This window comes from Serratia sp. CoH_134_PS_4 (assembly GCF_058190535.1).
On record NZ_JBXWKI010000001.1, the window covers coordinates 1093526 to 1149180 of the forward strand.

57 protein-coding genes, 2 tRNA genes, 1 other RNA gene and 1 pseudogene are annotated in these 55655 nt (G+C 52.0%); 18 read left to right on the forward strand and 43 right to left on the reverse strand.

Annotation, left to right across the window (positions count from 1 at the left end):
* Positions 1–11: 11 nt before the first annotated feature.
* The 4 genes from AC2FCQ_RS05040 to AC2FCQ_RS05055 form a co-directional block, all read right to left on the reverse strand.
* On the reverse strand, positions 12–329 hold the full coding sequence (locus AC2FCQ_RS05040; RefSeq protein ID WP_490307673.1) for a hypothetical protein: 318 nt from the start codon (positions 327–329) through the stop codon (positions 12–14).
* A gap of 174 nt (positions 330–503) precedes the next feature.
* The gene (locus tag AC2FCQ_RS05045) at positions 504–722 is read right to left on the reverse strand and encodes a hypothetical protein (protein WP_490307674.1); all 219 of its coding nucleotides are present in this window, start codon (positions 720–722) and stop codon (positions 504–506) included.
* Positions 723–999: 277 nt separating this feature from the next.
* Positions 1000–2199: an enoyl-ACP reductase FabV gene (fabV, locus tag AC2FCQ_RS05050; protein ID WP_209632817.1), complete on the reverse strand. Its 1200-nt coding sequence runs from the start codon at positions 2197–2199 to the stop codon at positions 1000–1002.
* 219 nt (positions 2200–2418) lie between these two features.
* Positions 2419–2769, reverse strand: coding sequence for a DUF4377 domain-containing protein (locus tag AC2FCQ_RS05055; RefSeq protein ID WP_490307675.1), 351 nt, complete (start codon positions 2767–2769; stop codon positions 2419–2421).
* A 245-nt stretch (positions 2770–3014) separates the two neighbouring features.
* Here AC2FCQ_RS05055 and AC2FCQ_RS05060 point away from each other — a divergent pair, with 245 nt between their 5' ends.
* From AC2FCQ_RS05060 to AC2FCQ_RS05080, 5 genes and pseudogenes are all read left to right on the forward strand, one after another.
* Positions 3015–3551, forward strand: coding sequence for a DUF4136 domain-containing protein (locus AC2FCQ_RS05060; protein ID WP_490307676.1), 537 nt, complete (start codon positions 3015–3017; stop codon positions 3549–3551).
* A 677-nt stretch (positions 3552–4228) separates the two neighbouring features.
* Entirely contained in the window at positions 4229–4585 is a 357-nt protein-coding gene (locus tag AC2FCQ_RS05065; protein WP_490307677.1) for a GtrA family protein, read from the forward strand.
* The gene (locus AC2FCQ_RS05070) at positions 4582–5493 is read left to right on the forward strand and encodes a glycosyltransferase family 2 protein (protein ID WP_490307678.1); all 912 of its coding nucleotides are present in this window, start codon (positions 4582–4584) and stop codon (positions 5491–5493) included. The genes AC2FCQ_RS05065 and AC2FCQ_RS05070 overlap by 4 nt, the downstream gene beginning before the upstream one ends.
* Before the next feature lie 15 nt (positions 5494–5508).
* Positions 5509–6960 (forward strand): hypothetical protein, encoded by a 1452-nt coding sequence (locus AC2FCQ_RS05075; RefSeq protein WP_490307679.1) that lies wholly within the window; start codon positions 5509–5511, stop codon positions 6958–6960.
* Positions 6961–7543: 583 nt separating this feature from the next.
* Positions 7544–8378 (forward strand): annotated as a pseudogene (locus AC2FCQ_RS05080) (IS3 family transposase); the annotation flags it as partial.
* A 502-nt stretch (positions 8379–8880) separates the two neighbouring features.
* Here the strand turns inward: AC2FCQ_RS05080 and AC2FCQ_RS05085 are convergent.
* From AC2FCQ_RS05085 to ftnA, 4 genes are all read right to left on the reverse strand, one after another.
* Positions 8881–9222 (reverse strand): YebY family protein, encoded by a 342-nt coding sequence (locus AC2FCQ_RS05085; RefSeq protein ID WP_037420318.1) that lies wholly within the window; start codon positions 9220–9222, stop codon positions 8881–8883.
* Between the two features lie 69 nt (positions 9223–9291).
* Positions 9292–10173 carry a copper homeostasis membrane protein CopD gene (gene copD / locus AC2FCQ_RS05090; RefSeq protein WP_490307680.1) on the reverse strand — a complete coding sequence of 294 codons (882 nt, stop codon included), beginning with the start codon at positions 10171–10173 and terminating at the stop codon, positions 9292–9294.
* Between the two features lie 3 nt (positions 10174–10176).
* Complete coding sequence (gene yobA / locus AC2FCQ_RS05095; RefSeq protein ID WP_209632797.1) at positions 10177–10560, reverse strand: CopC domain-containing protein YobA; 384 nt, start codon at positions 10558–10560, stop codon at positions 10177–10179.
* 324 nt (positions 10561–10884) lie between these two features.
* Positions 10885–11403, reverse strand: a complete 519-nt coding sequence (gene ftnA / locus AC2FCQ_RS05100) for a non-heme ferritin (RefSeq protein WP_209632796.1) — start codon at positions 11401–11403, stop codon at positions 10885–10887.
* Between the two features lie 372 nt (positions 11404–11775).
* On the opposite strand from ftnA, the gene AC2FCQ_RS05105 reads away from it, so the two are divergent.
* Positions 11776–12006: a DNA polymerase III subunit theta gene (locus tag AC2FCQ_RS05105; protein ID WP_037420309.1), complete on the forward strand. Its 231-nt coding sequence runs from the start codon at positions 11776–11778 to the stop codon at positions 12004–12006.
* 29 nt (positions 12007–12035) lie between these two features.
* On the opposite strand, the gene pip is transcribed toward AC2FCQ_RS05105, so the two are convergent.
* On the reverse strand, positions 12036–12989 hold the full coding sequence (gene pip, locus AC2FCQ_RS05110; protein ID WP_209632795.1) for a prolyl aminopeptidase: 954 nt from the start codon (positions 12987–12989) through the stop codon (positions 12036–12038).
* Positions 12990–13161: 172 nt separating this feature from the next.
* A complete protein-coding gene (gene dksA, locus AC2FCQ_RS05115; RefSeq protein ID WP_209632794.1) occupies positions 13162–13587 on the reverse strand; it encodes an RNA polymerase-binding protein DksA in 426 nt (141 codons plus the stop codon).
* Between the two features lie 432 nt (positions 13588–14019).
* Between dksA and exoX the strand changes: the two genes are divergently transcribed.
* Positions 14020–14688, forward strand: coding sequence for an exodeoxyribonuclease X (gene exoX / locus AC2FCQ_RS05120; RefSeq protein WP_490307681.1), 669 nt, complete (start codon positions 14020–14022; stop codon positions 14686–14688).
* Between the two features lie 33 nt (positions 14689–14721).
* Here exoX and AC2FCQ_RS05125 read toward each other — a convergent pair whose 3' ends face one another.
* The 6 genes from AC2FCQ_RS05125 to AC2FCQ_RS05150 form a co-directional block, all read right to left on the reverse strand.
* Positions 14722–16755 carry a S9 family peptidase gene (locus AC2FCQ_RS05125; protein ID WP_490307682.1) on the reverse strand — a complete coding sequence of 678 codons (2034 nt, stop codon included), beginning with the start codon at positions 16753–16755 and terminating at the stop codon, positions 14722–14724.
* A 68-nt stretch (positions 16756–16823) separates the two neighbouring features.
* The gene (locus AC2FCQ_RS05130) at positions 16824–17477 is read right to left on the reverse strand and encodes a tellurite resistance TerB family protein (protein WP_209632791.1); all 654 of its coding nucleotides are present in this window, start codon (positions 17475–17477) and stop codon (positions 16824–16826) included.
* Between the two features lie 178 nt (positions 17478–17655).
* A complete protein-coding gene (locus tag AC2FCQ_RS05135) occupies positions 17656–18243 on the reverse strand; it encodes a TorD/DmsD family molecular chaperone (RefSeq protein ID WP_209632790.1) in 588 nt (195 codons plus the stop codon).
* A 42-nt stretch (positions 18244–18285) separates the two neighbouring features.
* Entirely contained in the window at positions 18286–19023 is a 738-nt protein-coding gene (locus tag AC2FCQ_RS05140; protein ID WP_020826369.1) for a phosphatase, read from the reverse strand.
* 86 nt (positions 19024–19109) lie between these two features.
* Entirely contained in the window at positions 19110–20051 is a 942-nt protein-coding gene (ghrA, locus tag AC2FCQ_RS05145; protein WP_490307683.1) for a glyoxylate/hydroxypyruvate reductase GhrA, read from the reverse strand.
* A gap of 128 nt (positions 20052–20179) precedes the next feature.
* Positions 20180–21682, reverse strand: coding sequence for a peptide MFS transporter (locus AC2FCQ_RS05150; protein WP_404759823.1), 1503 nt, complete (start codon positions 21680–21682; stop codon positions 20180–20182).
* 411 nt (positions 21683–22093) lie between these two features.
* On the opposite strand from AC2FCQ_RS05150, the gene AC2FCQ_RS05155 reads away from it, so the two are divergent.
* From AC2FCQ_RS05155 to AC2FCQ_RS05165, 3 genes are all read left to right on the forward strand, one after another.
* Positions 22094–22183: transfer RNA gene (locus AC2FCQ_RS05155), tRNA-Ser, on the forward strand.
* Between the two features lie 45 nt (positions 22184–22228).
* A non-coding RNA gene (locus tag AC2FCQ_RS05160) (RtT sRNA) lies at positions 22229–22349 on the forward strand.
* A 225-nt stretch (positions 22350–22574) separates the two neighbouring features.
* Positions 22575–22664, forward strand: a tRNA-Ser gene (locus AC2FCQ_RS05165).
* Positions 22665–22872: 208 nt separating this feature from the next.
* On the opposite strand, the gene AC2FCQ_RS05170 is transcribed toward AC2FCQ_RS05165, so the two are convergent.
* Complete coding sequence (locus AC2FCQ_RS05170) at positions 22873–23229, reverse strand: helix-turn-helix domain-containing protein (protein ID WP_037423795.1); 357 nt, start codon at positions 23227–23229, stop codon at positions 22873–22875.
* Positions 23230–23524: 295 nt separating this feature from the next.
* Between AC2FCQ_RS05170 and AC2FCQ_RS05175 the strand changes: the two genes are divergently transcribed.
* Entirely contained in the window at positions 23525–24706 is a 1182-nt protein-coding gene (locus AC2FCQ_RS05175) for an efflux RND transporter periplasmic adaptor subunit (protein ID WP_404759824.1), read from the forward strand.
* 23 nt (positions 24707–24729) lie between these two features.
* The gene (gene sdeB, locus AC2FCQ_RS05180; RefSeq protein WP_404759825.1) at positions 24730–27876 is read left to right on the forward strand and encodes a multidrug efflux RND transporter permease subunit SdeB; all 3147 of its coding nucleotides are present in this window, start codon (positions 24730–24732) and stop codon (positions 27874–27876) included.
* Between the two features lie 84 nt (positions 27877–27960).
* On the opposite strand, the gene AC2FCQ_RS05185 is transcribed toward sdeB, so the two are convergent.
* The 9 genes from AC2FCQ_RS05185 to hinT all read right to left on the reverse strand — a co-directional run bounded on the left by AC2FCQ_RS05185 (position 27961) and on the right by hinT (position 35274).
* Positions 27961–28446, reverse strand: coding sequence for an RrF2 family transcriptional regulator (locus AC2FCQ_RS05185; protein ID WP_265554925.1), 486 nt, complete (start codon positions 28444–28446; stop codon positions 27961–27963).
* A gap of 291 nt (positions 28447–28737) precedes the next feature.
* Positions 28738–29274 (reverse strand): glycine zipper 2TM domain-containing protein, encoded by a 537-nt coding sequence (locus tag AC2FCQ_RS05190; protein WP_209632784.1) that lies wholly within the window; start codon positions 29272–29274, stop codon positions 28738–28740.
* A gap of 363 nt (positions 29275–29637) precedes the next feature.
* Entirely contained in the window at positions 29638–30942 is a 1305-nt protein-coding gene (locus AC2FCQ_RS05195) for an NAD(P)/FAD-dependent oxidoreductase (RefSeq protein ID WP_490307684.1), read from the reverse strand.
* A gap of 332 nt (positions 30943–31274) precedes the next feature.
* Positions 31275–31817, reverse strand: coding sequence for an alpha/beta hydrolase YcfP (gene ycfP, locus AC2FCQ_RS05200; RefSeq protein ID WP_265554929.1), 543 nt, complete (start codon positions 31815–31817; stop codon positions 31275–31277).
* Positions 31818–31889: 72 nt separating this feature from the next.
* The gene (gene nagZ, locus AC2FCQ_RS05205; protein ID WP_490307685.1) at positions 31890–32909 is read right to left on the reverse strand and encodes a beta-N-acetylhexosaminidase; all 1020 of its coding nucleotides are present in this window, start codon (positions 32907–32909) and stop codon (positions 31890–31892) included.
* Positions 32910–33058: 149 nt separating this feature from the next.
* On the reverse strand, positions 33059–33934 hold the full coding sequence (gene thiK / locus AC2FCQ_RS05210) for a thiamine kinase (protein ID WP_490307686.1): 876 nt from the start codon (positions 33932–33934) through the stop codon (positions 33059–33061).
* Positions 33915–34499: a penicillin-binding protein activator LpoB gene (lpoB, locus tag AC2FCQ_RS05215; protein WP_037423820.1), complete on the reverse strand. Its 585-nt coding sequence runs from the start codon at positions 34497–34499 to the stop codon at positions 33915–33917. The genes thiK and lpoB overlap by 20 nt, the downstream gene beginning before the upstream one ends.
* A 25-nt stretch (positions 34500–34524) precedes the next feature.
* Positions 34525–34911 (reverse strand): YcfL family putative periplasmic lipoprotein, encoded by a 387-nt coding sequence (locus AC2FCQ_RS05220; protein WP_130380234.1) that lies wholly within the window; start codon positions 34909–34911, stop codon positions 34525–34527.
* Positions 34912–34923: 12 nt separating this feature from the next.
* Positions 34924–35274, reverse strand: coding sequence for a purine nucleoside phosphoramidase (gene hinT, locus AC2FCQ_RS05225; RefSeq protein ID WP_037423826.1), 351 nt, complete (start codon positions 35272–35274; stop codon positions 34924–34926).
* Positions 35275–35528: 254 nt separating this feature from the next.
* Between hinT and AC2FCQ_RS05230 the strand changes: the two genes are divergently transcribed.
* Positions 35529–36434: a transporter substrate-binding domain-containing protein gene (locus tag AC2FCQ_RS05230; RefSeq protein WP_490307687.1), complete on the forward strand. Its 906-nt coding sequence runs from the start codon at positions 35529–35531 to the stop codon at positions 36432–36434.
* On the opposite strand, the gene AC2FCQ_RS05235 is transcribed toward AC2FCQ_RS05230, so the two are convergent.
* Complete coding sequence (locus AC2FCQ_RS05235) at positions 36431–36808, reverse strand: winged helix-turn-helix transcriptional regulator (protein WP_490307688.1); 378 nt, start codon at positions 36806–36808, stop codon at positions 36431–36433. The two genes, AC2FCQ_RS05230 and AC2FCQ_RS05235, sit on opposite strands and share 4 nt — an antisense overlap.
* 99 nt (positions 36809–36907) lie before the next feature.
* Here AC2FCQ_RS05235 and AC2FCQ_RS05240 point away from each other — a divergent pair, with 99 nt between their 5' ends.
* Both AC2FCQ_RS05240 and AC2FCQ_RS05245 read left to right on the forward strand, forming a co-directional pair.
* Positions 36908–37654: an SDR family oxidoreductase gene (locus AC2FCQ_RS05240; protein WP_209632777.1), complete on the forward strand. Its 747-nt coding sequence runs from the start codon at positions 36908–36910 to the stop codon at positions 37652–37654.
* A gap of 296 nt (positions 37655–37950) precedes the next feature.
* Positions 37951–38217: a hypothetical protein gene (locus AC2FCQ_RS05245; RefSeq protein WP_209632776.1), complete on the forward strand. Its 267-nt coding sequence runs from the start codon at positions 37951–37953 to the stop codon at positions 38215–38217.
* 71 nt (positions 38218–38288) lie between these two features.
* Here AC2FCQ_RS05245 and AC2FCQ_RS05250 read toward each other — a convergent pair whose 3' ends face one another.
* Entirely contained in the window at positions 38289–39593 is a 1305-nt protein-coding gene (locus AC2FCQ_RS05250; protein ID WP_209632775.1) for an Nramp family divalent metal transporter, read from the reverse strand.
* 229 nt (positions 39594–39822) lie between these two features.
* On the opposite strand from AC2FCQ_RS05250, the gene mntR reads away from it, so the two are divergent.
* Positions 39823–40293, forward strand: coding sequence for a manganese-binding transcriptional regulator MntR (gene mntR, locus AC2FCQ_RS05255; protein ID WP_209632774.1), 471 nt, complete (start codon positions 39823–39825; stop codon positions 40291–40293).
* 56 nt (positions 40294–40349) lie between these two features.
* On the opposite strand, the gene ptsG is transcribed toward mntR, so the two are convergent.
* The 14 genes from ptsG to yceD all read right to left on the reverse strand — a co-directional run bounded on the left by ptsG (position 40350) and on the right by yceD (position 52679).
* Entirely contained in the window at positions 40350–41783 is a 1434-nt protein-coding gene (gene ptsG, locus AC2FCQ_RS05260; RefSeq protein WP_209632737.1) for a PTS glucose transporter subunit IIBC, read from the reverse strand.
* 338 nt (positions 41784–42121) lie between these two features.
* A complete protein-coding gene (locus AC2FCQ_RS05265; protein WP_265554947.1) occupies positions 42122–42898 on the reverse strand; it encodes a metal-dependent hydrolase in 777 nt (258 codons plus the stop codon).
* Positions 42899–42913: 15 nt separating this feature from the next.
* The gene (gene holB, locus AC2FCQ_RS05270; protein WP_209632735.1) at positions 42914–43921 is read right to left on the reverse strand and encodes a DNA polymerase III subunit delta'; all 1008 of its coding nucleotides are present in this window, start codon (positions 43919–43921) and stop codon (positions 42914–42916) included.
* Positions 43921–44559, reverse strand: coding sequence for a dTMP kinase (gene tmk / locus AC2FCQ_RS05275; protein ID WP_209632734.1), 639 nt, complete (start codon positions 44557–44559; stop codon positions 43921–43923). Before tmk ends, holB begins: the two co-directional genes overlap by 1 nt.
* Positions 44549–45574: an endolytic transglycosylase MltG gene (gene mltG, locus AC2FCQ_RS05280; RefSeq protein ID WP_209632733.1), complete on the reverse strand. Its 1026-nt coding sequence runs from the start codon at positions 45572–45574 to the stop codon at positions 44549–44551. Before mltG ends, tmk begins: the two co-directional genes overlap by 11 nt.
* Positions 45575–45587: 13 nt before the next feature.
* A complete protein-coding gene (pabC, locus tag AC2FCQ_RS05285; protein WP_490307689.1) occupies positions 45588–46385 on the reverse strand; it encodes an aminodeoxychorismate lyase in 798 nt (265 codons plus the stop codon).
* A 176-nt stretch (positions 46386–46561) separates the two neighbouring features.
* Complete coding sequence (gene fabF, locus AC2FCQ_RS05290; protein WP_209632731.1) at positions 46562–47803, reverse strand: beta-ketoacyl-ACP synthase II; 1242 nt, start codon at positions 47801–47803, stop codon at positions 46562–46564.
* Between the two features lie 81 nt (positions 47804–47884).
* Positions 47885–48121 carry an acyl carrier protein gene (gene acpP, locus AC2FCQ_RS05295; protein ID WP_004719003.1) on the reverse strand — a complete coding sequence of 79 codons (237 nt, stop codon included), beginning with the start codon at positions 48119–48121 and terminating at the stop codon, positions 47885–47887.
* Between the two features lie 154 nt (positions 48122–48275).
* On the reverse strand, positions 48276–49010 hold the full coding sequence (fabG, locus tag AC2FCQ_RS05300) for a 3-oxoacyl-ACP reductase FabG (protein ID WP_020826338.1): 735 nt from the start codon (positions 49008–49010) through the stop codon (positions 48276–48278).
* A gap of 11 nt (positions 49011–49021) precedes the next feature.
* The gene (fabD, locus tag AC2FCQ_RS05305; protein ID WP_404759832.1) at positions 49022–49951 is read right to left on the reverse strand and encodes an ACP S-malonyltransferase; all 930 of its coding nucleotides are present in this window, start codon (positions 49949–49951) and stop codon (positions 49022–49024) included.
* A 16-nt stretch (positions 49952–49967) separates the two neighbouring features.
* Entirely contained in the window at positions 49968–50921 is a 954-nt protein-coding gene (locus AC2FCQ_RS05310) for a beta-ketoacyl-ACP synthase III (protein WP_037423865.1), read from the reverse strand.
* A gap of 6 nt (positions 50922–50927) precedes the next feature.
* Positions 50928–51962: a phosphate acyltransferase PlsX gene (gene plsX / locus AC2FCQ_RS05315; RefSeq protein ID WP_209632729.1), complete on the reverse strand. Its 1035-nt coding sequence runs from the start codon at positions 51960–51962 to the stop codon at positions 50928–50930.
* Between the two features lie 11 nt (positions 51963–51973).
* Positions 51974–52141, reverse strand: coding sequence for a 50S ribosomal protein L32 (gene rpmF, locus AC2FCQ_RS05320; RefSeq protein WP_004943042.1), 168 nt, complete (start codon positions 52139–52141; stop codon positions 51974–51976).
* A gap of 16 nt (positions 52142–52157) precedes the next feature.
* Positions 52158–52679 (reverse strand): 23S rRNA accumulation protein YceD, encoded by a 522-nt coding sequence (gene yceD / locus AC2FCQ_RS05325; protein WP_037423869.1) that lies wholly within the window; start codon positions 52677–52679, stop codon positions 52158–52160.
* A 141-nt stretch (positions 52680–52820) separates the two neighbouring features.
* Between yceD and AC2FCQ_RS05330 the strand changes: the two genes are divergently transcribed.
* Positions 52821–53402 carry a Maf family protein gene (locus AC2FCQ_RS05330; RefSeq protein WP_490307690.1) on the forward strand — a complete coding sequence of 194 codons (582 nt, stop codon included), beginning with the start codon at positions 52821–52823 and terminating at the stop codon, positions 53400–53402.
* 8 nt (positions 53403–53410) lie between these two features.
* Here AC2FCQ_RS05330 and rluC read toward each other — a convergent pair whose 3' ends face one another.
* On the reverse strand, positions 53411–54373 hold the full coding sequence (gene rluC, locus AC2FCQ_RS05335; RefSeq protein ID WP_209632727.1) for a 23S rRNA pseudouridine(955/2504/2580) synthase RluC: 963 nt from the start codon (positions 54371–54373) through the stop codon (positions 53411–53413).
* A gap of 552 nt (positions 54374–54925) precedes the next feature.
* Between rluC and AC2FCQ_RS05340 the strand changes: the two genes are divergently transcribed.
* Positions 54926–55655: ribonuclease E/G (locus AC2FCQ_RS05340; protein WP_490658444.1), on the forward strand; the 730-nt coding region annotated here is incomplete at its 3' end.

A 55655-nucleotide genomic window follows, 5' to 3' on the forward strand; every position in this document is an offset into this window, starting at 1 on the left:
ATTCCTAAGATTTAATCGGGTTGTCCAGGTGACGACACATCTGCCAGCGCGTGATGCTCTGCGAGCGAGGCCGTTACGCACTCCCGTTGCTGACGGGTAGCCTCCAATGCTTTTCGCTGAGCGCGCAAAATGGCAAGCTGCGCCTGTTCCATGCGTATTTGCTCTACATGCCACACATGTCGCATCACTCGATTTAGCCGCTGCCGATAATCAACGGTAACGCCACTTTCTCCTGAGGGTAAAGCTGGTGGGCGCCTGTCGACAAACGAATAACAACAGGAAGACGCCAGCAGCGTTAATGCCGCCGTCATCACAGAAGGCAATTTCAAAATATTAAACTCCATGTATGCCTATGGGGAGGCGTATTCTCATTTCATCCATGAGAATTCCCTTGATAATTAAATAACCCACTGTCAAAAAACAGATTACGCGATAAACACTAAACCTTAATGAAATAGAAGATACTGAGGAGCATAATCGGTAGATACAATATATTTAGCTGCTTAACGATCCCATAATGCTGACCAGTCTATCGTTCCACCAATACTCGGCTGCCCCTGGTTTAATACCGCGCTGGCTGGCTCACCGGCGCTGATGCGCTGCTTTTGTTCCCGTGTCGCCGGTGAAGGCTGCTCCCAACCGGTATGATATATACCAGGCTCAATAGCACTGCAACCGCTCAAGGTGATTAATAGCCCAGGGATCCATTGGCGTAATATCATATGTTCTCCTTTAAAATAGACGCAACCGTCAGTGACAGTAAATAGAAAATCACTTTTTTTAGTTTATTAACGCTAATTCAGCCGTGCTGGAACGAGGCCGATCCGCATTGATTATAAATACTGTGGGAAAGCGTTAAAACTGAAAATAAACAGAACAACCGATGAAGTCTGCCGCACGAACGCTTCAGATCACACTCATCCGCCGCCAAATACCTCTCAATGTTTACAAATAAAAAAGCCGGGAAATCTCCCGGCCTTTTCTCAATGCTCGACAGGCTTAGACTAACTCAACCACATCAAACTTAACTTCACCGCTCAGGTCAGCGTCGTAATCAACGCCTTGCAGACCAAAACCGAACAGGCGCAGGAACTCAGCCTTATAACCCAGGTAATCGGTCAGTTCATTGATGTTGCTGTCGTTGATCTGTGCCCAGATTTCACGGCAGGTGTTCTGCACGTCGTCGCGCAGTTCCCAGTCGTCCAGACGCAGACGGTGCTGCTCATCGGTATCCGGTGCCGTGCCACTGTACAGCTTGGTGGCGAACAGGCGCTGGATCTGCTCGATGCAACCTTCGTGGATCCCTTGTGCCTTCATGATTTTGAACACAATAGAGATATACAGCGGCATTACCGGGATAGCGGAAGAAGCCTGAGTCACCACTGACTTCAATACGGCAACATAAGCCGCGCCGCCTTTGGCTTTCAGTTTCTGATCGATAGCCTGAGCTGCGCGATCCAGATCTTCTTTTGCTTTGCCCAGGGTACCGTGCCAGTAGATTGGCCAGGTCAGGTCAGTACCAATGTAGGAGTAAGCCACTGCCTGCACGTTGTCTGCCAGCACGCCGGCGTCTTCCAGTGCGTCCATCCACAGCTGCCAGTCCTGACCGCCCATCACTTTGACGGTATCAGCAATTTCTTGCTCGTTGGCCGGTTCAACCACGGCTTCAACCAGCACGTCTTTGTTGGTATCCAATGCTACAGATTTGTACGGTTCGCCGATAGGTTTCAGCGCAGAGCGCACCACTTCACCGGTTTCTGGCATTTTACGCACCGGCGAAGCCAGCGAGTAAACCACCATATCAATCTGGCCCAGATCCTGTTTGATCAGATCGATAACCGTTTGGCGGCATTCATTGGAGAACGCATCGCCGTTAACGCTCTTCGCGTACAGGCCTTCTTCTTTAGCTGCCTTGTCAAAACCAGCAGAGTTGTACCAACCGGCAGAACCGGTTTTACCTTCACTGCCTGGCTTTTCAAAAAATACGCCGATGGTGGCCGCACCGCTGCCGAATGCGGCATTGATACGTGACGCCAAGCCGTAACCGGTGGAAGCACCGATCACCAGCACTTTTTTCGGCCCGTTTTTCAGTTCGCCACGTGATTTAACGTAGGCGATTTGCTCACGGACATTGGCTTCACAACCTGCCGGATGAGCGGTAGTGCAGATAAAACCACGAATTTTAGGTTTGATAATCATAGTAATTTTTTCTTGGTAGCTAAAAACCGAAGGACAATATACCTGATTTTCTCAATATACTTAAGCTGGGCGCATGACAGAATCGCAACAAGTACAGTGAACAGACCAGTTGCAGCGGTGAAAATCTTGCCCATGTGACAGGAAAATGGGGATAAGCGCGAGGAATTAAGGGTGGGCCTCAAGGCCAGGCAATTGCGCGCCTGGCCCGTTCAAAACCAATCAGGCTTTGTTCTTTTCCAACTGTTCGAGCAGCGTATAACGCAGTGAAGAGGCATCAGCAGGCGGGTTTTCCACCTCCGTCACCTGCACTTTTAGGCGATAGTTGTAGCCCGGTTCAAAAGTAAAACCTTCAATCCCGGTATAGAACAAGCCCCACGGCTCTTGTGCGGAATGACGCACTTGCATGCACTTCATTGGGGCAACGCCCGTACAATTGACCAGCGCGCTGTTAACCAGCAACACTTCCGTATGGTCTCCGTCTTTCTTCACGGGTTGGTTCACTGTCGCTCCCTCCTGGCTGCAGCCAGCCAAACCGGCCAGGGCAACCAATAACAACGCTTTGATTTTCAATGTACTACACCATTAAGTCTTTAGGTGCGGCGATAATAACAAAACGACTGCTACCAACGCCATCAGCGTGTTCCGAATTGCGAATAGGTTGTGTATGTCCACTGACTGTAGCGGAACAAATTAGCAATAGTGACCCTGCTCTCTTTTTGCCTTGTGCCGCAGCAAAAATGACGTCAGTTCGCCATTTGCCAACCGCAGCTTCTGCGTCTAACGTTATGAAATCAATAATCCCAAAGGGGTTTTCTATGCGTTTACTTTCTTATGTTTTCATCGCGAGCTCGGTGGCTTTCTTGTCGGGCTGTGCCAGTCAACCTAAAGTGACCAGTGACTACGACCACAGCGCTAACTTCACCCAATATCATACCTACGGTTTTGCCACCGAAAACGCGGGGCAATACCAAACCTTGACCGGTAAATACATTCAAAGCGCACTTAAACAACAGATGGAGCTGCGCGGTTACCAACCCAGCGCAACCCCTGATTTATTGGTCTACAGCAGCACAATGAAAGAAAACAAAGTGCAGGTGAACGATACTCCCGTGCCGGTTGGCCGCAGAGGTTATGCCGGCTGGGGGGGTTATAATCAAAGCATCTGGAGTTATACCGAAGGTACGCTGACGGTTGATCTGGTGGACAGCAAGAAAAAACAACTGGTTTGGCGCGGTTCAGCCAGCAATACGCTCAATTCCGACGGACAACCTGCCACCCAGGCCCAGATTCAGCAGGCGGTGACCGCCTTGTTTGCCGTCTATCCTTTTAAGGCCGGAGCGTCTGCCCGCTGATAGTCCTCAATAATACAGAAAGTTTCTGCCAGAACGGCAAGCCCTATTTCGGTCAGTAGGGCTTAATGCATCCCACGCACGGCCTCACTCCCCTTGCCTACGTCACACACTGCTTGCCTCTCGGGTATCAGGGTAACAATGCGCTACGCCCATTTCGCGACGGACCGTTGGTAAGACGCCATTGCATTAAACCCGCTAGCCAAATTCGGCCAAGGGAGTGACTACACAGGTAGGAAAAGGGTGTAATACGGAAGAGCAGGGGGCGTGATAAGCGCATGCTTTAGTTTTAACCACCTGTTTTTAAAAGACAAAATATTCAGCACAATTGCTTAAATCACGAAAATAATTATAAATTTCAACAAGATAAACGCACCACTAAAACAAAAGCTTAAAATACGTTCGTTATCCGTCTTTTTGCATTCAAATAGTTATAAAAAATCCCGCTACAATTCGAGAAATGTTCGAGTGATTATCCGCTGTCAAAATAATAATGACCGGTCAGCTTTTTCTACGAACAAATACGGTGCAACCCTTTCTTAGCACACCTTTGTAAAGCGTGTTGCTCACAGTCATACGCTTTTGTGAAACTTAGTATTAAGCATCAATGCCATAGCCCCTTGCCAACTCGAAGATGTAGTGGCAAAATACCAAAAATTAAATTTTAAGAAAAAAAGAAATTGAAAACATTCTTAAAGTATGTATCTGTTGGATTGGTAAATACAATGGCCCATTGGACAGTATTTGCCATCATGGTATCTAATAGTTTTACACAGCTACTCTCAAATTTTACTGCGTTCTGTATCGCTGTAAGTATTTCTTTTATTGCAAATGCTAAGTGGACCTTCAAACGTGAAGCTACAACAATCAGATACATTATGTATGTGCTTTTTATGGGAGCAATAGCATCTTTTGTAGGGTGGGCCGCAGATAAAACGAACATTCCCCCGATAGCAACTCTTGTTATTTTTTCTTTTATCAGTCTTATATCCGGTTTCATTTATTCAAAACATGTCGTATTCAAGGATAAGAAATGAAGATTTCCCTTGTAGTCCCTGTATTTAATGAAGAGGACACGATCCCTATTTTCTATCAAAGTGTACGTCGAGAATTGACAGGTTTCGATGTTGAAATCATCTTTGTTAATGATGGCAGCAGGGACGGTACCGAAAATATTATCAATGCACTTGCTGCATCTGACCAACTCGTTAAACCCCTTACTTTTACGCGTAACTTTGGCAAGGAGCCTGCGCTTTTTGCTGGCCTGGAATATGCAACTGGTGAGGCTATAATTCCAATTGATGTTGATCTGCAAGATCCGATAGAAGTTATTCCCAAGCTTATAGAACGCTGGCAGTCTGGTGCCGATGTTGTCCTAGCCAAGAGAGCCGACCGAAGTACCGATGGACATCTGAAGCGCAAGACGGCTGAATGGTTTTATCGACTTCATAATAAAATTAGCTCGCCGGCTATTGAAGAAAATGTCGGCGACTTTCGCTTGATGTCTCGGGAGACTGTCGAACACATTAAATTGTTGCCAGAAAGAAATCTTTTCATGAAAGGCATTCTTTCATGGGTAGGTGGTAAGGTTGACGTTGTAGAGTACACCCGCGCAGAGCGTGTTTCCGGAATATCAAAATTCAACGGCTGGAAGCTTTGGAACCTTGCTTTGGAAGGTATAACCAGTTTCTCAACCTTCCCATTGAGAATCTGGTCTTACATAGGATTGTTTGTTGCAGGCTGCTCATTTTTTTATGGTGCATACATGATTATTGACACAATACTATTTGGTAACCCAGTAAAAGGTTACACTTCCATAATGGTATGCATGCTTTTTTTAGGTGGAATTCAGTTAATTGGAATAGGTGTTCTTGGTGAATATATTGGAAGAGTCTATATAGAAACCAAGGGCAGACCAAAATACATCATTAATAAAAATAAATAAATCATGAATATGACAATGAAAATTAAAAAATCCAATCTAGAAAATATCACCATATTAATATTCTTGTTTCTAGCAGTAATGGTGGCATACCATCCTGCATATATTAATACTTACGGATTTTCTGATGATTACTCTACATATTTTGTTGCTAACCTATCTCATTCCAACTTAATTAAATGGGATGTCATGTCTGGCAGACCAGCATACGCTGTGATGCGTTACATTGCTCAAAAATCTATTGATACAACTGCAGATTTCACTATTCTCAGAGTATTATCTGTAATGAGTATATATGCATTATGCTCTTACCTTTACTTTTTCCTTAAAAGAACCAATTTCCCTGGGGGAGTTCTTTCATGGGTATTAACACCTTTGTTGCTTTGTTGCCTCCCACCTATTGTCTTGTTTGGAGCATGGGCAACTTGCTTCCCATATGTCACGTCAATATTGTTAGCCGGGATTTCTTATTCTGCATTGAATCACTGTGAGAAATTAAATCCATACCTTCGAATCACACTTTCTTTTCTTTTTATTGCTTTATCCTTTTCAATATATCAACCAACAGGTATGGCTTTCTCTTTGTTTATGCTGATAGATAACTGCCTAAACAATAATGATATAGACTATAAGAAAATAATTAAAAGTGCCATTATGATAATTTCTGGCATGTTAACTTCATTAATACTGTCTAAATCACTACCTGAATTTATCTACGGTGAAAGCTTCCAGAGAAGCACGTTAGCAAAGTCAGTTAAAGAAAAAGTAATCTGGTTTTTAGACAAACCACTACATGACTCCATATCAAACTATGTCATATTCCATGATAACCTTTACTTCCTAATCTCACTCTTCTTATTCGTTTCGTCAATTTTTCTTATTTACAAACAGAAAAACGGTTCGCAAAAGGTTGTGCTTTCTTTACTGATTATCATAGGAAGTTTTTCGCCAAACCTAATAATAGAGGAGGATTGGGTTTCCTATCGTTCTTTAGTAAGTCTTTACTTATGCATTGGTTCCGTAATGATCTTTGGCTTGTCCAGCCTAACAAATAAGTTCAATATCAAAAAAATAGCGTTATCGTTCTGTACTGCTTTTGCACTCACTAGTTGCATAAATTTTATTAATACCAATTTTGTAGGGCAATACAATCAGGAAGTCGTTGTATTGAAAACTGCTATCAAAGAAAAAATCACTAAAGACTATGATGGCTATTTAGTTTTTGATATATCCAGCCCTGTATGGAATGTTTTTGCCAGAACAAAATATGACGAAGTTGGGGCCCCATCGATTCAAATCCCCTGGGCGATAGTAGGATTCTCCGATTCATTGAGAAAAGAAATGCGTTACAAGTTTAAATTTAATAACGAAAACCCTGATAAATCAATATTAAAAGTTGATAGTCAGGACTGTTTGCAGAATTGTACTATTATTTCTGTAACAGAGAAACTAAGGGAGTTGAGTGAATAATTATTATCATATGCAGGCCTAATGGCCTGCATCATAACCCATTGTTTTTTCAAGCCATCTCTTAACATACCCCCATATTACTCCAGTTAAATAACCACCCGATACTTTCTCCATTTCACCAACGATTTTTTCAGCATCACTTGTCATATCAAGACATACGGTATCTTATAGAAAAATTCTATTTGGGAAAACTTGAACCATCAATAAATTTTTATTACGATAATCGATTGTATTTTTTGTCTATCAGTTTCATTCAGCTCTTTAGACGTCAATTATGGCACTGAAGAGTGCCTTACCATCATACAGATATCCCGGATAAGCTATGCTATTTTTAGCATATTCAATAACGACGATTTCCCCATCATGTTTATATACACCTAATCCCCCATAGGAAGATGTTTTCAACAACGTCATTTGTCACTAAAGCCCAGCGTCTCATAATATATCCCCCATACCATTACAAGAGCCGGCGAGCTATCTCCCCCAGTAACTGCAGTGTTATCTCCATGATTTGTTGTGGTTCGGTAATTCAGGACACCTCTAAATCCTGTTAATGTTAAAACAGTGAACATTAGGTGATTGCATGTTCAAAACTCGTCGTACCAAACATACATTTTCTCCAAAGTTTAAATTCGAAGCCATCGAACAGGTTGTCAAATACCAGCGCGATGTCAGGGAAATCGCTCAGGCGATCCGGCTCAATCCCGACCATTTACTTAAGTGGATACGATTTTACAGGCAACAGCTTCAGGGGCTCGAACCAACTGGGAATACCATTACGCCTGAGCAACGTGCATTCAGCAGCTTAAAGCGCAAATAAAACGTCTTGAGACGGAAAAAGAGATAATAAACGGGCTGTCGTGCTGATGAGCGAAATTTCCGAAAAATTTTCGCGCTAATCACACGGCTGAAAACAAAGTGACCTATATGGCTCCTCTGTCATTTATTCGGTGTTCACCGCAGCGTTATTACGCTCAGATGAAACACCCCATTGATGTACGGCAAGTCGAGTTACGGAGCCGAGTAAGAGCATTCCATGCTCTCAGTCGTGGTGCCGCAGGCAGTCGGACGCTCAGCCAGATGTTATACCAGAGCAGGGTTGATGCCGGTCGATGGCTGGCGCGACGCCTGATTCAGGGATGCGGGTTGACAAGCGGCTAGCACGTTAAATATCGTTCTCGGATAAACGATGACAACAGCCCGGCCTTACCAACTTATTGAGCCGACAGTTTAACCCCGCCGCACCAAACCGCGCCTGGTGTGTCGACATCAGTTTTATTCGTGTGCAGGATAAATGGTGCTATCTCGCACTTGTCGTTGATTTGTGTGCACGCCGAATTATCGGTTCAGCTCTCTCATTAATTGCCGATACTGATTTGGTGTGCAGAGCTTTGCATAATGCCCTGGAAACGCGACCCGGCAATAGTCCCTCGATGAGGATTTGACGGAAATCCGCCGACATTCCACGAGATCCAAAGCCTGACTGGGCGGTTATATGAGAAGAAAAAAGGGAAGGAATTTGCGTAGAAATTGCTGGGGCATAAATCCGAAATTATGACGGGTAAATACCTCGATACGCGGGGGAAAGAGTACGTGATGCTGTAAAAGACCGGATATAGAAATTCGGACATAATTCGGACATTTTCGGAAAAATCAAAATAAATACTTTGAAATCAACAGATTAAAAAAAGACCGAATACGATTCCTATATTCGGTCTAGGGAAATGGCTCTTGGGAGAGAGCCGTGCGCTAAAAGTTGGCATTTTGTGCAAAGCTTGTTCAGCCGTGCACTTTAAGAGTAGCTTACCGCGCTATTTTTGCCAGCCAGCACAGGCTCGGTGATAGTTTCATGAAGAAATTAATTCCGCACAATTTTTCATCACAGAGTTGTCTCAAACTAAGCCATTGTGGGATAAGCGATTAGTTAGCGCAGAGCTTCTCGGCACGTTCACGGTACGGCTCAACACTCATTTTCTTACCGGGGTTGGCGGCGTCATCCAGCAGGATGACATCCAGCGGCTGGGCACGCTGCTGCCCTGCTTTCACCTGCGCCTCTGCGGCAGCATTGAGCGGATACTGCATCAGTGTGCTGTTGTTGAGTACGAACAGTGCGCCGCCACTGCGGCATTGAAGCGTCACTTCTTCTTTGGTGAACGCCCACTGCTTACCGTATTCCAGTTTGGTGATGTTAACCAGTTGGTCTGCCGCCAGCGCACCGGTCGCGGTTGCCAGCAGCGTCATGCCAAGTAATACCGATTTCATGTTATGGCCTTAAGGTTGCTATTTGATTCAATTTTCCCGCAGTTGGGGGGCATCCGGCAAGCCGGAATGTTACACCGGCGCATAAGTTGCAAATAAACTGACCAGCAGCAGTACACCCGCCCCCAAACCCACCTCAGTCCAACAGGCGAGTACCAGCCCACGCTGTGCCAGCCGTGGCATGCTGCTCATCGCTGGGACGATGGCATAGCGGTTAGCCAGTGCGACCATCACCATCAGCGCCACTAATGCGGTTTTGAACAACAGCAGGCGTTGGTATGGGGAGTCCACGTTCAACGGCCAACTGCCGAGAATAATCAAACTGTTAATCACACCGGTTAACACCACTAGCGCTACCGCCAGGTGGCCCCAGCGTGAAAAACGAATTAGCGTGGTGATAGCATCGCTGCGGCTCTGCGGTTGGGCCAGATAACGCAGGCAGACCAACAACGGCAGCAGGCTGCCAAACCAGTAACCGGCTGCCAACAGGTGCAATGCGTGGTTAAAACGGTGCAGGACACCGAGTATTCCCTCATGCATTGCCGCATGGCCGATAAACGCCATGCTAACCAGTAATAATGTAGAAAGCAGTGCCAAGAGTTGTGTACGACGCGGTTCTGCCAGCCACAGGCTCAGCAGTGCCAGTAATGAAATGCCCAGGTGCCAACGCCAGACTTCGCCGAAGGTCGTACCCAGCACCGCCCACCAAACCTCCAGGCGCCAGGTATCGGCCCAACCGTCCCCCATCTGCCCGGCTTGAATAGCCAATAATGCCACGGCGGAAAGCCCGGCAAGCCAGGTGCAAGAGACCAACAAGGGACGCACATCACGGTTGAGATACGGGGAAAGGCGCTGCGGCGACAATAAGGCGGTGAATAGGCTGGTGCCAAACATCAGCATCACCGCCGCAAAGTGCACAAAGCGACACAGGACAAACAGGGTCGCCAGACTCATGGATCAGTTTACGGTGAAGCTGTACTGGCCTTTGGTTTTATGACCGTCGACCGAGACTACGTGCCAATTAACGTTGTATTTACCGGCAGCCAGCTCACCTTCGATAGGCAGGTTGACCTGGGTATTGTTGTTCGCGTCGAGCTGCAATTTACCGGTTTTCACTTCAGCGTTGTTCGGCCCGGTGATTTTAATGCCGCTAAAACTAGGCTCAATACCTTCAGAGAAGTTCAGCGTCAGCACTTTCGGTGCCGGACTCACGCTGGCATCTGCTGCCGGTGTTTCAACTTTCAAATGAGCATGTGCTAAAGCCTGCTGTGAAGACAAACCAACAAACAGCACAAAAATGGTGGAAAGCAGGCGATAAGAAGAACGAATTTTACCGATCACAGTGATATCCCTTAAAGCAATAATCGAGGGTAATAAGGGTTAAGGCTAACCGCATGGGCGATGTATCAGCAGCCCCAACCCACCGCAGATGATTGCGCCACGGGTAAACAGAAGAAGAATAGGATTATGATAACCCACTGTTTTAACTCTCTACCATCCCTGTAGCGTATCACGTCAAATGATAACGAGTGCCATTCAGCAAGTCGAGCAGAACACTGGCATTTTGCGATCCAGTAGCACATATCGCTGTAAAGCCACGACAACTACAGGGCATAAAAAAACCGCGCACCGGGCAGACCGGGACGCGGTTTTTAACAACAATAATTAGACCTGACCGTTACCGTTCTCGCCAGCTGCACCCATTTTCTTCAAATCTTTATCGATGAAGAACAGTGCGTTGCCGCTATTGCCCACCAGCGCCAGTTTATCCAGCACGGATTTGAACAACTTCTCTTCTTCGTGCTGTTCAGCAACATACCACTGCAGGAAGTTAAAGGTAGAGTAATCATGCGCAGACATTGCCGCGTGCGCCAGCTCGTTGATCTGGCGGGTAATCAGTTGCTCATGCTCGTAAGTTTGCTGGAATACGTCAGCCAGGGATGCAAATTCAACGGGCGGCGCAGCAATGGTACCCAGCAGTGGCAAAGCGCCTGTGTCGCTCAGGTATTCGAACAGACGTTGCATGTGCTGCATCTCTTCCTGAGAGTGTTCTTTAAGGAATGCGGCGGCGCCTTCAAAGCCTTTATCGCTGCACCATGCGCTCATTTGCAGGTACAAGTTCGCGGAGTAAAACTCCAGGTTCAGTTGCTCGTTCAGCTTCTTGGTCATTTCAGGCGTCAGCATAATCATTCCTTTATTTTGCAGGTATCAACTTAATTTTTCCGCATTATGCCTTGGTAAAAACAAAATAAAAACACTTGATTTACATCATCAAGGATTTAATTTTAAATTGATTAAAAATCAATACGTAATTTATTTTCTGTTATATGTTTAAATTATTATGATAACTATTTACATCCGTACATTTAATCAAAAAACGAATCATTCTTATTTGAAAAAATAAATAGATTGCATTGCCATTGGTGCAATAAATAATCTTCCGTATCCTACGTTATTATCTGCGGATATCCCCCTCTGCGCTTCGGGCTTGCCAAGTGCCTCTCGGTGCATTACCTTCTGCGCTGATCCAATGCGGTAACAAGTAAGGAGAATACGGTGGGTTACAATCTGGCAGAGCTTTCCAAAGAAGAGATGGACAAGGTGAACGTTGATCTCGCGGCGTCTGGCGTGGCGTTCAAAGAACGCTATAACATGCCGGTAATCCCGGAAATGGTCGAACGCGAACAGCCAGCGCATCTGCGTGACTACTTCCGCGAACGGGTGGCGCACTACCGTGTTGAATCACACAAGTATTCACGTCTGCCGTACGAACCGAAATCCAAATAATAAAGCCCGCCTTTATGGCGGGCTTTTGGTCATTTGCCGGCAAACTTATCGGTCGCCAACATCAGCTGATGCAGGATGCCCGGCTCATCAAAGGAGTGCCCCGCACCCTCGACGATATGCAACTCGGCTTCTGGCCACGCTTTCGCCAGATCCCAGGCGTTTTGCACCTGACAGGCCATATCGTAGCGGCCGTGAATAATCACTGCTGGAATATGGCGGATCAACGGGACGTTACGCAGCAGCTGATCGTCGCTGTCCAGGAAACCCAGATGAGTGAAATAGTGGTTTTCAATGCGGGCAAAGGCCAGCGCAAAGTCATCCTCACCAAAGGAAGCCGACTCACTGCTTGGCAACAAGGTGACGGTCTCCCCTTCCCACACGCTCCACAGCTTAGCCGCCTCGAGTTGGATCTGAGGGTCCGTTGACGTCAGGCGCTGGCGATAAGACGCAATCACGTCCTTGCGCTCTTCCGCTGAAAGAATCGACAGCACGCGTTCCCATTTTTCCGGGAAGAAGCGCGAAGCGCCGTCCTGATAATACCAATGCAGCTCTTGCTTACGCAGGGTGAAGATACCGCGCAGCACCATTTCGCTGACACGCTGTGGATGGCTTTGCGCGTAGGCCAAGGCCAGCGTAGAACCCCATGAACCACCAAAAACCAACCATTGATCCACTCCGGCCATTTCGCGCAGCCGTTCAATGTCCTGCACCAGATGCCAGGTAGTATTGTTATCCAGACTGGCATGCGGCTTGGAACGGCCACAGCCGCGCTGATCGAACAGTAACACCTTGTAGCGCTGGGGATCGAACAGCTGGCGGTGATAAGGCGAAATGCCGCCGCCCGGGCCACCATGGATAAAGACCGCTGGCTTGCCGTTCGGGTTTCCGCTCAGCTCCCAGTAGATCCGGTGGCCATCTCCAGTGTCCAGCCAACCGCTGTCATATGCTGCTAACGGCGGGTACAAACCTCGTAATTGTTCCATGGCGCTTCCGTCTCTCAGTGGGTCATCCCCTCATAAAAGCTGAAGCCGCCCATTTGGTCAACGGTAAAACCCGAAAACTCCTACCCTACCCAACAAGTTATGGTTCGTTTGCTTAAAATGAATACGACCTGCCGGCAAAATAACGGCAGGTCGTAGAGAACCAGACGCAAACTTAACCTCTTTTACGCAAATGCGGTTCGCGCATTTCCTGCGCAGTTTTTGCTTCAATGCTTAGTTCCGCTGTTGGCCGCAACAACAAACGTGCCAAACCAATAGGCTCTCCGCTTTCACGGCAATAGCCGTATTCGCCGTTATACAAACGCGTTAGCGCTGCGCTAATTTTCGGCAGCAGACGGCTTTCACGATCCAACTGGCGGAATAACAGCCGCAAATCCTCTTCGCGGGCAGCTTTGTCTGCTTCGTCACCGGACACTTCACCGCTGTCGATATCCCGCTTCAGCGCATCAATGTGCTGCAACAGTTTTTGTTGCTCGTCCAGCAAGCGTTGGCGGAAAAATGCCCGCTGCGCCGGATTCATGTAATCAGACTCCGGCATAGCCAAAAGCTGCTGCGGGTTTAACAAGGTCACAACGTTCATTGCGCTCTCCGGTTATTACTTAATTGTTATATTATAACATATCATAATTTTAAAGCAGCCCTTCATCAGAAACAAAATTACGCAGATAAACAACCAATTAGTTAAATCAGCTGCTTTCATGCTTGCATCCATTAGGCATAAGGAGGTTAATGGTTGAGCAACCCACCCAACCATAGGTAACTGAGAGGCCATCATGAGTAAGGGAATGGATAGCAAAAAAAATGCGAAGAAGAAGCCGTTGAAAACCCCCGCAGAGAAACGCGCAGACAAACGCGCTAAGAAAGGCCAGACTTCCGGCGAGTAAGCGAACTTCTAACCGTAGTTAAACCCGCCATGGCGGGTTTTTTATTGCCTGAAATTGCCCCCTTTCAACGGTTGGCATAGCCGCGTCTGCCAGTTAAGCTAAACCTGTGCAGTCACCCTGAGGAAATCATGAATTTACGTGTAATAGACACTGAAACCTGCGGGCTGGAAGGCGGCGTGGTAGAGGTGGCCTCTGTTGATCTGATCGACGGACAAATCGCCAACCCAATGAGTGACCTGGTCAGCCCCGACCGCCCCATTAGCATTGATGCAATGGCCATTCACCATATCACCGAGCAAATGGTTGAAGGGAAACCGCGTATCGCAGTGGCAATCGGGCGCTATTTGGGCAGTTCCTACTATGTTGCGCACAATGCGGCTTTTGATCGCGGCGTATTGCCGGAAATGAACGGTGCCTGGATATGCACCATGAAGCTGGCGCGGACTCTGTACCCAGACATCAAATACGGCAACCAATATCTGCGCTATGCGCTGAACCTGGACGTGCAACTGCCGCAAGACACCACATTGTACCCACATCGGGCACTGTATGATTGTTATGTGACCGCCGCATTGCTGCAACGCATTATCAAGGATTCAGGTTGGACGCCGGAGCAAATGGCGCAAATCACTGAACAGCCGGTGCTGCTGAAGAAATTTAAGTTCGGTAAGTATCGTGGGCAGGAAATAGACAGGATCGCGCAGGAAGATCCAGGCTATTTGCGTTGGATGCTGAAATCCATCGAAGATCTCAGCCCAGACATGAAGCACACGCTGAAATACTATCTGATCGGCTGAAAAAACGGGCAGCACTCGCTGCCCGCCTGAAGGTTACTCCGCCAACGCCAGAATAAAGGCGTATTCCAGCGCAATGTCTTCATAGGCCTTGAAACGCCCAGACTTGCCGCCGTGCCCTGAATCCATATCGGTATACAGCAACAACTGGCGATCGTCGGTCTTTAGATCGCGCAGCTTGGCAACCCACTTGGCCGGCTCCCAATACTGTACCTGGGAATCATGTAGCCCGGTGGTGACCAGCATATGCGGATAATCCTGCGCCTTCACTTGATCGTACGGGCTGTATTGCTTGATATAGTCGTAATACGCGGGTTCATTTGGGTTGCCCCATTCGTCGTATTCCCCGGTCGTCAGCGGAATAGATTCGTCCAGCATCGTGGTAACCACGTCGACAAACGGCACCTGCGCCACAATGCCATTAAACAACTGGGGCGCCTGATTGATCACTGCACCCATCAACAATCCACCCGCACTGCCGCCCATGGCGAACACCCGTTTAGCGTCACCGTAACCTTGGGCGATCAACGTTTCTGTCACGTCGATAAAATCGTTAAAGGTATTCTGCTTTTTGAACAGTTTGCCATCTTCATACCACAATTGCCCCAGTTCCCCACCACCGCGAATATGTGCCAGAACAAAGACAAAACCGCGGTCCAACAGGCTTAACCGGCTGGCGCTGAAGGCGGGATCCATGCTGCTGCCGTATGAGCCGTAGCCATACACCATCAGTGGGTTGCTACCATGTACAAAGCTATCGTGGCGATAAACCAGTGAAACCGGCACGTCGACACCATCACGCGCCTTCACCCATAGCCGCTCACTGCGGTAATTTTCCGGGGTGAAGTTTTTCACTTCCTGCTGTTTGAGCATCACGCGCTCACCGTTGTCGAGATTGAGCTCATACAACGTGGTCGGTGTGGTCATCGAAGAGTAGCCATAACGCAACAGCTCGGTTTCTGGCTCAGGGTTGTACGCCAACCAGGTTGTGTAGGTCGGGTCGTCGAAGGCAATACGTTTCTCTTCACCGCTCTGCCAGTGAATTTGGCGCAGTTGGGTCAGGCCCTCGCTACGCTCCTCCACCACCAGCCAGTCACGGAACAGGCTAAAGCCTTCCAACATCACTTCAATGCGTGGGGCAATCAGCGTCTGCCACTGCGCTTCGTCTGCCTGTTCGCTTTGATACAGACCGAAGTTTTTGCCGTCCTTGTTAGAACGGATATAGAAATGCTGGTGATAGTGATCGATACCGTATTCATGATCCTTACGGCGCGGCACAAACACCTGCGGTGTGCTGTCGGCGCGATCGGCGTCCAACAACAGGATTTCCGAGGTGGTGGTACTGCTGAGGTGGATCAAAATAAAACGTTCGGAGGTGGTTTTTTCCAGCCCGACGTAGAAGGTGTCATCCAGCTCTTCGTAGATCAGCGTGTCATGCTGTGGATCCGTACCAACCACGTGGCGATATACTTGGTAAGGCAACAGCGTTTTGGCATGTTTACGCACGTAATACAGGGTGGACGAGTCGTTGGCCCATTCAAAGCTACCGGACGTGTTTTCCAACACTTCGTCAGCCCAGGTATCGTTGCTGAGGTTTTTGAAACGAATGTCGTACTGTCGACGAGAGAGAAAATCTTCTGCAACCGCTAGCTGTTGGTTGTCAGGGCTGACTTCCAGCCCACCTAAGGTATAAAACTCGCGCTGCTCGGCACGCTGATTACCGTCAATCAGCGTATCCCAATGTGCGTTTTCTGCCTCGGGCTGACGGACGTAAATGGCATATTCATTGCCGGGTTCGAAACGCGTCTGATAGCGGTAGCCGTGTCTGACGTAAGGCACCGAATGTTCCTGCTGAGGAATACGTGCCACCATCTCTTCATACAACGTTTCGCGTAACGCCTGTTGCGGTTTCAATGCCGCGTCAGTAAAGGCATTTTCCGCCTGCAGATAATCCAGCACCTGCGGGTCTGCGCGCTCATCGTCGCGCAGCCAATAATAGTCATCAACACGCGTGTCGCCGTGCGTAGTGATAGGATAAGGACGTTTCTCTGCCTTAGGGGGTGTCATCATTGCTAAATCATCCGCTTACCTTGATTACGGCAAGAGTGACACGATTCCCCCCGGCTTGCCAAGCGGCGCTATGCCAGCTCGCGTTTTTTCTCATTAACGTCGTTTTCAATGCCCTGCTTAACATCCGCCGGGATCTTCAACGACTGCGCCAAAGCGTCAAGATAACCGCGCTCCATAAAGTGATCGACGTCGATCACCATGCAGCTCAGGTAATACACTTCTAGTGCTTCGTCTTCATTTTTCACGCTTTGGGCGATCAGGTCCGGGTTCAACGGTTGATCGATAGCTTCTTGCACCCATTTTTGCGCTTCCTCGCCTACCTGCAATTGTTCCAGGCTGTGATCGATGGCGAGTTTTTCTTCCGCATCAATATGGCCATCACTCTTGGCGGCAAATACTAAGGCTTGCACCAAACGCTTGGCGCGCAAGTCCACCGGCGTGGTCTGCAAACCAAACTGCGGTTCACTCTGATGCGTTTCTTTCACCCGCTGTTTGTATTTATTCCACAGCACCGCCCCCACCGCTGCGCTGCCGCCAATAATCAACGCGTTCTTGCCGAATTTCCCCACCAGCTTGCGTGAAGACTTATTCGCCAATAAGACACCGACAAGGCCCCCCAACGCGGTTGGGGCCAGCAGTTTGCCGATACCTTCTGACCCGCCAATTGAACCGGCCTTTTGCCCAATCATCGATTGGATCTGTTGCATCCAGTTATTTTTCATAATCACCCCTTTGCGTAGGAAACGAGGCGCAGGCATATGAAGCCCAGACCGCCGGTAAACCGTCAGATTAGGGGATTTTTTGTCAATTTACGTATGGGGGATGAAAACCTGTGTAGCAAGACATTGGCGAGGGAGGAAAAGCCGGCTTCACCCTTAAGTGCAAGCCGGCCAGCGGGTGTTAAGGCTGTTCGTCCTCTTCACCCGGCTGCTCGTCTTCCTGTTCGTATTCTGCCAGTTCGTCACGCATTGCCTGGATAGACTCGCGAGCCAACAGCGACAACGTCCGGTAAAAGCCGGTGGTGGCATGAGCTTCTACTTTGCCGAGGAAACGACCGCACCACGGCAACAGGTACTCGTCAAACAACGTAATTTGCGCCTGCACTTCGTCTTCCTGTGACTGATCTTCCAGCCAGGAAGCCGCCAACAGCAAAGAACCGAAATGATCAGCGGGTGCTTCGCTCAGCGGCATACCGCGTTGCTGCAAGAATGTACGCACTTCTGCTTCAGACGCCCCTTCAACATAGGCAGAGCGGTAAGGCGAGACACTGCATTCACTGCCGACAAACATCGCGTTGAAATCAGTGGACAGTTGATTGACATCGCAACCTTGTTGCAGACGTACCAGCAATTCATCCTGCTCCAACGGCCAGTGTTGTTTCAGTTTGCCTTCTTTGATCAGCGTGAACAGCGGCACCAACAGCGGATCCTGCGGCTGACGGTAAAACAGCGTACCCAGCACGCGGCAAACAACGGAAAACTCATTCATGATAATGCCTTATACAATACGGAAAAATTTGCCGGGACGATGTCACAAATCGGCCAGTTCCGCAATCGCCGGCTTGCCACGCCGCTCGAGAAAGTCCAACAGACGCCGTGGGCTGACGTTAAGGATACGTTCCTGCGGGAATTCCACCTCAGCAATAATGCGCTCGCAATGTTCAAAACCGCCGAGCGAGAAAGCTATGTGTGAATCCGAGCCTAACGCCAGCCAGCCGCCGGCATCACGCACCGCGGCTGCAATCGCACGGCAGTTGTCTTCGCTGCCCTTGCGCGAATGGGTGAACGACGAGTTATTCAGCTCAAGCGCCACGTCGTACTTCGCCGCCGCCGCCGCCACCGCCGCAATATCAATCGGGTATCTTGGGTTACCGGGGTGGCTGATAATATGCACATCTCCCTGTGCCATCGCGGCAATCATCGCTTCAGTATTGGCCGCTTTATCCTGCGGTGCGAACACCGGCTCGTGGAAACCGGCGATAATCACGTCGATTTTATCCAGCATCGGACCGGTGCAGTCGATATCGCCCTGCAGATTTTTGATGTTGGCCTCGATACCGCGCAGTATGCCCACGCCATCCACCAGACGCGGCCACACGTGCATGTTCATAAAGTGCCAATAATGCGGTGCATCGGCCATATCCGGGCCGTGATCGGTGATGGCGAAAAGTTTGATGCCCTTTTGCTGGGCTTCGACGATGTAATCATGCAGCGTGCTGTAGGCGTGGGTGCTGGCAACGGTGTGCATATGTAAATCAACGGGGTACATTGCTTCTCCTTCTGGGCGGCCTGCCTGGAGTACAACAGCAGGCGGCGGTTTCTTATATTTAGCTTAGCAGGTGCATCACCGAAAGATCAGTAGCCACGTTCCACATCCACCAACCCGGCAGGCACTTGCCCGGCCTCAAGCGCGAGGATGTTTGCCGCTATCTGATCCATTGCCACTTCCGGCAACGTGATGGCAGCAATATGCGGGGTAATGGTGACACGCGGATGACGCCAGAACGGATGCGTCTGTGGCAGTGGCTCGTTGACGAACACATCCAGCGTAGCGGCGGCCAGTTGACCTTGCTCCAGCGCCTGCAACAAATCATCTTCAACCAGATGCGCACCGCGAGCCAGGTTAATCAAATAAGCCCCTGGAGCCAAGTGCGCGAACAGTTGTTGATTGAGGATCCCGGCGGTCTCCGGCGTATTGGGCAAGAGATTGATCAGCAATTGCACACCATCTAAAAACGCGGCGCGCTGCTCTGCTCCAGCAAAGCTCTGCACGCCGTCGATCTGTTTTGGGCTGCGGCTCCAGCAACGCACGTTAAAACCAAACGCCGTTAGCTTCTGCGCCACGCTTTTCCCCAACACCCCGGCACCGAGGATGCCAATAGTGAAGTGATCCTGTTGATGAGGATCGAGCGGCCGCCACTCCTGCTGCTGCTGTAGCAATTGATACTCGTCAAAACGGCGGAAATAACGCAACACGTAACTCAGTGCATATTCCTGCATCTGTTGTGCCATGCCGGTATCCTCAAGACGTACCAGCGGCACACCTGCCGGCAGAGTACCGGGATGCTGGCGCTCTTGATCCAAGATAGCGTCGACGCCCGCTCCCAGTGCAAAGACCCCTTTTAGGGCTCCACGGTGAGCCAACATCTCGTGCGGCGGTCGCCACACCAATGCGTAATCCGCCGGGCGATCGTCGCCCGGTTGCCAGGCGCGCACCCTCGCCTGCGGCAAACGTTGCGATATACCTGCTATCCATTCCTGGGCATTAAAGAAAGGGTGATAAAAAAGGATGTCCATCTGCACAGCTCCTGTCTGTTTTTATGTATTTGCAACCAGACTTCCGCGATTCGCTGCCAGATGCAAGTGTTAAAGCCCAAAATGAAAACAGCCCCGACCAGTGGGGCTGTTTTTTAGACTGCAGGATCTCAGGCTGCAACAGGAGCGTCGTGCCGTATTAACCGCCGTAACAGTGGGATCAAGATTAACATCACCACCCCAACGCCTGAGGCTCCCCAACCCAACGCGCTGAACACCTCGCTGTAACCGGGGTTGGTCAGCGCAGGGGTGCTGCCACTGTTCTCAGGCATTAGTCCGGAGACGTAACCAGCCAATACCGAGGCAACGCCGGTAACCATCATCCAGCATCCCATCATTACGCCCTGATAACGCGGTGGCGCCAGTTTGCCGATCATCGCGTAGCCGATCGGTGAAATCATCAGTTCGCCAATGCTCTGCAACACATAGCTGATGACAATCCATTTAAACGCCACCAACCCATCACCACCGGCCAGGCTGATGCCTAGCGGCAGCACCAGCATGCCCAGCCCGATGCAGAACAGCGAACCGGAGAACTGCATTGGGATATCAATCTTGCAACCACGTGCTCGCAGGCGATTAAACCACCAGGCCATCAAGGGTCCGCCCACCACGATCACCAGCGTATTGATGTTCTGAATCCACTGAGGTGCCACCTGAATACCATAAACGTTCAGGTTGATATTGTGTTCGGAGAACAGCATTAACCCCATCGGGGCCAACTGATACAGCGCCCAAAAGACCAGAGAACCCAGCGCCAAAATGAGATACGCAGTCATCCGACGACGTTCATCACGCGGATGATGACGTAACGTAACCACACACAGCATCAGGAAAATCAACGCACCGAGGCCAATAACAAAATGACCACTGAACTCCGCATGGGTCAGCATTACGCGGATGATCGGCACCAGCAGCACCAACACGGCTAACCCGACCAACATGCGCCAGCGGTACTGTGAACGAGTGGCATCGTGCAGTGGCGTGTTGAGATCGGCCAGGATGCGCCAGCGGCTGACGGCAACGATAATCGCCGCCGCATTACCCAGGGTAGCAAACAGGAACAGCGCGCGATAATTTTCGGTCAGTTGGAAATAGCCGGCTACGGTAAAGCCGACAAAGAACCCCAGGTTCATCCCGGCGTAGTTCCACAAAAAGGCCGCTTCACGTCGATCGTCGTCCGGCTTAAAGCGCTGGGTCAACATCATATTAATGCAAGTGACGTTCAGCCCGCTGCCGGTCAGGAACATCGCCAATCCCCAGTAAAGGCCCCAGACGCCTGCCACTGCGATCAACGCGCAGCCGATCACCTGTAGCACCATACCCAACACGAATAAGTTGCGGTTACTGAGGAAACGCCCGCCCAGGTAGCCCCCAAACATATGCAACCCATAGTTGAACGCACCAAATACGCCCATCATGGCGTTGGCGTTGCCTTCGCTGAAACCCAGACGCTTGGTGGCATAAAGCACCAGCGTGGAGTACAACACGGCAAAACCCAGCGTGGCGAAGATTTGGATAAAAAACAGTGCCCCGGCACCCGGGGGGATGGCATGACGCTGCGGCGCCGCCGTTGTGGAGTCCGATGAAGTCAAAGTGAACCTCTGCTGCATTATTATTTGATAGATCAGTCCCTGTCTGTGTTATCGCCAGTGCAATGCCCGGCAACCTGCGCGGGGTGTGATATTCCTTGCCAAAACCCCACGTCAGCACCCTTCCATTTAGCGACACATATGACTAATAATCCAGTATTAATGCATATATCAGCACCAGAGCCAATGCCATTGCTGGTATATTGAGCTAACCCACAGTGAAATGTACAAATAATAGTCTTAAAGATAATTTAGCCCCGAAATCATCTTGAAAATCTGCGCCATCCGGCTGTCTATCGCTCGGGAAATCAGCAAATTGCTGCAAGTTTAGCTAAACAGTCATGGTTATGTCACAAGAGGGTTGACGCTGGGATCAGATTCTCCTACATTAGCGCCCGTCGACAACGCAATGCGTTAGCGATGAAGTAAAACGGTGAGGTGTCTGAGTGGCTGAAGGAGCACGCCTGGAAAGTGTGTATACGCGAAAGTGTATCGAGGGTTCGAACCCCTCTCTCACCGCCATATTTTAAAGAGAGAGCCTGGACTAACGTCCAGGCTTTTTTTTGCATGTTATACGGACCGAGAGGGGCGAGAACCCTCGACCGGGTTCGACAAAACGCATGCGTTTTGGACCGCCAAAGGCGGCCCGCAGGGTGAGCGCAGCGAATCAAGCCCTCTCTCACCGCCATATTTTAAAGAGAAAGCCTGAACGAAAGTTCAGGCTTTTTTGTTGTCTGCATTACAGGGAATTCTGATGGGGGGATCCTCCGCCCATGCGGTTTGCCGCAGTTTTCAGCAAAGCGAACACAGGTTAAGCGGACGCACCAAAACGCAGAAATTCTGCTTGACCGGATCGCTCGCTCTCCCTATAGTACCGCCCCGTTGCAGCAGTGAGTACGCAACGACAAAATACGGTGAGGTGTCTGAGTGGCTGAAGGAGCACGCCTGGAAAGTGTGTATACGCGTAAGTGTATCGAGGGTTCGAACCCCTCCCTCACCGCCATATTTGAAAGAGAGAGCCTGGATTAACGTCCAGGCTTTTTTTTGCATGTTATACGGACCGGGGGGGGCGAGAATCCTCGACAGGGTTCGACAAAACGCATGCGTTTTGGACCGCCAAAGGAGCGCAGCGAATCAAGCCCTCCCTCAGCGCCATCTCTTAAAGAAAGAGCCTGGACGCAAGTTCAGGCTCTTTTTGTCTGCAATCCGCCTCAGTGCGTGCGGCTAGCCGCCATAGATGGCTGCATCACGGCACGGCGCCAGTCACCCGGTGTTTGACCGTAGTGGCGTTTAAAACTGCGATTGAAAGATTGTTGCGAGTCGAAGCCGAGTGAAATCGCCACGCTGACGATCGGCTCCCCGCTGTTAGCCAGACGCTCTGCCGAGACCCTCAGCTTCTGCATACGGATATATTCCCCCAGCGCATAGCCAGTTTGGCGTTTGAACATTCGCTGCAAATGCCATTTGGAATACCCGGCGCGGCCCGCCACAGTATTGATATCCAGCTTCTCTTCCAGATTGTTATCAATCCACTCAATCAAATCCGTAATAAAACCCGTGCTGTTCATGCTGACGCTCCCATGACATTGGCAGGTAGATCCGCTGCCCGATATGGATACGTTGCAGCAGTTTCGCACTAAATGCAATTTTTATTATTGCATTTAACGAAGGGGCACTTCTATAATCCAGCCAATTAATGTACCCGATATTAATACATTAATGTGACAACAATGTGTTTCAAAACCTAACCGTTGTACCGAGGACGGGTGCAACTGCTCTGCCGCCGGTCTCAGGCCAGGACGTTACCCGGATAACAGGGCCGGGTGTGTGGCCTGATCGCACTTACTACTGGAAATAAAAATAATGCCAAGCCAGCCTGCTTCATCGCTCCATCCCCGCAGCCCCCAGCGCGGTTTCGGTTTCAGCGCACATCTATCAGCCGTTGCACTGATGGCTGCACTGCTGGCCGGATGTGATAACAGCGTCGCTCACAATGCGGCTCCCCCACCACCGGCCGTCAGCACTGCCGACGTGGTAATAAAGCCCATCAGCCAGTGGGATGCTTTTAACGGCCGGATCGAGGCGGTGCAAAGTGTACAGCTGCGACCACGTGTCTCTGGCTACATCGACAAGGTTAATTACACCGAAGGCGATGAAGTGAAAAAAGGCCAGGTGCTATTCACCATTGACGATCGCACCTACCGCGCTGCACGTGAACAAGCCCAGGCCGAGCTTGTGCGAGCACGTAACCAAGCCGCGCTGGCACGCAGCGAATCCGGCCGCACCGAAAAACTGATTGGCAGCCAAGCGATTTCGACTGAAGTGTGGGAACAACGCAAAGCCTCCGCCGCTCAAGCACAAAGCAACGTTTTAGCGGCACAGGCGCAGTTCGATATGGCACAGCTGAACCTCGACTTTACCCGAGTGATAGCGCCCATCGACGGCCGTGCCAGTCGCGCGATGATCACCGCAGGTAATCTGGTCACCGCAGGCGACAGTGCCAGCGTACTCACGACATTGGTGTCACTCGATAAGGTCTATGTCTATTTCGACGTGGATGAAGCGACGTTTCTGCGTTACCAGAATGATGGTCGACGCGCGGAAAAACTGCCGGTGAAGGTCGGGTTGGTGGGCGAGGACGGCTATCCGCATCAAGGAACCGTTGATTTCACCGACAACCAGCTTAATGCCGGTACCGGCACCATCCGTATGCGCGCCCTGCTGGAAAACGCCGAACGCCGCTTTACCCCTGGGCTGTTTGCACGCGTACAGATGCCCGGCAGTGCCGAGTTCAACGCCATGCTGATTAACGACAAATCGGTGATGACCGACCAAGACCGCAAGTTTGTTTATATCGTCGATAAAGACGGTAAAGCACAGCGTCGCGATATTGAAATCGGTCGGGTCGCTGACGGACTGCGCATTGTGCAAAAGGGCCTGTCTGCAGGTGACCGGGTCATTGTCGACGGCATGCAAAAAGTGTTTATGCCGGGTATGCCGGTCGATGCAAAAACTGTGGCGATCAACGCCTCCGCGCTTAACTAAGCCCCAGCAGAGGATCCTGAGCCATGGACTTTTCCCGTTTTTTCATTGATAGACCGATTTTTGCGGCGGTGCTGTCGATCCTGATTTTTGTCGGCGGCGTTATCGCTATCCCTCTGCTGCCGATCAGTGAATACCCGGATGTCGTGCCCCCAAGCGTGCAGGTACGTGCCCAATACCCCGGCGCCAACCCGAAAGAGATCGCCGAAACCGTCGCCACCCCACTGGAAGAGGCGATCAACGGCGTCGAAAACATGATGTACATGAAGTCAGTGGCAGGGTCAGACGGCGTTCTGGTCACCACCGTGACATTCCGCCCAGGAACCGATCCGGACCAGGCACAGGTACAGGTACAAAACCGTGTGGCGCAGGCCGAAGCACGCTTGCCGGAAGACGTGCGTCGCCAAGGGGTAACCACCCAGAAACAGTCACCGGCTCTGACGCTCGTGGTGCATCTGGTCTCCCCTTCCGGCAAATACGATTCGCTCTACCTGCGCAACTACGCCACGTTGAAGGTCAAGGATGAACTGGCCCGTTTACCGGGGATCGGGCAGGTGCAGATTTTCGGCGCGGGTGAATACGCCATGCGCATCTGGTTGGATCCAAACAAAGTCGCTTCGCGCGGGCTGACAGCGTCTGACGTGGTCACCGCCATGCAAGAGCAAAACGTGCAGGTTTCCGCGGGTCAACTGGGTGCAGAACCTATGCCGACTCGCAGCGACTATTTGCTCTCGATTAATGCGCAAGGCCGCCTGCAGACCGAAGAAGAGTTCGGCAATATTATCCTCAAGAACGGCGATAACGGCGAAGTGGTTCGTCTTCGCGACGTGGCGCGCATTGAGATGGGTTCAGGCAGCTACGCGCTACGTGCTCAGTTGAATAATAAAGACGCAGTCGGGATCGGCATCTTCCAGGCGCCGGGAGCTAATGCCATCGAATTGTCCAATGCGGTGCGAGCCAAAATGGCCGAACTGTCGACCCGTTTCCCTGAAGGGATGAGCTGGCAATCACCGTATGACCCCACCGTGTTCGTGCGTGATTCAATAAGCTCAGTGATAGATACCCTGCTCGAAGCGGTGTTGCTGGTGGTGCTGGTGGTGATTCTCTTCCTGCAAACCTGGCGAGCATCCATTATTCCACTGCTGGCGGTACCCATTTCTATCGTCGGTACCTTCGCCGCGCTTTATCTGTTGGGCTTCTCGCTCAACACCCTGAGCCTGTTCGGGCTGGTCCTGGCTATCGGCATCGTGGTCGATGACGCCATCGTGGTCGTGGAAAACGTCGAGCGTAATATCGAAGAAGGCTTATCGCCGCTTGCAGCAGCGCATCAGGCAATGCGTGAAGTATCCGGCCCGATTATTGCGATTGCCGTCGTTCTGTGCGCCGTATTCGTGCCGATGGCATTCTTGTCTGGCGTCACCGGACAGTTCTATAAACAGTTCGCTGTCACTATCGCCATTTCAACCGTGATCTCGGCGATCAACTCGCTGACCTTGTCGCCGGCTTTGGCAGCGCTGCTGCTGAAGCCGCACGGCGCGCCGAAAGACATGCCGTCGCGCCTGATTGATCGGCTGTTTGGTTGGCTGTTCCGTCCTTTTAACCGCTTCTTTGCCAATAGTTCACAGCGGTATCAACGTGGCGTTTCACGTGCGCTGGGCAAACGTGGCGCGGTATTTGTGGTGTATGTGCTGTTGTTGTGTGCTGCTGGGGTCATGTTTAAAACTGTGCCCGGCGGCTTTATTCCGACTCAGGATAAGCTTTATCTGATTGGCGGGGTGAAAATGCCGGAGGGAGCGTCACTGGAACGTACTGATGCCGTGATTCGCAAAATGAGCGCCATTGGCCTCAGTGTTGACGGAGTAACGGACGCGGTGTCATTCCCAGGGCTCAATGCGTTGCAGTTTACCAATACGCCTAACACCGGCACCGTATTCTTTGCACTGGAGTCATTAAGCACCCGAACGCGGAGTGCTGCGCAGATTAATGCCGAGATTAACGCCAAGATCTCGCAGATCCAGGAAGGGTTTGCGTTCTCCATTATGCCGCCGCCGATCCTCGGTATTGGTCAGGGTTCGGGTTACTCGCTGTATATTCAGGACCGTGCCGGTCTGGGGTATGGGGCTTTGCAAACCGCGGTTAATACGATGTCAGGCGCGATCATGCAAACACCGGGCATGGGGTTCCCGATCTCGTCTTATCAGGCCAACGTTCCACAGCTGGATGCGAAAATTGACCGTGATAAAGCCAAAGCCCAAGGGGTTCCACTCAACGCCTTGTTCAGCACACTGCAAACCTATCTCGGCTCGTCTTATATCAATGACTTCAACCGTTACGGCCGTACCTGGAAAGTTATGGCGCAGGCTGACGGTCAGTTCCGCGACAGCGTGGAAGACATTGCCAACCTCCGCACCCGTAACGACAAGGGCGAAATGGTGCCCATCGGCAGTATGGTCAGCATCAGCACCACTTACGGCCCTGATCCGGTGATCCGTTACAACGGCTTCCCGGCGGCAGATCTGATTGGTGACGCCGATCCGCGCGTGCTGTCTTCTTCACAGGCGATGAGTGAATTAACCGTGATGGCTAACAAACTCCTGCCGAACGGCATGAATATTCAGTGGACCGATCTGAGCTATCAGCAGTCTACTCAGGGTAATTCGGCGATCATTGTCTTCCCGGTGGCCGTGCTGTTGGCATTCCTGGCGCTGGCGGCGCTGTATGAAAGCTGGACGTTGCCATTGGCGGTGATCTTGATCGTCCCCATGACCATGCTGTCGGCGCTGTTCGGCGTCTGGCTTACCGGCGGCGACAATAACGTATTCGTCCAGGTGGGGTTAGTCGTATTGATGGGCCTGGCCTGTAAAAACGCCATTTTGATCGTCGAGTTCGCCCGCGAGCTGGAGCTGCAAGGCAAAAGCATTATGGAGGCGGCGCTGGAAGCCTGCCGCCTGCGACTGCGGCCGATCGTCATGACCTCCATCGCCTTTATCGCCGGGACTATCCCGCTGATCATGGGACACGGAGCCGGTGCTGAAGTCCGTGGCGTCACCGGTATCACGGTGTTTTCCGGCATGCTGGGCGTCACGTTGTTCGGGCTGTTCCTGACCCCGGTGTTCTACGTTACGTTGCGCCGTATGGTGACGCGTAAGACACGGCAACAAGCGGCAGGCTAATTCTCCAGCCGCTACCATAAAAAAAGCCCGGTTTAAAAAACCGGGCTTTTTTTGTCTTATTTTTTATACCGCGTATACCGCAGACTATTTTTCCGCTGTCTCTGCGTCTTTCAGGTCTTCTATTGCATAGGCCGCGCAGGCTCGCTTATCGCCCCGCTCCAGCTCGGCCAAGGCATCTGCCACCGTGTGGCGTGCCAGTACGTCCAGCGATGCCTCTTCCGCCTCGTTCACCACCGACTTGAAATACCAGCAGGCGTTGGCACTGACCAGGCAACGCGCCGGCCCTTCCGGTCGGGCGGCCCAGATGCGTTTATCATCGATAACTGACAGATAGATATCTCGCAGGGTGATCTGCTCCGCCGGGCGGCCCAAGTGAATCGAGCCGTTACGCCCCAGGGTCGAAACAATGATGCCATTTTTGGTCAAGGGCACCATCAGCTTGCGGATAAAACTGGGATTGGCTTCCAGACTGGCGGCAAGCACCGCGCTGGTCGCACGCACGCCCAGCTTCTCAGCCACGGCCACGCTAAGTACCATTTGCATTGCAGTCGGAAAGCGAAAATCTAACATGTTTTTATCTCTGTCTCCGGGAGACTAAATGCTTGGACTGAGTCAGTGTGAGATGACGCCACCACACCCACTCAACTGCACAATAATATAACAAACACTGTTGCACTATTGAAGGTATGCCCGGATAAATCGCACGGATACATTAGTGCTGAGAATAGCGTCAGCATTGGCCTGTTGGCAAAATGGCGGGCAATAAATAGCAGAAACCCGCGTCAATATTAATGCCGCTCGCTTAACTGCGTTAAACGATCAGAACTAACACTGCCCGCGGGCTTAATTCGTAAACTGTGATCAGGCTTTATTCAGCACCAGCTGGCCGCTTTTATCCAGCGGAATCTGGGTGCCCGGATCGTGATCCATACGGATCTTGCCCTGCTGAGTACCGATCTTGTAGGTCACATCGTAACCCAGCATTTTCTGTGATTTGTCGTAGACCGTTTTGCAACGCTGTTGCGTACTGGTGGTGGTGTCGTTATTTTGCATCGCCCCCTGTACCTGATTACCGGCGTAGCCGCCGCCCAGCGCGCCGACGACCGTCGCAACATCACGTCCACGACCACCACCGAACTGATGACCAATTACGCCACCCGCTACCGCACCCAACACGGAACCGGCCAGGCGGTTTTCATCCTGCACTGGCGCACGGTGAGTCACGGTCACATTACGGCATTCCTGACGCGGAGTTTTGATGGTTTCTTTGATCGGCGTTGCTGCAATGACTTGCGCGTATTGCGGACCGGAAGAGAAAACATCAAGACTGGCTACCGCAGCAATACCCAGAGCCGCAGCGATACCAATACCCACACCAGCTAACATTGACTTGTTCACAGGAAATCCTCCTGAAAGTGTTACCACGCATTTGTACCGGGGACTTTACCGACATTGCACCGCGCTTATTATTTTGCGCATTGGCGGCACGTGGTATTCCGGTTTACGGCGTGCGCGACGCGCCGTCTGTAAACGAGATAAAGTCTGCACAATGTTCCAGACCCTCGCAATAAGACAATATGACCAAAAATGCCGGAAATCACGGTTGCCCCCGGTGTTTAGGAGGATTCTTAAGAATTTTACCTATTGATGCAGGACATTGTTCTGAACAATCAGTCCATAACGGCCCTATTTCGCGGAAAGAGGCCATAAAAAAACCCACGCGGGCGAACCGGCGTGGGTGAGAGTCGATAGCGAAAGCTGTTAGTGCATTTTCAAACGCGGGCGGATCACCCGGTTAATACCACCGACCAGCATCATCAGACCGGTTTTGATGTAGCCGTGCAAAGCGACCTGGTGCATACGGTACAGTGAGATGTAGACGAAACGCGCGATGCGGCCTTCCACCATCATTGAACCACGCATCAGGTTGCCCATGAGGCTGCCAACGGTACTGAAGCGGGACAGAGACACTAAGGATCCGTGGTCTTTGTACACGTACGGCTTCAGCGTCTGGCCATTCATCAGCGCCAGAATGTTGGTAAAGCAACGTGATGCCATCTGATGTGCCGATTGCGCACGTGGCGGGACGAAACCGCCGCCCTCTTTCGGACAGGAAGCGCAGTCACCGATGGCGAAAATGTTCGGATCGCGCGTGGTCTGAAGCGTTGGCTCTACCACCAGCTGGTTAATACGGTTGGTTTCCAACCCGGCGATGTCTTTCATAAAGTCTGGCGCCTTGATACCGGCAGCCCACACCATCAGATCGGCGTCAATGAATTCGCCACCTTTGGTGTTCAGACCCTTGGCGTCCGCGCTGGTGACCATGGTGTTGGTCAGTACGCGTACACCCAGCTTGTTCAATTCCTGATGCGCCGCAGCAGAAATACGTGGCGGCAATGCAGGCAGAATACGTTCCCCCGCCTCAACCAAGGTCACGTTAAGCGCGCTATTGTCCAGGCCTTCAAAACCATAGCTGTGCAATTGCTTCACCGCATTATGCAGTTCGGCTGACAGCTCAACACCGGTGGCGCCGCCACCGACGATAGCGATGTTTACCCGCTCTTTTTGCCCCGGCTGCGCCGAGAACTTAAGGAACAGGTTAAGCATCTCGTTGTGGAAGCGTCGCGCCTGGCGAGGGTTATCCAGGAAAATACAGTGATCTTTTACGCCAGCCGTGCCGAAATCGTTCGAGGTACTGCCCAGCGCCATGACCAGGATGTCGTAAGACAACTCGCGTTCCGGCACCAGTTCACCGCCCTGTTCATCGCAGATTTGCGCCAGGTGGATCGTTTTCGTCTCACGGTTAATATTGGTCAGCGAACCCAGTTGGAAGCTGAAAGCATGATTACGTGCGTGCGCCAGGTAGCTCAGCGCATCGACGCCGTCATCAAGGGAACCGGTGGCGACTTCATGCAGTAAAGGCTTCCACAGATGGCTGTGGTTACGATCCACCAGCGTGATTTCTGCTTTGTGCTTACGACCGAGTTTATGGCCCAGGCTGGTCGCCAGTTCCAGACCACCGGCACCACCGCCCACAATGACGATTTTTTTCTTTGGCGTTGTCAAAATAACCCCCTAAATGTGAACCAATTGTTATCCAAGGGTAAATAAATAATATCCTTAGAATACATAGGGTTCGCTTAAAATAAACCTGCTATCTGAAGCCAGAATAGCATGTGAGGTTATTTGGTCATACCAAAATTGATGTACATCAAACTTTTTTGGTTAAAGGCTGGACGAAGGGGGATTTTGAGGATTGTGATTCAAATAGTTAGCGCTGGGTCACAGTTTTAAATTTTGTCGCCTATGGGGCAAAAACCGGTATTTTGGCAAAGAGATGCCGCAATTTTTGCCGGTAAAAAGCAATCATTGCGGCATCTTCAGGCGTTATGAAACTGTTACGCCAGCGTCTTGAATGCTTTGATACGTTGCAAATGTGGCGAGATATTTTTGAACTTGTGGGTCTGCTGTTCATCCCAGACAATTTCATAATACTTGTGCAGCAATTGAGCACTACGCTGGCTGTCGAGCACTTCGTCGTGGCGAGACAGCACTGCCAGGCAGCGATCGCGGTTTTTCTCCCGGAAATCGTCCACGCACTTGGTGGCAATATCGCGATACTCTTCCGGCCGGTCGATTTTGCCTTGCATATGCTCTTCAGGGTACAAATTGGGGTTGAAGATCACCTGGCGGATACCACACAGAAAGCCAATGCGCTCGGCCCAAAATCCGCCCAAACCGACACCGCAGATCAGCGGATGTTTGTCGCCTTCCTGTTGAACTGCCTTGTCCACTTCTTTCAATAGATGCTGCATGTCATGGCGTGGATGCAAAGTGCTGTAGCTAATAAAGCGTACGTCCGGATCGATAAACTGTAGCTGTAACACCTTTTCATGATTGCCGGGACTGGTGGAATCGAAACCATGCAAATAGATAATCATGTGGATCCTCGCAACAAGCTGAGGGCCGCGCCGCAGCCCTCATCATTTACGCCGTATTACGACGCCCTGGGTTCACCCAGCATTACGCTGTTTGTGCTCCTCCCAGCGTTCGCTGAGCGCATTCAGCTCTTTATGCGCCTGCTGCCAGCGCGCAGAATCGCGCAGCTCCTGACGGGTGAACTGACCGCGATGATATAACCGCTTCACTCTCTCTGCTTTGACCGGGGACAGGTTATCCAGCACGCTAACCGCCCCTGCGCGGTTATTGCATACCAAGATCATGTCGCAGCCAGCATCTAATGCTGCCTGACCACGTTCGGCATAGCTGCCCATAATCGCCGCGCCTTCCATCGACAAATCATCCGAGAAGATAACACCGTCGAAGCCCAATTCCTGGCGCAAAATCTGTTTTAGCCAGTAAGGCGATCCGCTGGCTGGGCGCGGGTCTGCTTCAGTATAGATGACGTGCGCCGGCATCACGGCGTCCAACAGTTGACGGTTAATCAACTCCCGGAAGATCGACATATCATGTTCACGGATCTGTGCCAACGGGCGCGGATCGCGGGGGGTTTCCTTGTGCGAATCCGCACTCACCGCACCATGACCTGGGAAATGCTTACCGGTGGTTTTCATTCCGGCGCTGTGCATGCCCAAAATGAAACGTTCGGCCATCACCAGCGCCTGCTGCGGATCGCTGTGGAACGAACGTTCGCCAATCGCTGCACTGACATGGCCAATATCAAGCACCGGCGCAAAGCTGATGTCGATATCCTGCGCGATCATTTCCGCCGCCATCAGCCAGCCGGCCTCCTGCGCCAACCGACCACCTTCATGGGCTGAGTTCAGTGCCGCGAACGACTGCGCCGCCGGTAACCGGGTGAAACCTTCGCGGAAACGCTGAACGCGCCCACCTTCCTGATCCACTGCCACCACCAGTCGATCGTGGGAAGCGTCACGGATTTGGCGTACCAATTCACGCAGCTGTTCGGCATCATGGAAATTACGGGTGAACAAGATCAGACCGCCCACCAGCGGATGTTTTAGGATCTCACGTTCTTCTGCATCCAGCTCATAGCTGGCGACATCTAACATTACTGGGCCCACGGCCACCTCACTTCATTATTCATTTATACCTATCATACTTGAACCTGCACCTTTGTTGGCTGCGCCTGTGCGCCCCCGTCGCCGAGTTATCTGTGCTCCTGGGGTGTTACAGACCGGCCGCCTCAACGCAACGCCAATTATTCTAGGTATAGAACATGGGATGTTAAACAAAAACGCCGGTGTATCACGGTACCCCAGCGCAAAAATTCAGGATCGCCGGTCTGTTGCCAGCGCACTTCAAACCATAACAGCATCAGATAATCTACCCACGGCAGCCAGCGTTGCACCTGCGCGCTCAGCACCTGTAAATTGAGATAACCGATTTGCGCATAACGCTGTAAAAAACGCTGTTGGCTGGCTGACGACCAGGCGTTACCGCGGAACAGCGCAGCGATGTCCAGCGCGATGTCTCCGTCAGCGGCATATTCCCAGTCAATCAATCGCAGGCCTGCGGCCTGTGTTATCAGATTGCCCGGATGAATATCCATATGCAACGGTGCCAATTTCAAGGGTGTCGGCGGGCAGCGATGAAGAAAGCGCTGATGCAGCCGCAACCAAGCGGGCGTTAAGCGTCGGCGATCCAACTGTTGCCAATAACGGGCAAACTGTCGCTGCAGATTCAGCGTGTAGCCACTGAGCGGCTGACGATGCAAATCTGCCATCAATTCCGCCAGGTTTCCACGCTCATTTAACTGACTGAAAGCGGCACTTGTGACAACGTCACCATCGAGCCATTGCAGGATAATCCACTGATTGTTTTGCACTAAAACCTGCGGACCGATCCCTCTTCCACTACGGCGAAGCATACGTGCCTCACGCCGGCGACTCACGCCAAGCGCACTTTTCTCTGCGCTTTGTTGACGCGCCAGAAGCTGTACGCCTTCACCTTCAATACGCCAACTTTCGCCCGTCAGCCCCTGTACTGGGCTAAAACGACAACCGGCGGTTTTCACCGCCGGCAGCTCGCTTTCAATCAGTTTCCGCAGTGCGGCTTCAGTGTGTGACTGCGCCATTACCTGACCAGACGATTTCACCGGTTTGTACCAACATCAGTTGCATGTCCAGAGTCGGAGACTTCACATCACCGCTGACGTCGCTATACAGGACATATTGCGCACTGACGATTCGCGCCAGGCCAATGGCCTTGCTGCGTGAGCCCAGGCTATCATCCGCCGACAAGCCCAGCGTCTGTTTGGCGGTCGCCAACTGCGCTTCTGGCACGATGGAGAACGTTTGATTCGACGCCAACGCTTTATGCAAAGCAGATGTGGCTTTCGCGGTCTGTAATGCACCGTTGGTATTGTTCTTTACGCTGTCCAGCAGCAACACGCTACCTGGGTTGACACCGTCGGCTTTCAGCATCTGATTTACCAGCGGCTGCACACTGCTCAGCCAATCGAGCTGCTGAATTTTCGGCGGTTGAGGCACAGGTTCTGTGACGGGGGGTTGCGGCTCAACAACGGGCGGCGTCACCGGCTCAACCGTTACCGGCGGTTGAGGTTGTTCGGGTTCCGGCGGGCGCGACAGACAGCCGGTTAACATCAACGCGGCCAGTGCCACAAATAGATACTTTTTCATTTATCTCTCCACGTGAACCAAGAGTTTATAAAAATAGGTACAGACGCACGCGTTTAGCATCGAGATTGCCGTTGAGTGAGTAAATGGTGGCGTCTGAATTTGGTGCAATAGTGATGGTGCGCTGCGCTTCAAAAGGCCGGATATCCAGCCCCTGATCGTCATACCAGTAGAAGCGATAATGCACCGTCACTGGCGTAGGTTGGCTGTTGCTGAGCTCCGACGTGGCCATCACGCGCCCGGAGGCATTCGAAATCGACGGGTTGTCGGCCAGAATGCCTGCGGTAAGCACCGGCGAATCCATGACTACCGTCTGCCGATCGTTAACCGCGATGCCGCGTGGGCTGCTACAACCCATCAAAATGACAGCGGGCAACGCCAACGCCATCAGACGCAGGGATTTGCTATAGCGCATGACTTTCCTCGATTAGCGAGACAACAAAGGCCCTAACGAGCGGCCACCGACCAAATGCATATGAATATGATAGACCTCTTGGCCTGCATGGCGATTGCAGTTAACAATCAGGCGGTAGCCGTCATCGGCAATGCCCTCTTGTTCTGCAATTTTCGCCGCGGCGGTAATCATACGACCCAGCGCAGCCTCATGTTCAACGGTGACATCGTTGATGGTGGGGATCAATACATTGGGTACAATCAGAATATGCGTCGGAGCCTGAGGTGAAATATCGCGGAAAGCGGTGACCAGTTCGTCCTGGTAGACCACATCAGCGGGGATTTCGCGGCGGATAATTTTACTGAAAATCGTTTCTTCGGCCATCTGGCGTTCCTTGTAGAGGAAAATAAGCTGTACGCAGTATGAGTGACAAATTCTACTGCTTTCAACCTGATTGCGCACTTTCCGCGTTGAGTGATGCAGAATCAGACAACCCTTCGAGATAATCCTCCCTCTCTCGCTACCGTCCGGCGGCAATCATTTGATTTTTTTCACTTTCGATATTCACTATTGTTGCTTTACTTGCCTGCCATCGGCGCGAATAGTAACTCTATGATTAAAAAAGGATAGAGGACAACATGCGATTCAAAACCCTGGCACTGAGCGCATTGCTGATATGCGGTCATTCTGCGGCTGAGACCAAAAGCATTATTGATCTACAAGCCAACCAGCAACATTTGCGTGCAGAGAAAAACCCGGCCGCCGTCGCGCTGATCCCAGCCAATTATCATTTTGCCGTACCGGGCAAACTAACCATAGCAGTGGCGTCTGAAAATTCCCCCCCACTGGCGCTGTTTGCTGAAGACAATAAAACGTTGATTGGCAGCGATCCGGACATCGCGCAGCTGGTGGCAGACAGCCTGGGGCTAGAGTTGAACCTGATACCGACCTCCTGGGAAGATTGGCCGCTCGGCATCAGCTCAGGTAAATATGACGCTGCAATTTTCAATATTGCCGTGACCAAGCAGCGGAAAACCAAGTTTGATTTCGCCACCTATCGCGTAGATACGCTGGGCTTTTACGTGAAGTCCACCAGCAAAATCAGCGCCATTAACCAACCTGCGGACGTTGCCGGGCTACGGATTATTGTCGGTTCAGGGACCAATCAGGAAAATATCTTACTGGGTTGGGATAAGCAGAATCAGGCTAATGGCCTGGCCCCGGTACAGCCCATTTATGTCACCGATGACGCCGCCGCCAATCTGAGCATTCAGTCCGGGCGCGCCGACGCGTTCTTTGGCCCCCACTCCACCGGAGCCTACAAAGCAGCACTGACTGGCAGGACGAAAATGGTGGGCATCGGCCCGAACGTCGCCTATGTGGCAGTGACCACTAAAAAAGATAATGGCCTGGTTACCGCAATCAACGCAGCCATCAATGGTGTGATCGTCAGCGGTGAATATGCCCAGGTTTTGGATCGCTGGGGTGAACATGATGAGAAAGTTCCACGCTCTACCATCAATCCGCCGGGGATTGGTGACTAGCCGTCAATCAGCTGTGGTGCGTGGGTGCGCATCCAGTTGGCCAGAGAGTCGAGTGTCGGACGCAACGTTTTACCCAGTGGCGTAATTTGATATTCAACCCGTGGCGGAACCTCCGGGAACACCTGCCGGGTGACCAAACCACGTTGCTCAAACTGCCGCAGTTGACGCGTCAACTCTTTCTGGGCGATAGGTGCGACTGCGCGCTGCAGTTCGCTAAAACGTATTGGGGTATCAATCAGTATCAGCCGGTAGAGGATCGGAATAGCCCATTTCCCCGCGACCAGATTCACGAAGCCGACCATTGGGCAAGGTTCACCCGCTGTAGGCAATGCCGCTGTATTTTTTTCCGCCGTCGACGGCTCTGCATTGGTCATTTCATCCCACCTTGTCCTTTAGTATCCAAAAGGTGCCTACTATACAAAAGATACTATAACGCAAATAATGCCTGTGCCGACAATAAACAGGAGTACGTTATGTCACGACTTAAAGGCAAGTACGCATTGATCACCGGGGGTACCAGCGGCATTGGTTTGGAAACTGCGCGTCAGTTTATCGCTGAAGGCGCCACCGTAGCGATTACCGGACGCAACCAGAACAGCCTAGAGGCAGCAGGAAAAGCGCTGGGCAAGGTACTGCTGTTGCGTAGTGATGCAGGAGATATTGAGCAGCAGCGGGTTTTAGCGCAGCAATTGGCCAACCACTGGCCACGCCTCGATGTGCTGTACATCAATGCAGGCGACGTCACCCACCATCCTCTGCAAGAATGGGATGAACAGAGTTATCAACGGGTGATGGACATTAACCTTAAAGGGCCCTTCTTTCTGATCCAGTCGTTGTTGCCGCAGTTGGCTAACCCCGCGTCAATTATTCTGTGCGGCTCGGTCAGTGCGCATATCGGCCTGCCGTTAAGTAACGTCTATGCCGCCAGCAAGGCTGGTCTGCTGTCGCTGGCCAGAACCCTCTCCGGTGAACTGCACCCACGCGGCATTCGGGTCAATGGCCTCAGCCCCGGCCCAACAGAAACGCCGGCACTGGGTAAGCTCGGCCTGAAGGATGCCGATGAACAGGCATTACGTGACGAGATCCGCCAATTGGTACCCATCGGTCGTATGGGCACGTCGCTGGAATTGGCAAAGGCGGCAGTGTTCCTCGCATCCGATGAGTCCGCCTTTATGGTCGGCAGTGAATTGTTGATCGACGGGGGCGTGGGAAATTTGTAATTACGTCATGCAAGCATTCGGGGGGTGATCGCCCATTAACACAAATGCTTTCTTGCTAATTATTTCACTTGAAACAACCAAACATACCCCGAAAGCAATTACGGATCCTGCTTACACTCGCGCTGTCACCCTGGCTGGCGGCGCTGCCTACACTGATTAAACAGGGCGTATTGTGGATCCCTTTCGCCAGCCAAAAACCGACTGACCCTAGCTATCCCTCACCCTCTTACTTTTGTTCCTGATAGTGCCATGCATCCGCCAGTCAGGTGCAGAGCACATAAGTGGAGACTGAGACGATGAGAGTAAAATACCTGATTAATGCCATGCTACTGCTGATGCCCCTGGCGCTGGGCGGCATCGCTCAAGCCAATGATCAGACCATTCCCTGGGGGGAAAACACCGGCGGTGTTGAATCCAATCACATTGCCGCCGTAGGTCAGAACCTGAATGCAGCACATCAGAAGGTCACCAAAACCCAGGAAGGCGTATGGGCCGCAAATAGCGGCAGTATTTCTAACGACGAGAAAGCACTGACCAATGGCCAAAACCCAACGTCCAAATAACGCCACACTGGGAGATAGCGTGATAAAGAAAGGCGGCAAGCCGTGACAGCATAAGCTGCACGGCTTATCGATCACCCCAGACCGGGGATAGCGACACCAAACGTCTGCAACAGCAGAACCAGGTTGAGCAGGAGAATAATCACTGTACCTATGACCGACACCAGGCTGGTCAGGCGGCTATTAACAAACTCGCCCATAATGTCGCGGCGACGGGTAAACATCACCAACGCAATCATCGGTGCCGGCAACGCCAGGCTCAGCACCACCTGGCTGTAAACCAGCGCGTCTGTCGCATTCACGCCTAATGCCACCACAATGAAGGCCGGGATCATGGTTACCATACGGCGTACCCAGACAGGGATCCTAAAGCCCACAAACCCCTGCATGATCATTTGACCCGCCATGGTACCCACCACCGAGCTGGAAATGCCGGAGGCTATCAACGACATCAGGAAGATGCCAGCCGCGGCAGCGCCAAACAATGGGGTCAATGTATGGTAAGCCGTTCCTATCTCTGCCACGTCGCTATTACCGGCATGGAAAGCGCTGGAAGCCATAATGACCATAGCGATATTCACCAGCCCCGCGATCGACAGTGCAATCACCACTTCAATATTCGAAAAGCGCAGCAATTTGCGCCGTTCGCCACTGTCGCTGGCAGGCGCACGGTGCTGGGTTAAGCCCGAGTGCAGAAAAATAGCGTGCGGCATCACCGTGGCACCGATAATACCGACGGCAATAGTCAATGCCTGCGCATCCGGCAACTGCGGCGTTACCATACCAATACCGGCAGCCGCCCAGTCCACCGGCACAATAAACATTTCAACCAAATAACACAGTGCAATCACCGCGACCAGACCGCCAATCATCAGTTCTACCGGGCGAAAACCTTTTTTCTCGACCATCAGCAATGCATAGGTGATAACCGCTGTTACCGCCATTCCCGGCAACAACGGCATATGAAACAGCAAGGCAAGCGCGATAGCCCCGCCGAGGAACTCCGCCAGATCGGTGGCCATCGCGGCCACTTCACTGAGCAGCCACATACCGATCACCACCGGACGTGAGAATTGATCGCGGCACATCTCTGCCAGATTACGGTTGGTGACAATACCCAGCTTGGCCGAGAGCGCCTGAAACAGCATGGCAATCAGGTTAGCCATCACCACCACCCATAACAGGCTATAGCCGTATTTCGAACCCGCCTGAATATTGGTGGCAAAATTACCGGGATCCATATAGGCAATAGAGGCAATCACAGCAGGCCCAGCGAACAGTAGCGGCGTGAATGCTCCACGCTTGCGCCCGGCAAGTGCGTTACCAATCGCCGTATTGGTTCGTTCGGTTAACGATGTGGTGGTTGCCGCATCACGCATGGTTTACCCTCAATCTTTTTCTGGTTATTTTTCACCCAACACTCACTGCAATGTAGCATCGGCTACACTTTATGCAAAATGGAAGATTCACTGCCTTTGTGTACAAATATTTCTTATTATCAGCGAATACGCCCGCCGAATTGATAATGCGTCGCCTTTGGACTAACGTATGGCGGAACTGCAGTAACCTGCAACTTACTGGTTTAACGTTTAAAGGACGTCTCAGAATATGGCTACAAGCGCACCAGATGACGCCGAACGCCCCGTGGTGGCTGAAATGCCGGACGAGGCTGAACATGCCCTGCGCTTCACCCGCGCTCGTGAGGCGCAATCCAATGCGCTGATAGAGGATTATGTCGAGCTGATTGCCGACTTGTTGATGACCACCCGCGAAGCCAGAACCACCGACATCGCCAAACGCTTCGGCGTTTCGCACCCGACGGCGATCAAGAACATCGCCCGGCTCAAAAGCGCTGGATTAGTCGAGTCACGCCCTTATCGGGGGGTTTTTCTGACGGAAGAAGGCGAGCAGCTGGCACAGAAGGTACGCCGTCGCCACCGGATTGTCGTCGACCTGCTGGTATGTCTTGGTGTACCGAATGAAACCGCCGAGCTGGACAGCGAAGGGATTGAGCATCACATTTCTAGCGACACCCTGGCGGTGTTTGAACAGTTTTTGCAAAAGCACGCAGCAAAGTAAATCCGCACCCATAAAAAAGGGAGGCTTTCGCCTCCCTTAAAACTCCCCTGCCTGAATTAATGGTTACGGATGTATTCGTCCATATCCGTTTTCAGGTTATCAGATTTGGTACCAAAGATAGCCTGAACGCCAGAGCCTGCGACAACAACGCCGGCAGCCCCCAGTTTTTTCAGGCCAGCCTGGTCAACCTTGCTCACGTCTGCCACGCTAACGCGCAGACGAGTGATACAGGCATCCAGGTTGGTGATGTTTTCTTTACCGCCGAAGGCCTGAACCAGCGCCGCAGACATTTCAGAACCGCCCTGAGTAACCTGCTCAGAAGCCGTGTCTTCACGACCTGGGGTTTTCAGATCCAGCTTGGCAATCAACACGCGGAAGATGGTGTAGTACACCAGACCGTAGATGATACCCACAATTGGGAACAGCCAGATTTTGCTGCTGTTGCCGCTCAGTACGATAAAGTCGATCAGACCGTGCGAGAAGCTGGTACCGTCACGCATACCCAACAGGATACAGATCGGGAACGCAAGACCCGCCAGAATGGCGTGGATTACGTACAGAATCGGCGCAACGAACATGAAGGAGAACTCGATCGGTTCGGTGATACCGGTCAGGAACGAGGTCAACGCAGCGGAGATCATGATACCGCCGACTTTAGCGCGGTTTTCCGGCTTGGCTGAGTGCCAGATGGCAATCGCGGCAGCAGGCAGACCGTACATTTTGAACAGGAAGCCACCAGACAGTTTACCCGCAGTCGGGTCACCCGCCATATAACGTGGGATATCGCCGTGGAACACCTGACCTGCTGCGTTGGTGTATTCACCGATCTGCATTTGGAACGGTACGTTCCAGATGTGGTGCAGACCGAATGGCACCAGCGCACGTTCAACCACGCCGTAGATACCAAACGCCACTACCGGGTTCTGATACGCCGCCCATTGGGAGAAGGTCTGGATAGCCGTACCGATTGGAGGCCAGATGAAGGACAATACTACGCCCAGAACGATTGCCGCGAGGCCGGAGATAATCGGCACAAAGCGCTTACCGGCAAAGAAGCCCAGATATTCCGGTAATTGAATGCGGAAGAAGCGGTTAAACATATAGGCCGCGATGGAGCCGGAGATAATCCCCCCGAGTACACCGGTATCTGCCAGGTGTTTGGCCGCGATTTCTTCAGCCGGCAAGTGCAGCACCAAAGGTGCAACCACCGCCATGGTTTTCACCATGATGCCGTAAGCCACCACTGCAGCCAGTGCGGATACACCATCGTTATTGGTGAAGCCAAGGGCAACACCGATGGCGAAAATTAACGGCATGTTGGCGAAAACGGAACCGCCGGCTTCCGCCATCACGTGGGAGACTACCGCAGGTAGCCAGCTAAAGTTGGCGGAACCGACGCCCAGCAGGATACCTGCGATAGGCAATACGGACACCGGCAGCATTAGCGACTTACCTACTTTTTGCAGGTTTGCAAATGCGTTCTTGAACATAGTTGAGTGTGCTCCTGAGTAATAGTGCTTTGCTACTTTCCGCGATTCTTCGCGTTGCAAGGGGGGGAGAAAAAACCCCTGCAATTCAGGGTGTCTGAGCACCCCTTGAATTTTTACGCAGAGTAAAATAAATAGGCTGCGCAATGTTTGATGACAGTCACGTTTCGATGAACAAAACCGGGTGTTTTTCTTAAATTGCCTATTTTTTGGCAAAAAAGAGGAAAAAACGCCCGCACCTCGTCCTAAAACGGGTGGGAACATTACCCGTTTCGATGATTAATTACGAGCTTAAAAAAAATTCCGGATTCGATGACTACAGCTATAGCCTAGGCCAAAGATCAGAGGTCGATGTGAAATAAGCGTGAAAAATTGGCGGTGGTAGCTTCGGCCAGCGTCTCCAGGCTCACGCCCTTCAATACCGCCATGTATTCAGCCACATCGCGCACATAGGCAGGTTGGTTCTCTTTGCCACGATGCGGCACAGGAGCCAGATACGGGGAGTCGGTTTCCACCAGAATGCGGTCCAGCGGTACGTAACGCGCCACATCACGCAACTGTTCGGCGTTGCGGAAGGTCAGGATGCCAGAAAATGAAATGTAGAACCCCAGATCCAACAAGGCTTCTGCGGTAGCGCAATCTTCGGTGAAACAATGCAGCACACCACCACAGTTCTGGGCATTCTCTTCCCGCAGGATCGCCAGCGTGTCTTCACGCGCATCACGGGTATGCACAATGACCGGTTTATTCAGATCGCAACCGATACGAATATGTTCGCGGAACGACGCTTGCTGCAGTTCTAGATTGTCCTTCTGATAGAAGTAATCCAGCCCAGTCTCACCCAGTGCTACGACCTGCTCTGCCGCCGCCAGACGACGCAGTTCAGCGTAATCATAACCGCCTTCAAGATTAAGCGGGTGTACACCGCAGGAGAACGCCACGTCGTCGCGTGCGCCGATCAGCTGCGTCATCGCTTGATAGCCGGGCAGCGTAGTCGCGACAGCCAGCACATAGCCAACGTCGCGCGCCTTGGCCTTTGCCAGCGCGTCATCTACGTTTTGGTGCAGTGTTTGGTAATCCAGGCCGTCAAGGTGACAATGAGAATCTACTAACAACATAATATTTTTAGCTCTTTACAGCGAATGAGGATGAGAATAGCCGGTCACGTCGAGCATTTGCTCCCAGCTGAGTAACTGTTCGGTCAGCAGCAGCTCGCGGTTAACGCCAACCACGCTGAGCAACTGATGACGGCAATTAAGCCACTGTTGCACCACTTGCTGCAGCGAGGTGCTGCTCAAGCAACTGGCCAGTTGGTGCACCAGCGGTTGTTGATCCTGGTTAAGTGCGAAACTTGCCGCACCTTGCTGCCATTTCATGGCATCCACGAGCAACGCGCATAACCAGTGTAGCCGCTCTGCGACGTCTTCGTGGTTCAACACCGGCAACAACGACAACATGTCACGCTGTGGCAGTGCTGTACGCAGCGCGGCACACAATGCTCCACGTTGCTGCCAACGTTCCGGCTGCAACAATTGTTCAGCAGCCAGCGGCGCACCATCGTGCAAACGTAAGGCAGTCAGGAGATCAACCTGATTACCCGGTGTTTGGCGGTTGAGCCATTGCAGGCTGAGTTGCTCATCTGGGCTAGCCAGGTGCCAGTACAAACAACGGCTGCGCAACGTCGCGAGCAAACGTGATGGCTCACGGCAACTCAACAGGAAATAGGTTTTTTCAGGCGGTTCTTCCAGCGTTTTCAACAAGGCATTAGCGGCAGCTTCCGTCAGTAACTCCGCCTGCGGTAACCAGATAACCTTGGCTCCGCCCTGCTGCGCATGGGAATAAAGAATCTCAATCACCTGACGGATGGGTTCCACCCCCAGGCTGCTTTTGCCTTTTTCTGGCGTCAACACGTGATAGTCCGGGTGATTCCCTGCAAGCATTAGCCGGCAGCTATGGCATTCACCGCAGCTTTTCTCACCGTTACGGCGCTGACAGATCAACCAGCGGCTCAGGCCATAGGCCAATGCGTCTTCACCGTTACCTACCGCAGCATGTAACAGCAATGCGTGATGACCGCGCCCGGCAGCATATTGCCCGACCAACTGCCGGTAAGGCGTATTCAGCCACGGGTACCAGTTCATTACGCGCCTTCCTGCTGCTGTAGCCATTGGCTGACACAACCCCGAATCGCCGCGGTTACCTGCTCTAACGATTGAGAAGCATCAACAGTGACAATGGACTCGTCCTGCGCAGCCAAGGCCAGGTAACGTGCGCGGGTACGTTCAAAGAACGGCAGTGCTTCTTGCTCGATACGATCCAGCTCACCGCGCGCGCGCGCGCGTTGCAAGCCCACTAATGGCGGTAAATCCAGGTAAAGCGTCAAGTCTGGGCGGAAATCCCCCAACACCGTCTCGCGCAGCGAGGCCATCAATTGTTGATCAACCCCGCGTCCGCCGCCCTGGTAGGCTTGCGAAGACAAATCGTGTCGATCGCCAACGACCCACGCGCCACGCGCCATCGCCGGTTTGATTACCGTTTCCACCAACTGTACGCGGGCCGCATACAGCATCAGCACTTCGGCCTTGATCGTTGGCAGCTCACCGTCCACACCACGTTTAAACAGGTCGCGGAGCTTCTCTGCCAACGGTGTGCCGCCAGGTTCACGGGTAAAGACAATCTCGTTGACACCATGTTCGCGCAATACGCTAACGACTGTGTCGCGCGCGGTCGTTTTACCCGCGCCCTCAAGGCCTTCGATAACCACGAATTTACTTTTCATTCTTTTCCTTTAACGCCTGGCGATAGGCTTTCACTGCCTGATTATGACTGGCCAGGTTAGTGGTAAATTGATGGCCGCCCTTGCCGTCGGCAACAAAGTACAGATACGGTGTCTTCGCCGGGTTGGCCGCGGCCTCCAGCGAGGCTTGGCCCGGCATGGCAATCGGCGTTGGCGGCAATCCGTTGATCACGTAAGTGTTATAGGGTGTCGCCGTTTCTAAATCTTTGCGAGTAATGTTGCCATTATAACCATCGCCCATGCCGTAGATCACCGTTGGATCTGTCTGCAAACGCATGCCAATGCGCAGGCGGTTGATAAACACCGAGGCCACCTTGGTGCGCTCTTCCGGCACAGCCGTCTCTTTCTCAATGATTGAGGCCATGGTTAGCAGGTCTTCAGGCGTTTTGTACGGCAGAGTGGTATCGCGCCCCTGCCAGGCTTCGTCCAATGCCTTGGTCATTCGCAGGTGGGCACGTTTCAACAAGGCCAAATCACTCATGCCGGCGGTGTACGAGTAGGTATCGGGGTATAGGCGTCCTTCTGGGTTGCTGCCTTCCGGCATCCCCAAAGCCACGGCGATCTCCGCCTCACTTTTCCCTGCCAGCGTATGTTTGAGGTATTTGGACTGTTGCAGCACCGTCAGCCAGTCACGCAGGCGAGAACCTTCAATAAAGCGAGCACTAAACTGGGCTTCTTTACCGCTGGCCAGCAATTTAAGCATCTGGCGCACGGTCATCCCCGGCGTAAAACGGTAGGTTCCGGCTTTAAACTCCGCCAACTGTGGCTCCAGACGTAGCAACCATGGGAACCACGTACCATTGCGGATCAGCTTATCGCGCACCAGCAGCCCTTCCAATGCAACCCGTCCGGTGCCCGCCGGCAATTTAAAAATGGCTTCCTGCTGGATGGCCAACGGGGTATCAGCGAAACGTTCAACCTTCTGATACCCCCAAAACAGCAGGCCTAACACCAGAACAAGCGTAATAGAAACGAACTTCAGCTTTCTTTTCTTCATCAATCAGCCATCGTTAACAATGTGGGCGCAAAAAATCATAGAGTTCGCGTGACGGATAACGCCATGATTGCGCGATATTTACCGGCAACAATGGCATCAATGCATTGCTCACCAGCACTTCATTCGCGTCGGCCAGCGTTTCGAGCGGCTCGCTGACGCAATGCAACCTGTAGCCACTCTCCGCCAACAACTCAATGACCCGGCGACGCATCAGCCCGGCCACGCCGGCCTGACTCAAATCTGGCGTAAACACCGCTTTTCCCTTACGCCAGAACAAATTAGCCGCACAGCATTCCACCAGCATACCCGCAGTGTCAAGCACCAGCGCCTCGTCGGCAGCCGTCTGGTCAAGATGCGTGCGGATCAACACTTGCTCCAAACGATTTAGGTGTTTCAGCCCTGCCAGCAGCGGGTTGCGCGCCAGTGCGACCGGACTCAGCGCCAGGCTGATACCCTGTTCACGCCATTGCAGATAGTGCAAAGGGAAAGTGCTGCGGGAGACGATACGCGTGGGATTTTCACACCCTTGTGGACTGTAACCTCGCCCACCGCTGCCTCGCGTCAGTATCGCTTTGACCACACCCAGAGAAATAGATTCTGCGGCGTGCACCATTTCACGTTCTAATGCATCCCAGTCGCAAACAGGCAACATTAGCCGTTGCGCCGCCAGCTGTAGGCGTTCGATATGCCAAGGCAATAAGTCGATTTTGCCGTCCGTCACCCGAGCGGTAGTGAAACAGCCATCACCAAACTGCAAACCGCGATCGCTTGGCGCGAGCGCATCGTGCTGATGTCCATTAATCCAGTACATAGTCTCCCCCTGGCCACTGTAGCTTTCTGTACAGAATAACAGGCACCGATGTCGTTAGCAGCAGCTTGCTATTGAGCAAAGGTACCGGCAAGCAGAGTTTTCCGAGTCGCGTTTCTGCGCCATAAAAAAAGCCCGGTTTAAAAAACCGGGCTTTTTGTCGACTGCCAGCAGAGGTATTACACCTTGCGGAAGATCAATGAACCGTTGGTGCCGCCGAAGCCAAAGGAGTTACACAGCGTATACTGCATATCGCTCACCTGACGCGCTTCATGTGCAACGAAGTCCAGATCGCAACCCTCATCTGGATTATCCAGGTTGATGGTTGGTGGTACGGCCTGATCACGCAATGCCAGTACGGTGAAGATTGACTCAATCGCACCCGCAGCACCTAACAGGTGGCCGGTCATCGATTTGGTCGAGCTGACCAACACGCGCTGTGCATCACTGCCAAATACCGATTTCACTGCTTGCGTTTCGGCTTTATCGCCAGCCGGCGTTGAAGTACCGTGCGCATTGATATAACCGATTTGTGACGTGGTCACACCGGCATCAAGCAACGCATTTTCCATTGCCAGCGCAGCGCCCGCACCGTTCTCAGGTGGTGACGTCATGTGATAAGCATCACTGCTCATCCCAAAGCCAACAACTTCAGCATAAATCTTGGCGCCGCGTTTTTTAGCATGCTCGTACTCTTCCAGCACCATCATGCCAGCGCCATCACCCAGAACAAAACCGTCACGGTCTTTGTCCCAAGGGCGGCTAGCGGCTTGAGGATCTTCGTTACGAGTCGACAGCGCGCGTGCTGCGCCAAAGCCGCCGACACCTAATGGGGTACTGGCTTTCTCTGCCCCACCGGCCAGCATCACGTCGGCATCATTGTAAGCAATGATACGCGCAGCGTGGCCAATGTTGTGCACACCTGAAGTACAGGCGGTGGCGATCGAAATGCTCGGGCCACGCATGCCGTACATGATAGTCAGATGGCCTGCAATCATGTTAACGATGGTTGACGGCACAAAGAACGGACTGATTTTCCGTGGGCCACCGTTAACCAGTGAACTGTGGTTCTCTTCAATCAAACCCAGGCCGCCGATACCGGAGCCGATAGCGGCACCAATGCGGGTGGCGTTAGCCTCGGTGATATCTAGCCCAGCATCCTGCATAGCTTGCATGCCGGCAGCGATACCGTACTGGATGAAGGCGTCCATCTTGCGCGCATCTTTGCGGGAGATGAAATCTTCAACGTTAAAATTCTTTACCAAGCCAGCAAAACGCGTTGCATAGGCAGTAGTATCGAAATGGTCGATCAGGCTGATGCCACTCTGACCGGCAAGAAGAGCGTTCCATGTGGACTCTACCGTATTGCCGACAGGAGACAACATGCCCAGTCCGGTCACAACTACTCGACGCTTAGACACGTTTGTCCTCCAAGGAGGGAAAATATAACACTAGGGATAGAAAAAACTTAGGCGGTCGAGTGACCGCCTAGATATGTTCTCTTACTGCTGGCTAGCGTTGATGAAATCAATAGCTGCCTGAACAGTAGTGATTTTCTCAGCTTCTTCGTCTGGAATCTCAGTGTCGAATTCTTCTTCCAGTGCCATTACCAGCTCAACAGTGTCAAGAGAATCAGCACCCAGATCTTCAACGAAAGAAGCGTTATTTAAAACTTCTTCCTGTTTAACACCCAATTGCTCAACAATGATTTTCTTAACGCGTTCTTCGATAGTGCTCATACTCTTAAATTTCCTATCAAAACTCGCTTTCGCGATGGTTTTCGTAGTGTATAAAATGTTGAAAAAGATGCAACTAAATCCCGGCTGGTCAAACCACGATTTTACGCTATTCTGCGGTTTTTACCCCAAATAACGCAAATAGTTTTCGCATTTTTTAAATCATGTACATGCCGCCATTGACATGTAACGTTTCACCGGTGATGTAGCCAGCCTCGTCAGAGGCTAAAAATGCAACAGCGCTGGCGATTTCTTTAGCATCCCCCAGCCGATTGGCTGGAACTGATGACAAAATGCCTGCACGTTGATCATCTGTCAACGCCCGTGTCATGTCCGTCTCAATAAAGCCAGGTGCCACGACGTTGACTGTAATGCCACGTGAAGCAACTTCACGTGCCAAAGACTTACTAAAGCCAATCAAACCGGCTTTAGCCGCCGCGTAATTAGCCTGCCCTGCGTTCCCCATGGTACCAACTACGGAACCGATGGTGATGATCCGGCCAAACCGCTTTTTCATCATAGCTCGCATTACCGCTTTTGACAGACGGAATACGGAAGTCAAATTGGTGTTCAGGATATCCTGCCACTCATCGTCCTTCATACGCATCAGCAGGTTATCACGCGTAATGCCGGCATTATTCACTAAAATGTCGATTTCGCCAAATTCAGCACGAATAGATGCCAGAACGCTGTCGATAGATTGAGCATCAACCACGTTCAACGCAAACCCTTTGCCGTTTGCACCCAGGTAGCTGCTGATAGCCTCAGCGCCGCTTTCACTGGTGGCGGTGCCGATCACTTTAGCGCCGCGTGCCACAAACGTTTCTGCAATAGCCCGGCCAATACCCCGGCTAGCGCCGGTGACCAGAACAACTTTACCTTCGAAGCTCATTGTTTTCCTCTTTATTGCTCAAGCGCCGCTGACAGGCTGGCGGTGTCATTAACGGCCGCTGCTGTCAGGGTGTCAACAATACGTTTAGTCAGGCCGGTCAGAACCTTACCCGGGCCAACCTCTAGCAGCAACGTAACGCCCTCTGCTGCCATAAACTCTACGCTCTCGGTCCAACGTACCGGGCTGTACAACTGGCGTACCAGCGCACTGCGGATCGCTTCAGGATCGGTTTCGGTGCGCACATCGACGTTATTCACCACTGCAACCTGCGGCGCGCTGAACGTGATTTCTTGCAACGCAACGGCCAGTTTGTCCGCAGCCGGTTTCATCAGTGCACAGTGCGAAGGTACGCTCACCGGCAACGGCAATGCACGTTTGGCGCCAGCGGCTTTACAAGCAGCCCCTGCACGCTCAACCGCCTCTTTATTGCCGGCAATAACGACCTGGCCCGGAGAGTTAAAGTTCACCGGGGACACAACCTGCCCTTGGGCAGACTCTTCACAGGCTTTGGCGATCGCGGCGTTGTCCAGACCGATAATGGCGGACATCGCCCCCGTGCCTTCCGGTACCGCTTCCTGCATCAGTTTGCCGCGCAGCTCAACCAGACGGATTGCCGCCTGGAAATCCAACACGCCCGCACACACCAGGGCCGAGTACTCACCCAGGCTGTGGCCGGCCATGATTGCAGGCATTTTACCGCCCTGTTGCTGCCAGACGCGGAAAATCGCCACGGAGGCGGCCAGCAGTGCCGGCTGCGTCTGCCAGGTTTTGTTCAGCTCTTCCGCTGGCCCTTGCTGCACCAGTTGCCACAGGTCATAACCCAGGACGGAAGAGGCTTCGTTGAAGGTCGCTTCAACAATCGGATATTCAGCGGCCAAATCGGCCAGCATGCCAAGAGTCTGTGACCCCTGACCTGGAAAAACAAAAGCAAATTGCGTCATTTTTTCTTCCTGTTAATCAGAAACGAACCAGCGCCGAGCCCCAGGTAAAGCCGCCGCCAAAGGCTTCCAACAGCACCAGTTGGCCGCGCTGGATCCGCCCATCACGCACCGCTTCGTCGAGCGCTGCAGGGACAGAGGCGGCAGAAGTGTTACCGTGACGATCGAGCGTCACTACCACTTTATCCAGCCCCATACCCAGTTTTTTCGCCGTTGCGCTGATAATGCGCAAATTGGCCTGGTGTGGTACCAACCAATCCAGCGCGCTGCGATCCAGATTATTAGCCTGCAACGTTTCATCAACGATGTGAGCCAACTCGGTAACCGCAACTTTGAATACTTCATTACCGGCCATAGTGACGTAAGCCGGTTTGTCCTGCTCTTGACGATCCTTGAACGGTAACGTCAGCAGACCACCGTAGCTGCCGTCGGCATGCAGGTGGGTCGAAAGAATGCCAGGCTCTTCTGAGGCCCCCAGCAAAACTGCACCTGCACCATCACCAAACAGGATGATAGTGCCGCGATCTTGCGGATCCAAGGTGCGCGACAGCACATCCGCGCCGATCACCAATGCATGTTTAACCGCGCCATTCTTAACGTACTGATCGGCGACACTCAACGCATAGGTAAAACCGGCACAGGCTGCGGCCAGATCGAAGGCGGCACAGTCTTTAATGCCAAGCATCTGCTGCACCTGGCAGGCAGAACTTGGGAATGCGTGGCTCGAGGTAGTGGTAGCCACTACGATCAACCCGATATCTTCTTTAGCCACACCAGCCATTTCCAGCGCTTTTTCAGCCGCATGGAAGCCCATCGTCGCAACGGTTTCGTCAGCAGCGGCGATACGGCGTTCACGGATACCCGTACGTGAGACGATCCACTCGTCAGAGGTATCCACCATTTTTTCTAGGTCAGCGTTGGTGCGCACTTGTACGGGTAAATAACTCCCCGTACCGAGAATCTTTGTATACATGTACGATCAGTCACTCTTAGGTAATACAGCTTCAAGGCGCGCAGCAATCCTGTCAGGGACTTGCCGCTGCACCGCCTGCACAGCCTGTTCGATTGCAACTGCAAACGCGTGTGGGTTCGCAGCGCCGTGGCTCTTGATTACGGTGCTGCGCAATCCTAACAGACATGCGCCATTATACTGGTCGGGGTTCAGGTGGCCGAACCGCTTTACCACCCGCTTTTGCAACCAACGGCCTAACAATTTTAACCACCACGCCTGTTTGCCACCGTCTCCGGATGACTTCAGTAGCGATAAAAAGACTCTTACCACCCCTTCCATGGTTTTCAGGGTGACGTTACCCACAAAGCCGTCGCAAACCATCACATCGGTTTTACCGGTGAGAAGATCGTTGCCTTCCAGGTAACCAATATAGTTGATTGCCGGCGTATTTTTTAGCACGGCGGCCGCTTCGCGGATATTATCCAGGCCTTTGGTTTCTTCTTCACCAATATTCAGCAGCGCCACGCGTGGTTGCGCAATCCCCACGACCTCTTCGGCCATCACCGCGCCCATCACCGCAAACTGGACCAACATGGTGCTGTCGCATTCGACATTGGCACCGAGATCCAACACGACGGTTTTACCACCTAACTGATTCGGGATCACCGTCATCAGTGCAGGGCGCTCAATACCGTCCAGCGGCTTAATCAGCATTTTCGCCAATCCCATCAACGCGCCTGTATTACCCGCGCTGACACAGCCTTGCGCATCACCATTTTTGGTCAATTCAAGCGCAACGCGCATAGAAGTACCACGGCTGGCGCGTATCGCTTGTGAGGGTTTGGCGTCGCCGGCAATCACTGATTCAGCGGGCACGACTTGCAAACGTTCCAGAAGAACTGGATCGGCTTTGGCAAGTAAAGGAGAGAGGGTGTCGGGATTGCCGACCAGCAGAAGATGAAGCTGTAAATTAGAGGCCAGTGCCTGCAATGAAGCAGGCACTGTGACGCAGGGACCGAAGTCCCCGCCCATTGCATCTAACGCCAGGGTTAGACGAGTCAAGGTACCGCTACTTAGCCGATAACCTTGCGACCGCGGTAGAAACCGTCGGCAGTGATGTGGTGACGACGATGAGTTTCACCGGAAGTCGCATCAACAGACAAAGTGGTGGTGGTCAGGGCATCGTGTGAACGACGCATGCCACGCTTGGAACGGGTTGGTTTATTTTGTTGTACGGCCATGGACCTTACTCCTTAATTACTTACGCTTTAAACTGGCTAATACGGCAAATGGGTTTGGTTTCTCCGCCTCTGCAGGCAGTTTGCCAAAGACCATGTCCGCTTCGGACACTTCACAGTGTTCAGATTCATGTACCGGGACGACAGGCAGTGAAAGAATAATTTCATCTTCAATCATTGCCAACAGATCGACTTCGCCAAACTCATCGACTTCGATCGGCTCGTACGCTCCCGGTAATGCCTCAGCCTGCTCATCATTGACGACCGGGCTAAAACAATATGTTGTGTGTACATGATGCTCGAACGGAACTCCACAGCGTTGGCACATCAGCATTACCTGGACGTCCGCATGCCCTGTTATCACCGCGAGGCGCTGGTTATCGATATTAAAAGATAACGAGACCTCAACATCACTGTCCACACTGACCACAGAGGCGGCGACACGTGTAACCTGCTCAGGCGAATAGGAACCAACATAGTCCAATCGTTTCTGAGCGGTACGTACCGCATCAATGGTCAAGGGTAATTTTACCTTTTGCATAGGGCGCGCATATTAACTTTGTAACGACATAGAGTCAAAGAAAAAGGCCGTAAAACGGCACCTTTCACCAATATTCGCTTCCTCAGCGGCGGACAGTTTAAAATGCCCACTCTATTTACGCTACGGTTTACGAAAAAAATTATGCAGAGACTACTCCTTGCCTCTACCTCGAGCTACCGCAAGATGCTGCTGGAAAAGCTGCATCTGCCTTTTATCTGTGCCGCACCGCACGTCGATGAAGCCCCGCTGGCCGGAGAAACCGCAGAGGCGCTGGTGCTACGATTGGCGGCCGCGAAGGCTCAAGCATTGGCCCTCGCCTACCCTGACACTCTGATTATCGGTTCCGATCAGGTCTGCGTGCTCGATGGAAAAATCACCGGAAAACCACACACCGAGGACAACGCCCGCACACAGTTGCGTCAGGCCAGCGGCAAAACGGTCACCTTTTATACCGGCCTGGCGTTATACAACAGCCGCAATAACCACCTGCAAGCAATATGCGAACCTTTCCATGTGCATTTTCGTACATTGAGCGACCTTGAAATCGCCACCTATGTGCGCCTTGAACAACCACTCAACTGTGCAGGCAGTTTTAAAAGCGAAGGTTTGGGGATTGCATTGTTCGACAAACTGGAAGGACGGGATCCGAATGCGTTGATTGGTCTGCCACTGATCTCGCTGTTAGAGATGTTGCGGGCTGAAGGTATCAACCCGCTGGCATAAAACACGGTTTACTGGGCTTTTGACTGCTTGCGCAATACCTGCAGGCAGTGGCGTAACTCTTGATCCATTGGCGCTTCGATACGCATCGTCTCGCCGGTGCCCGGGTGTTCGAAACGTAGCGCAGCCGCGTGCAGGAACAGACGCTTAAGCCCGGTACCCGCCAATTGGCGATCGAACTCACGATCGCCATAGCGATCGTCAAAGGCTATCGGATGCCCGGCATGCAGGGCATGAACACGAATCTGATGGGTACGCCCAGTGATTGGGCTAGCCTTGACCAGCGTTGCATGCTCAAAACGTTCTTCCACCTTGAAGCGCGTTTCCGACGGTTTGCCTTCGCTGTTGACACGCACAATGCGCTCGCCACTTTGCAAAATGTTTTTCAACAGGGGTGCCTGAACAGCTTTGCAATGCGACTGCCATTGACCGCGTACCAAGGCCAGATAATCTTTCTGCATCCCTTTCAGCCGCAACTGTTCGTGCAGTGAACGTAATGCAGAACGTTTTTTCGCCACCAGCAATACACCCGAGGTGTCACGGTCCAATCGGTGCACCAGTTCCAGGAAGCGCGCTTCAGGACGCAACGCGCGCAACGCTTCGATCACGCCAAAACTCAGGCCGCTTCCACCGTGTACGGCAGTACCTGAGGGTTTGTTCAGCAACAACAGATGATCATCTTCATACAGAATGCAATCTGCCAATGCGGCGACTTTGTCCAGCTTGGCGGAAACGGGGGTATCTTCACGCTCGGCTACCCGCACTGGCGGTATACGTACGATGTCGCCAGGCGCCAGTTTATATTCAACCTTAATGCGCCCCTTATTGACCCGTACTTCGCCTTTGCGCACGATGCGGTAAATCATGCTCTTCGGCACGCCTTTGAGGCGAGCAAGCAGAAAGTTGTCGATTCGTTGACCAGCTTCGTCATCGGAAATCGTGATTAATTGTACTGCAGGAATGTTCGTTTTCATGGAGCAGGATTCTAAATAGAGCGCGTAAATAGCGCCACTTCTTTTTATGTGCTTAACTGTCTCTCTGACTGTGGGGGAAACCTTGGCGGACAATAAGGCAGCAAGCCGGTTTGAACGTTTGCGATTTCTTCCGCAGTTAAGGAAAAGTCACCTTGCTATAACCGTATCAGCAGTGGAATAATGTGTTTACTTTCCACGTTGATTCTCGTTAAACAGGGAAAATTGTGGAATTATAAAATTTGTCTGATGGCACAAAAACGCAGCAATGGCGTAAGACGTAATGTGAAATCAAACAATTAGCGGGCTGCGGGTTGCAGCTTGGCCGGCAAACGGAATCAGATCTGTCGACGTAAATCAGAGGCTATTCCCCTAGTAAAAGTGCTGTTTTTCACAAAGAAATACAGGCTTACCGAGATAATGCGCCCCTATGCAGGCGACAACCGTGAGGTTGACGACTTTGCGAGAAGACACGGGGTTTTCGGTTTTAATCCGGCCATGAGGTTATTTTGCCCGCAGCTTTGTCGATAATGTAAAAATAACGAGTAAGTTAAGATGAAAAGAATGTTGATTAACGCAACTCAGCAGGAAGAGTTGCGTGTTGCCCTCGTAGATGGACAGCGGCTGTATGATTTGGATATTGAAAGTCCGGGTCATGAACAGAAAAAAGCGAATATTTACAAAGGTAAAATCACTCGTATAGAACCAAGTCTTGAAGCAGCGTTCGTTGATTACGGCGCCGAACGACATGGTTTCCTCCCTCTTAAAGAAATCGCCCGCGAATACTTCCCAAGTAACTACTCTTCTCATGGTCGCCCTAACATCAAAGATGTGCTGCGCGAAGGCCAGGAAGTGATCGTTCAGGTTGATAAAGAAGAACGTGGCAACAAAGGCGCAGCCTTAACCACCTTCATCAGCCTGGCGGGCAGTTATTTGGTACTGATGCCGAACAACCCTCGTGCCGGTGGTATTTCACGCCGCATCGAAGGTGACGACCGTACCGAGTTGAAAGAAGCGCTTTCGTCCCTGCAACTGCCTGATGGCATGGGTCTGATTGTTCGTACCGCAGGCGTTGGTAAATCTGCCGATGCGCTGCAGTGGGATCTGTCTTTCCGCCTGAAGCACTGGGAAGCCATCAAAAAAGCCGCTGAAGGCCGCTCTGCCCCCTTCCTGATCCATCAGGAAAGCAACGTCATCGTGCGTGCATTCCGCGACTATCTGCGCCCAGACATCGGCGAAATCCTGATCGACAATCCCAAAATTCTCGATCTGGCCAAAGAGCACA

Coding starts and splice junctions, on each gene's coding strand:
- AC2FCQ_RS05045 (WP_490307674.1), bottom strand. CDS start 722: ATGATATTACGCCAATGGATCCCTGGGCTATTAATCACCTTGAGCGGT.
- fabV (WP_209632817.1), bottom strand. CDS start 2,199: ATGATTATCAAACCTAAAATTCGTGGTTTTATCTGCACTACCGCTCAT.
- AC2FCQ_RS05060 (WP_490307676.1), top strand. CDS start 3,015: ATGCGTTTACTTTCTTATGTTTTCATCGCGAGCTCGGTGGCTTTCTTG.
- AC2FCQ_RS05070 (WP_490307678.1), top strand. CDS start 4,582: ATGAAGATTTCCCTTGTAGTCCCTGTATTTAATGAAGAGGACACGATC.
- AC2FCQ_RS05075 (WP_490307679.1), top strand. CDS start 5,509: ATGAAAATTAAAAAATCCAATCTAGAAAATATCACCATATTAATATTC.
- AC2FCQ_RS05085 (WP_037420318.1), bottom strand. CDS start 9,222: ATGAAATCGGTATTACTTGGCATGACGCTGCTGGCAACCGCGACCGGT.
- copD (WP_490307680.1), bottom strand. CDS start 10,173: ATGAGTCTGGCGACCCTGTTTGTCCTGTGTCGCTTTGTGCACTTTGCG.
- ftnA (WP_209632796.1), bottom strand. CDS start 11,403: ATGCTGACGCCTGAAATGACCAAGAAGCTGAACGAGCAACTGAACCTG.
- pip (WP_209632795.1), bottom strand. CDS start 12,989: ATGGAACAATTACGAGGTTTGTACCCGCCGTTAGCAGCATATGACAGC.
- dksA (WP_209632794.1), bottom strand. CDS start 13,587: ATGAACGTTGTGACCTTGTTAAACCCGCAGCAGCTTTTGGCTATGCCG.
- exoX (WP_490307681.1), top strand. CDS start 14,020: ATGAATTTACGTGTAATAGACACTGAAACCTGCGGGCTGGAAGGCGGC.
- AC2FCQ_RS05125 (WP_490307682.1), bottom strand. CDS start 16,755: ATGATGACACCCCCTAAGGCAGAGAAACGTCCTTATCCTATCACTACG.
- AC2FCQ_RS05130 (WP_209632791.1), bottom strand. CDS start 17,477: ATGAAAAATAACTGGATGCAACAGATCCAATCGATGATTGGGCAAAAG.
- AC2FCQ_RS05135 (WP_209632790.1), bottom strand. CDS start 18,243: ATGAATGAGTTTTCCGTTGTTTGCCGCGTGCTGGGTACGCTGTTTTAC.
- AC2FCQ_RS05140 (WP_020826369.1), bottom strand. CDS start 19,023: ATGTACCCCGTTGATTTACATATGCACACCGTTGCCAGCACCCACGCC.
- ghrA (WP_490307683.1), bottom strand. CDS start 20,051: ATGGACATCCTTTTTTATCACCCTTTCTTTAATGCCCAGGAATGGATA.
- AC2FCQ_RS05150 (WP_404759823.1), bottom strand. CDS start 21,682: ATGCAGCAGAGGTTCACTTTGACTTCATCGGACTCCACAACGGCGGCG.
- AC2FCQ_RS05170 (WP_037423795.1), bottom strand. CDS start 23,229: ATGAACAGCACGGGTTTTATTACGGATTTGATTGAGTGGATTGATAAC.
- AC2FCQ_RS05175 (WP_404759824.1), top strand. CDS start 23,525: ATGCCAAGCCAGCCTGCTTCATCGCTCCATCCCCGCAGCCCCCAGCGC.
- sdeB (WP_404759825.1), top strand. CDS start 24,730: ATGGACTTTTCCCGTTTTTTCATTGATAGACCGATTTTTGCGGCGGTG.
- AC2FCQ_RS05185 (WP_265554925.1), bottom strand. CDS start 28,446: ATGTTAGATTTTCGCTTTCCGACTGCAATGCAAATGGTACTTAGCGTG.
- ycfP (WP_265554929.1), bottom strand. CDS start 31,817: ATGATTATCTATTTGCATGGTTTCGATTCCACCAGTCCCGGCAATCAT.
- nagZ (WP_490307685.1), bottom strand. CDS start 32,909: ATGTTAGATGTCGCCAGCTATGAGCTGGATGCAGAAGAACGTGAGATC.
- thiK (WP_490307686.1), bottom strand. CDS start 33,934: ATGGCGCAGTCACACACTGAAGCCGCACTGCGGAAACTGATTGAAAGC.
- lpoB (WP_037423820.1), bottom strand. CDS start 34,499: ATGAAAAAGTATCTATTTGTGGCACTGGCCGCGTTGATGTTAACCGGC.
- AC2FCQ_RS05220 (WP_130380234.1), bottom strand. CDS start 34,911: ATGCGCTATAGCAAATCCCTGCGTCTGATGGCGTTGGCGTTGCCCGCT.
- hinT (WP_037423826.1), bottom strand. CDS start 35,274: ATGGCCGAAGAAACGATTTTCAGTAAAATTATCCGCCGCGAAATCCCC.
- AC2FCQ_RS05230 (WP_490307687.1), top strand. CDS start 35,529: ATGCGATTCAAAACCCTGGCACTGAGCGCATTGCTGATATGCGGTCAT.
- AC2FCQ_RS05235 (WP_490307688.1), bottom strand. CDS start 36,808: ATGACCAATGCAGAGCCGTCGACGGCGGAAAAAAATACAGCGGCATTG.
- AC2FCQ_RS05240 (WP_209632777.1), top strand. CDS start 36,908: ATGTCACGACTTAAAGGCAAGTACGCATTGATCACCGGGGGTACCAGC.
- AC2FCQ_RS05245 (WP_209632776.1), top strand. CDS start 37,951: ATGAGAGTAAAATACCTGATTAATGCCATGCTACTGCTGATGCCCCTG.
- AC2FCQ_RS05250 (WP_209632775.1), bottom strand. CDS start 39,593: ATGCGTGATGCGGCAACCACCACATCGTTAACCGAACGAACCAATACG.
- mntR (WP_209632774.1), top strand. CDS start 39,823: ATGGCTACAAGCGCACCAGATGACGCCGAACGCCCCGTGGTGGCTGAA.
- ptsG (WP_209632737.1), bottom strand. CDS start 41,783: ATGTTCAAGAACGCATTTGCAAACCTGCAAAAAGTAGGTAAGTCGCTA.
- AC2FCQ_RS05265 (WP_265554947.1), bottom strand. CDS start 42,898: ATGTTGTTAGTAGATTCTCATTGTCACCTTGACGGCCTGGATTACCAA.
- holB (WP_209632735.1), bottom strand. CDS start 43,921: ATGAACTGGTACCCGTGGCTGAATACGCCTTACCGGCAGTTGGTCGGG.
- tmk (WP_209632734.1), bottom strand. CDS start 44,559: ATGAAAAGTAAATTCGTGGTTATCGAAGGCCTTGAGGGCGCGGGTAAA.
- mltG (WP_209632733.1), bottom strand. CDS start 45,574: ATGAAGAAAAGAAAGCTGAAGTTCGTTTCTATTACGCTTGTTCTGGTG.
- pabC (WP_490307689.1), bottom strand. CDS start 46,385: ATGTACTGGATTAATGGACATCAGCACGATGCGCTCGCGCCAAGCGAT.
- acpP (WP_004719003.1), bottom strand. CDS start 48,121: ATGAGCACTATCGAAGAACGCGTTAAGAAAATCATTGTTGAGCAATTG.
- fabG (WP_020826338.1), bottom strand. CDS start 49,010: ATGAGCTTCGAAGGTAAAGTTGTTCTGGTCACCGGCGCTAGCCGGGGT.
- fabD (WP_404759832.1), bottom strand. CDS start 49,951: ATGACGCAATTTGCTTTTGTTTTTCCAGGTCAGGGGTCACAGACTCTT.
- AC2FCQ_RS05310 (WP_037423865.1), bottom strand. CDS start 50,921: ATGTATACAAAGATTCTCGGTACGGGGAGTTATTTACCCGTACAAGTG.
- rpmF (WP_004943042.1), bottom strand. CDS start 52,141: ATGGCCGTACAACAAAATAAACCAACCCGTTCCAAGCGTGGCATGCGT.
- yceD (WP_037423869.1), bottom strand. CDS start 52,679: ATGCAAAAGGTAAAATTACCCTTGACCATTGATGCGGTACGTACCGCT.
- AC2FCQ_RS05330 (WP_490307690.1), top strand. CDS start 52,821: ATGCAGAGACTACTCCTTGCCTCTACCTCGAGCTACCGCAAGATGCTG.
- rluC (WP_209632727.1), bottom strand. CDS start 54,373: ATGAAAACGAACATTCCTGCAGTACAATTAATCACGATTTCCGATGAC.